The organism is Legionellales bacterium (assembly GCA_026125385.1).
Classification (GTDB): domain Bacteria; phylum Pseudomonadota; class Gammaproteobacteria; order JAHCLG01; family JAHCLG01; genus JAHCLG01.
The window spans coordinates 1-57,671 of sequence record JAHCLG010000004.1 but is presented as its reverse complement, the minus strand read 5'-3'; the positions used below and the strand labels follow the sequence as shown (position 1 = coordinate 57,671).

The window sequence follows — 57,671 nt, the reverse complement described above, 5'->3', positions numbered from 1 at the left end:
GTGAAATTTGTATCGCACGTTTTGAAGCGTTTGGTAGCGCAGGACATGCGGGCAAAATAAAAGTCTTAAGCATGGAGGCCATGTATCAATTGTATTCTGCTGGAAAATTACAACCGGTGATTGCATAAGAAATCAATTCAGAAAAGAGTAGCGCACTGAAAGTGCGAAACTCCTGCACTCATCACCTCTCATTAGATAAAATCAGGTACTAGCGGCCATGCCGGTGGTACCTGATTGTGGGATTCATTTTTTCAATCTCAATTACCGAGGAGAATCTCTCCGAAATCAATAATATTGGAAAAATAACCTTCTTCTTTCAGCGCATCTCGAATGCCATTGACATGGATTAGGACGGGGCGATACGAAAAATTTTTGGGTAGTTTTAATTTCTTAATTTTTTCATCCACTTCATTAATAATTGAAGTATTTAGTTCTGACTTATGAAATTTGATCTCACACACAAAGGCACAATTAAATTTGGTTTGGATCAATAAATCAATTTGACATCCTGCTTGCTGTTTCGTTTTTCGCTGAAAAAAAGGATTAACAAAAACCACATCTTCAAACGGTATAGCTAACTTTTGAATGATTCCGAGATCATTATTTAAAATAAGATTTTGAAATTGTAAACCCATAATACTTTCCCAAGCGGGTAAGGAAGTTACTGATTGCTTTCTAAAAAGTCCCTTATTAATTTTCGCTTTATTGGGTTCTAGGTATTTCAAATAAAACCGAACATAATTGTCTTTAAGCCGATAATGGCTCAATTTTGATTGCTTACCATTTTTTAAATGCCAAGTAAAATCCCGTGCTACAAATCCTGCTAATTCTAAATCATTTAAATATTCACTAAAATCTCCCGTTTTTTCTCTTCCGCAACTTGCTAATATTTCATCTAACGTTGCTTGACCAATCACCAGTCTTTGAATAATTTTTTTATACATTTCACTACGATTTCCAAAAATGTCGGAGAAAATGCGCTCAAATTCATCCACGAGTGGCGCATTGGGTGTAAAACATAGATGTCTGATATTTTCTTCTGCAGTCAGATGAGGATCGATCAATTCTAAATATCTTGGAACACCTCCAGTCACTGCTAATAATTTAAATTTTTCATAGGCAGTTACTTTATGTTTAACTCCTTTCCAAAATTCGTTACATTCTGGCAATGAAAGCTCATTAAGCTTCATATAAAGTGAAGGACGCCCTAGAAATAACGTACTGCTAATAATATTTTTTTCAATCCAAGATGAAACCGAACCACATAATACCAACATCAATTTAGGATTTTTTTTAAATTGCGTATCCCAAGCATTTTTTAATTTAGCGAGAAAAGTAGGATCTAGTGATCCCATCCAGGAAATCTCATCAAATAAAATGACTACTTTGTCATTAGCCACTGACTTATATAACAAAGTAAAAAGGTCTCCCCAATCGTTCATCAAAAAGCGTGGCAAATGAAACTGCTCAGCATATTGCCTGGCGAATTCGTCGAGTTGCATCTGTGGTGTGGTATCGGGACTAGGCGCCATGCCAGTGAAACAATAAAACGTTTGCCCCTTAGCGAATTCAGCAATCAGGCGACTTTTACCAATCCGCCGTCGTCCCTGGATGATGACTAAATTTGCGACCTTACGCCGGTTAAGTTGTTGTAAATCCTTGAGTTCTGCTTGTCTGCCAATGAAAATGCTATCCACGTCTAATCTCCCACACCATTTGCTGCGTTTACTATACCATGGATGTAAACGCACTAAAATGCATTTTCTCGATTTGGTGCGTTATAAATAAGGCTGAATTAAACGCACCCAAATGTGTTTTCTCACTTTGGTGCGTCACTAATGTCTCTAAATGTGGCGCACTAAAATGCATTTTCTCATTTTGGTGCGTTTGATATTAGCCTGCTATTCCGTGCGTAATGCCTCGATTGGATCTAAATCAGCAGCTTTAAATGCGGGATAAAAACCAAAAAATATTCCGGTGGCCACAGAAACGGTAAAGCCAATGGTGGGTGGTAACAAGAAAATTTGAAAATGCCACTGGGCAAAATTAGCAATAATATAAGAAATAATAACCCCTAAAATCACTCCCGCAAACCCGCCGACTAAGGCTAAGGTAATGGCTTCGAATAAAAATAACATGCAAATATCAAAACGATTTGCGCCTACGGCTTTGCGAATGCCAATTTCGCGTTTACGCTCAACCACCGATACCAACATAATATTCATCACCCCAATTCCACCTACTAATAGTGAAATACCCCCAATCAATCCCAGTAAAATAGTATAAATACGTTTTTGTTTGACCATTGAGTCAATAATTTGTTGTGCGCTACGGACAAAAATATTTTTTCCTGGGGAAACACGATTAATATAAGTTGTGATCGCATCATGAACGGCATCGATGTTAGCATTAGGATTTAAACGCATCACAATATTTTGAATATGAGCATATTTACTCATGATTAAAGCCGTCGATATCGGAATAAGAATCGCATCATTAATATCTTCGTTAAAAAACGAGTTTTCCTGCCATTGATCAGCAACACCGATGATGGTAAAAATATTATCTCCGATCCGTAATTGTTTACCTATAACATTTTGAATAGTAAATTGTCGAATCGCGCGATAGACATTGGCACCAATCACACAGAAATTATTATTATTATCCAAATGAGTAATAAATCGCCCTTGTGAGAGCGAAATTTTAATCGCTTCTTGTAAATTTTCTTCACTACCAATTAATCCGCCATTATTTAAGACGTGCCCTTGAAACGTGACCGTTTGAAACAAAATCACATAGGGAGCGACCAAACGAATTTGTGGATCGGCGTTTTTTATATTTAATGCTTCATTAATACCAAATGGTTTTTCTTTGGCAGAATCTTGTTGACTATCTTGACCGCCATAAATAGCCAGTGATAATAAATTAGTACCTAATGCTTTAAATTGTGCGAGCGCGGCTTCAGTGGCTAATTGTCCACTGGAAACCATTGCCACCACGGAACCTGTTCCAACTAATATTCCAATAATGGCTAAAATTGAACGCAATTTTGAAGACAGCAAATTTGCAAATGCTTCACGTATGTAAGGAATAATGAGCATAGAATTTTCCTTAATCCACAATTTTTCCATCTTGAACATGCACCACACGATCACATTGATCGGCAATTTTGGCATCGTGGGTAATGATCACGGTGGTGACTTTATCTTGGCGATTTAACTCAATAAATAAATTCATGACTTCTTGGCCAATTTTAGAATCCAAGGCTCCTGTGGGCTCATCGGCTAATAACACTGACGGATGCAAAATCAACGCACGTGCAATAGCAACGCGTTGTTGTTGACCGCCCGATAATTGATGCGGCTTTTGTTTAGCATATTTTTCCATGCCTACTTTTTCCAACATCGAAAAACAAACTTCGCGTTGGTGAGCAATATAATGTGGAGAATATTGCAAAGGTAATGCCACATTTTGCAAGGCACTTAAACGAGGTAATAAAAAAAATTGTTGAAATACAAAGCCCATCGTTTGATTGCGAATACGAGCCAATTCGCTGTGATTAATTTGGCTGACATCTTGCCCATTTAATTTATATACGCCTGAACTAGGCCGATCAAGCAAACCTATAATATTCATCAGCGTAGATTTTCCCGATCCCGATGCGCCCATGATCGATACTAGCTCACCAGGCTTAACCGCAAAATTAACATTATCGAGTACTTGGTGAACGTGTTCACCTAATTTATACCATTTGCATATTCCTTGCATGTCAATGGTTAACAAGAATTTTATCTCCTACTTTTAAGCCTTGTTTTATCACTACATCGTTTATTTCGGGCTGTCCTGTTTGCACTAAGACTTCTTGCGTTTTTAACGGATTTTCACTGGTAACCAATTGCACATAACTCTGGCCATTTTTTTCTACAATCGCTTTAATCGGGATCATAATTTGTTTGCCATTTTGAATAAATAATTCGACCTTCGCACTCATGCCGATGTGAATGGTTTCTTGTTGCTGTGGTGTTAAGTGAGGCACAACAATAGTTACTGGAAATGTGGGTAATCCTCCGCCATTTTCTGCGGCGGCAGCCTGCACATCAATGCTCATGACTTTACCATCGAGGGTAATATCAGGGAAAGCAACACCCGTTACTTTCACCGCCTGTCCTGGTTTAATGGCATTAATATTAATTTCATTGACATTAATATTAATCGATAAGCCGCTAAAATCGCCCAGTGACACTAACGTTTGTCCTTGTTTTACTTGGCTACCTTCGCGTAATATTTTTGCTGAATCATCGCTACTACTGCCGCCCTCTTTAATTGGCATTAAAATTATTCCATAATTACTGGCTTGAATAGAAAGCTCGTTTAATTTTACATTTAATGCTTTTTGTACTTCTGCTTCATCTTCCAAATTTAATTGCGTAATATCTGCATCTTCGTTTAAAAATCCCTTGGCATTTTTTAAAATGCTTTTTAATTTATTTTCGGCCTGAGTATACGACAAATAATTGTCAGCTAAATTACTTTTATCATTTTGATAATCATTTCTTGGAATCAATCCTGCCTGATATAACTCTTCCGTACCTTCCATTTGCACTTTGCTTGCTAAATATTTATCTTTGGCTTCTAAAAATGAAGTAAGTGCCGTTTGATAGTCTGTCATGAGTTTATCAGATTGCAATAATAATAATTCTTGATTTTTTTTAACACGCTCGCCATATCGAAAATATAGTTTTTTAACATTTCCATCCACAGGTGAAGCAATATTAACAATTTCTAAGGGTGCTATTGTTCCTGTAAAATACAAAGGCGTTACTTGATCGCGAGCACTGACTGTATAAATATTTGTGCTTATACTCTTGGTTTTATTAGGTGAAGAGCACGCCGTTAAGCCAAGACTGAAAAAAATAAGCATCCATACTGTTTTTTTAATCGTAATCATTAATATCGCAACCTCAATCCCCAACGTTGTAAACTAACCCCAATTAATTGACTAAATGTTTCCAAACTATTGGAATAATTATTTTCTGCCGTTACTACATTTAATTGTGCTTGAATTAATTGTTGCCGATTCGAATTAACCTCAAACTGCGAAACGCGACCAAATTTATTTTGTTTTAGTGAATTATCTAATACTTGTTGTTGCAGTTTTTCAGCATTGATTGCCAAATCAATTTGCCGTTTATTAATATCTAAATCGCGATAGGCGTTAATCACTTGCGAAATTACGGAGCGCTTGGTATTAGCAATATTAATCGTATTTTCTTCTAAGGCAATTTTGGCACTAACGATATTCGCGCGTAATTGCAAAGGATCGAGCGGTACCGTTAAATCTAATTCGATAGATCGGGAATTATTTAAGCCATTAAACAGCGAACGAAAGCCAGCATTAGGGCCACTGCCCGAAGCAGATCCTGTAGTTGCCGTGGCTTTTAAATCTAATTTCCACCGTTCAGCATCTTTCGCAATAATTAAAGCGCGTTCTAACGCTTTACGCTGAATAATTAAACTTTGATAACTATTATTATAAGCGAGTGCCATGTGAATGGCTTGTTCTTGACTGGGAATTTTTAGCGCAGGCAGCGTATAATTATTCACAATATTAAACTGTGTATCGGGTTCTAAACCTAATTCTTGTAATAAGGCAATTTTGGCTTGTTGAATACTGTTTTGACTGCTGATTAAACTCAACTGGCCATTGGCCACTTGCGATTGTGCCTGAATATAATCCATGTTGGATTTTGTTCCTGCTTTAATATATTTTTGCGTATCTTCAGCAGATTTTACCGATTCTTTTAGTTGCAATTGTTGAATTTTATAACTGCGCTGGGCTGAGATTAATTGATTATATAAATTTACCGTATCAACGATGGTTTGCGTGATGGTATCGCGAAAACCCATACGATTAATTTTTTCATTTTCCAACGTGGTAAAAAAATCATTTAAAACTACATCTGTGCCAAAACCTTGCAGCAGAGGTTGGGTGATAGTCGCGGTGACCACCGGATTATAATTATTAACATAATTATTATTCATGCTGATATTATAATTTGTTCCTAACGGGCTATTAATTGAAACCGCGGGATTTAAGGTGGAGTTTTTAGAATACGATTTTACACCTGCATTTTTGGTATCTTGATACGATGTTGAACCTTGCAAGGAATACTGCGGTTGAAACTGATAATACGCCAGAGCAACTTTATATTTATCGTTAACACGATTGAGTTCTGAACTCTGCACCTGCGGATTGTTGCGCAAAGCCAACATTACGACATCACGCAAGGTTAATGTACCTAAATTTATGCTGAATACCGCGGTAATCCAACAACATATTATTATTAAACTAAAAAAACGTTTCAATGCAACAATCCCGCCCTCACCTAAACATTTAAATCATATAAGCTCTCAACTTACGCTGCAACTTTATCGTGATGAAACTCTTGAATTAATTTGGACGTACTCCAGTGAAAGCGTAACCACAGTAATATTGCAGAAACAAAAATTCCCACGGCAAGACCGCACCAAATTCCTTCACCTTGTAAATTCCAGATAAATCCACAGAGGTAAGCGAAACTGATCCCAATCGCCCAATAGGAAATAAGACCCAGTAACATCGGGATAAAAGTATCTTTTAACCCGCGCAAACAGCCATTCATGATCACTTGCATGGCATCGAAGAGTTGAAATAATCCGGCAATTAATAAAAAAGTCGTGGTCACCGTTAATACGGCGCGATGCACGTGAGTGTCGGGTGGTAAATAAATGCGAGCTAAATAATAAGGGGTGGCGACGAAAAATAATAATGTTGTGCTCGCACAGATCAATCCTAAACACAAACCGGCATAACCCGCTTGCCGCGCCAATAACGGATTATTCGTTGCCATCGCTCGTCCCACGCGAATCGCTGTCGCTTGCGCAATTCCAAGTGGAAACATAAAGGCTATGGATGAACATTGCAGTGCGATTTGATGAGCGGCTAATTGAATGGTACCAAAACGCCCAATCATCAACGAAGCAAGCGCAAATAATCCCACTTCAAATAATAACATCACACTAATTGGCCAACCAATGCGAATAATTTCTCGCATATAGTGTAACTTTGGCCAAGAAAAACGGCGAAAAATAGGATAGCGACGGAAATGTGAATTGCTAGCGATATAAAATAATGCGCCTAAAAAAGCGAGTATGCTCACAATGGTAGTGGATAAACCAATACCTGCAATGCCCAGCGCCGGTAAACCCAACTTTCCATACATTAGTATATAATTACCTAAGGCATTTAAGGGAATGGAGATAATGGAAATAATCATAATGACTCGCGGACGATTGGCGACACTCACAAATTCACGTAAACACAAAAACCATAAACCGGGTAATAACTCCCATTGTAGTGCGTGAAGAAACACACGAGTTTTTTCTACTAACTGGGGATTATAATCACAGGCAATTAAAATATCTGGAACAAACCATAATAAAATAAAACACGGTAAACTTAATATAAAAGCAATCCATAAGGCTTGATGCAATAAATAAATGGTGACTTTTTTGCGTCCCGCACTATCGCTACGTGCCATTAAGGTTCCGGTGGCATTGCCAAATCCCATACAGCCGACGAATAAAAATCCTAAAATAGCGACACCTAATGCGCCTGCTGCCAAGGCATCGGGACCTAAACGCCCCATCATCACCGTATCGACAAAATCCATTCCCATTTGCGCCAGCAGCGCCATCACCAATGGACTTGCCAAGAGAAAAATTGCTTTTAATTCCCGTTTAAAACACGATAATTGTTCTTGCATAAAAAACTCGTAATATCGGTGTAGACTGTGTAAAGTTAATTGTTATCAATTTTTGTTAGCGAATTAGCATGCGTTTACGCGAAATACCTTACAATTATACTTCCTTTACCGATCGCGAAATTGTCGTGCGGTTTCTCGATAGTCATGCTTGGGAAACCATTAATCAACTACGCAATGAACAAAAAACGGGACGCTCGGCACGGATGTTGTTTGAAGTATTGGGTGATATGTGGGTAATTACGCGCAATCCCTTTATTCAGGATGATTTATTAACACATCCAAAACGTTGGAAATCATTATATCATGCTTTACATCATCGCCTAGATCAAATTATTCAACGCGCTGAAAATAATACACTGACGCTCGAATTAGTCCAGCAATGTCGAGAAGCTGTTGCCCGCTTTGCCACTCATTTTCAACAACAACGACATTTACGTAAGATTATCAAAAAACGTTTAAGTAAAATTTTACGTCACGATACTATTTGTTTTGATGGTTTATCGCGAGTTTCTCATGCCACCGATGCGTCCGATTGGCGCATCGAATATCCCTTTGTGGTGTTAAAACCCGATCGAGAGGATGAAATTCCCTTATTAGTCAAAACCTGCCATGAATTAAATTTAATCATTATTCCTCGAGGGGGTGGCACGGGTTATACTGGCGGAGTCATTCCACTACACCCTTTTACTGCAGTAATTAATTTAGAAAAATTGGAAAAATTATCCGCCATTCACCAACAAATATTGCCAGGGTGTGAAACTGCAATGGCAACGGTGACAGCTGAGGCGGGAGTCGTCACGAGGCGAGTTTCTGAGTTAGCATCCCAGCATCACTGCGTATTCGCCGTTGATCCCACGTCACAAGATGCTAGTACAATTGGCGGTAATATTGCAATGAATGCCGGTGGCAAAAAAGCGGTATTGTGGGGTACGGCACTTGATAATTTAGCAAGCTGGAAAATGGTGACGGCTGATGGTAATTGGCTTATCGTTGAAAGAGTAAATCATAATTTTGGAAAAATTCATTTACAAGAAACCGTGAAATTTCGCTTAACTCGTCGTGATGGACATCATCATAAACTCTTAGCAGAACCTGAAATTATAACGATACCTGGAAAAGAATTGCGTAAAGCTGGTTTGGGCAAAGATGTTACCGATAAATGTTTATTTGGCATTCCTGGTATTCAAAAAGAAGGTTGTGATGGCATTATTACTTCAGCAACGTTTATTTTACATCGACAGCCTGCCTTTATTCGTACCTTTTGTTTAGAATTTTTTGGCCATGATTTAAGTCAGGCTGTCTCTTCAATTATTGAAATCAAAGAATTTTTAGAACATCAAAAAACTGTATTATTGGCAGGATTAGAACATTTAGACCAGCGCTACATTAAGGCCGTGCGTTATTCAACTAAAGCCTCACGCAATGGATCACCCAAAATGATTTTAATTGGTGATTTAGTCAGTGACGATGAAGATGCTCTAGCAAAAATGGCTTCTGACGTAGTGAAAATTGCCAATCGTCGCGATGGTGAAGGTTTTATTGCCATCAGCGCACAAGCCCGTGCGCGCTTTTGGCTTGATCGATCGAAAACTGCGGCGATTGCTGCTCATACTAATGCTTTTAAAATTAATGAAGACGTGGTTATTCCACTGAATCATTTAACCGCATACAGTAATTTTATTGAGCAAATTAATATTGAGCAATCCATTATTAATAAAATGCATATTATTAATGCCGTCACTTATTATTTAAAAAAATTAGTCAATAATCAGGACGAAGAATCTCAACATATTCTCCAGCAAAAAATTGCAGCGGCTCAAGAAGTATTGTCACGAACGCAAGAACTATGGCAACACTATTTAGATCACTTAACTCGTCCTTTAAAAAATATTAAAAAATTATTACCTAAAGACATCGAAACTTCGGGTAGCCAGTCATTATTTGAATTATTACAGCGTCATGCCATTCGTATCTCCTATCGCGAAGCCATCGAAAAGCCGTTAAAATATATTTTTACCGGTGATCTCTATTTAACGATACGTAATCAACTCGATACCATTCACCAACAAATAAGAAAATCCAGAATTATTATTGCGCTTCACATGCATGCAGGCGATGGTAATGTTCATACCAATATTCCTGTTCATTCGAATGATTATGACATGTTAAATAGCGCAGAAAAAATTGTAAAACGCATTATGAGCAAGGTGATTGAATTAGATGGGGTGATCTCTGGTGAGCATGGAATTGGAATTACTAAGTTACCCTTTGTCAGTAATCAAGCAATTTATCATTTTGCAGAATATAAGAATAAAATCGATCCAACCCACTTATTTAATCGCGATAAATTATTAGATGTTTATGCTTTAGATCGTGCCTTTACTCCTTCTTTTAGCTTATTAGAACAAGAAGCCTTAATTTTAAAAGCCAGCGAATTAGGCGAATTAAATCTAGCTATTAAAGATTGCTTGCGTTGTGGAAAATGTAAACCTAAATGTCAAACCCATATTCCGCGCGCTAATTTACTTTATTCACCTCGCGATAAAATTTTAGCGACAGGTGCGATTATCGAAGCATTTTTGTATGAAGAACAAACGCGGCGCGGCATTTCGTTACAACATTTCGACGCCTTAAATGATATTGCAGATCATTGTACGACCTGTCACCATTGTTTAGCACCTTGTCCGGTAAATATTGATTTTGGCGATGTTTCTATTCGCATGCGCCAAATTTTACGCCAACGCCAACAACGCCGCCCAAAGCTTGGCACGCGTTTAGCGATGATGTATTTAAATGCTCAAAATCCTATGAATATTAAATTGCAGCGGCAATTATTTTTAAATTGGGGCAGTCGTGTGCAACGTTTAATTCATCAATTTATTAAACCATTTTTACACGAGCAGCCATTACCAAAAGCTACCACTGGAAAAACGCCTGTGCGTGAACAAGTTATTCACTTTATGCGCAAGCCCTTAGTGAATTCCATGCAATTAAAACCCATTCGCCAATTATTAACCATTGAAAATGAAGAATTTATTCCCTTATTACGCGATCCTAGTCAAATAACTGCAGAAAACGAAGCGGTATTTTATTTTCCTGGATGTGGTTCTGAGCGTTTATTCAGTCAAGTGGCTTTGGCTACTTTGGCTATGCTTTTTGATTTAGGTATCATTACGGTGTTACCACCGGGTTATTTGTGTTGTGGCTATCCGCAAAAAGCTGAAGGTGATGCGCAAAAAGGTACGGAAATTAGCACACGTAATCGAGTATTATTTCATCGCGTTGCTAATACCCTCAATTATTTAGATATTAAAACCGTGATTGTTTCATGCGGAACCTGTCACGATCAATTACAAGATTATCAATTCGATAAAATTTTTCCGGGTTGTCGAATTATGGATATTCATGAATATTTATTTGAAAAAAATGTAAAAATTAAACCTTCTGCATCAACTCAATATTTATATCATGACCCGTGTCATTCACCAATTAAACATTATGAACCCTTAAAAATTGCTGAAACCTTAATGCAACAACCTATTTTACCCTCTAAGCGTTGTTGTGGAGATGCCGGAACCTTAGCCATGTCTCGCCCTGATATTGCTCATCAATTGCGTTTTCGTAAAGAGCAGGAAATTAGCAAAGGCATACGTGAATTATCCGGGGAAAATAAAGTGGTGAATAATAATATTAAACTTTTAACCACCTGCCCTGCTTGCGTAAAAGGCTTAAGCAATTATCAATCCAGCACCGGGATCACCACAGATTACATTATTGTGGAATTAATCGCGCAGTTATTGGGTGAACATTGGCAAGAGAATTTCATTGCCAAGGTGAATCGGGGTGGGATTGAACGCATATTATTATGAACTCTAGACTCAATACGACTGGATTTTCAACCTATACTCTTCACACTTGAATTTTAGGCTTTGTTGCTAAGTTTAAAACTAATTGAGATATCTATCTGCAATAAATTTTCTCATCAAAGGATCTATTAATTTTAGCCCGTCCTTGGTTTCGTAGAGATAATCATGATTTAATAAATATTGCACAGCATTTTGCGTGCTGGAGAGTGGTAATTTCACTTGATCTAAGAAAATTTTGCTATTCGGTTCGCTAACTATACCCAGTAATGCAATCACAGTAAGAACCTTTGTCCTATTAGTATTAAGATGTTCGAGATCGGCAATAATTTTTCCTTTATTTTCAAGCAAGGCCTGATCCCAACATTGGGTTATTTGTGCCAATGACGGAGCCATGTCGAAATCCCATAATTTATCGCATAAAAAATTGACATAATAAGGATGACACTCTGTGATCATTAAAATTTCATCTATGATTTCATCTTTTAACTCAATATGCCATTTTTTTTGTGCCGCATTTTTAATATGTTGATGAAAATGTTCAGAACTAATTCTTTCCAAGATAATTTTATTGCAAAGCATATACAATGGTTGTTTTTTATCATCGAAAATTTTATTCAACATCATTCTCGAACTGCCTGAAAAAACATAAGTCACGTATTTAGAATGTTGTGCTACAGCTCGGATAGTGGCTTGTATTTTGTTTGTATCATCTGCTTTTAATACATCTTGAAATTCATCAAAAAATATCACCACCGCTCTATTTTTTTTTTGTGCCAGATGCTCTATTCCTTCTAATAAATCTTCTAACTGGCTAATAGCATTATTGGTTTTTCCAAATTCTACTTTAATTTCTATTGCTCCCGCTTTAATTCCAATTGAGGCAGATTTAAAACATTGTTCTACTAAACGAACTGCTTGCTCGGAAAAGGTAACCATTTCGCGGATCACTTTCGACAAACTCTTAGCTATTTTCCGACAAATATCTTCTTCATACACCACACAAAATAAATCAACCCTGGTATATAACAGTCCCATTTGCAACAATGTCTGTTCCACGAGACTAGTTTTTCCATAGCGGCGCGGCGCCACCACTACGGTATGCTGATTTTTATGAATATTACTGGCTAGAACTTTAGTTTCGTTCTGGCGATTACAAAAAGTTAACTTAGTAGCGACTTTCGTTGTGAAATAGTTTGTATTCATTGGTTACACCATTGATTTCGTTACCATGATTATACACCACACTTTTAGGTGCGCAAGCACGGTAACCAACATTACGGTGCGACGGATGAGCTTGCTTTATATAATTCATTGATTTTTATATATAATATTAAAAATAAGTGGCTAGTGTGCGTTTAATCATGAATACAATATCGCTATTAGCATTAATATGGGTAATCGTCAGTTGAGGATTTTCGCGCTGATAAATACGGAATATCTGCTTTTACTAATGATGGATGTAACGCAATACCGTGGTACGTGTCACGTTAAACTTTTGCATAGTATTGGTTACTAAATCATGAGGGTGTTTATTAACGGCATGGAGTATATCTTCTCGAATCGCCTTTGCTTGGGTAGTCATGACATCTTTCCTATTATGACTAGTTATAATAAATGCAACCATTTATTTGGCCTTGACTCTTCTTCCCGATCAGGTAATATGATCTCATTAAAGGAGAACATCACGAGAACTTAAGGATGATCCATAAAAATTCTGCCAATTTTTAATATAACCTTAAGGTTTTTATAGTAAAATAAACAGTATGGGCTAAAGGAATTAGCGCTAATTATAACTTGTTGAGAATAAAGTAATACCATTATGTCGATTGAAACTGAAATTAAAACGCAATCTAAAATTAACTTATTTGGCTTTTTTAACCGCAAAGAAAGTCGTCGTCCTGTTCATGAAGAGAAAAAAACCTCCTTAGTCGACTTAAATCCCTTCCTAGAATTTATAAACAATGAACTCTTTTCAATTAACGTGCTGCCAATCCACGCAGCCAAACAATTTCAATCGCTATTACCACAGTTATATATCCAGCAGCCTCATCGTGCCGATGCCATTAATCAATCGTTAAACGACTTTCGCAGAGAAATCATGCAAACCTCAAAAATGGATTTGTCAGTGATTTCCGATATTGATTTTTCAAAAGTTGAAAATCTTCCCATATTGGTCAATATTATTAATAGAATTCGTGGTACTGAGTTGAGATCTCGAGTAATGAATCACTTTACTCAGCTCTTATCCCCCGCTACGCCCTCTATTTCCATCTAAGCTGAAAAACTGTATCAACCTTAACCAAAAAACATGCCACTGTAAGAAAAAGCTGATATGATCAAGCGCAGATTTCCAGTTATCTTTGCTGTAACAGTTCGGTTACAATCTAATTAACAGATGACATAAGAGAATTACCAAAAAGGTAAAGAATAATGAATGGTCAGAATAACAAAAGTATAGAGGTGATATAATGGCGTTTTCAGATCCTGGAACTGAAATTTGTTGTGAATATTCAAAACATAGCAACGAAAATTTTTCACGAATTCAGCTTAGCGGTTATCCCTTTATAGATGACTATTATCTCACTGGTAAATTCTTACTTGCAACAATCCAAACTTACCTAGTGTCAATCGAATATTCATCCGATTTTCGGATTAGCGTTGAAAATAATATGCCTGATAAAGAGATTAATATTCATTATATGTTCAATGGAATTACTTTATCAGAAAGGATTTTTGCTGAAAAAATTTTAGATCAAGATGGCAAGCACACTCATCAACTTAACAATGTTAAACACCAATTTTATTTACGCGGTGAGCTGGAAACTAATATTAGTGATCAATTAATAGAAAGACCTTATCAAAGTTTTCAATTTAAAATAACGCGGAGCGAAACTGCGCCCACAACTACCAATAGGTCAGATCCTTTTGAGCCACATTATCGGTTATGCCAAGAGAAATTAAATGATAATTTATCGAAACGCTTAACTCAGCATGAACAGTTGCAATTGAGTGCTATGGAGAAGGCTCAAGAACATATTAGAATATTAAAGAGTGAAATTGAGGAATACAAAACAAAAATAAGAGATTGCAAAGTGCTATCAGAAAATTTCTACAACCCCTTTTCTTGGCTAAAAAAACACTTCCTTATTCCATTTTATAATTATCAAATAACAATTAAAAATAATAAAATCACATTTTTAGAAAACTTAACAAAATCTAATGAATATGCTACTAAGGCCACGACTTTAACTACTCAAAGCTATTATCCTAACGCATTTTCTAAACCAAGCGCTCCTATTGCTTTCCTCTTCGGTAAAAAAGCACCCAGCAGAACGGAACAATGCACAAAAGAGGTTTTAAAATTGATGCAAGAACGAGAAGAATTACTTTCTCCCCGTGCAGTTTTGAAATCATAAAAATTAGATTTCTTCAGAGCAAACCATCTATCGTACCTTAATTTCCCTAACCCCCTGCATACCCGCTACTAAAATTATATCCGCCCGCCGTTTGACGAAAATGCCATTCTCTACCACACCAGGAATATGATTTAAGGTTGCTTCTAACGTATAGGGATCGGTTAAATTTAAATTATAAATATCTAGAATAATATTGCCATTATCGGTTTTAAACCCTTCGCGATATTCCGGTTCGCCACCGAGTTTCACTATTTCGCGCGCAACAAAAGAACGCGCTAAGGGTAGAACTTCAATCGAGACAGGATGTTTTTTTCCTAATACATCCACTAATTTCGTGTCATCGACAATACAAATAAATTGTTTTGCGCAACTTGCTACAATTTTTTCGCGCGTGAGTGCACCACCGCCACCTTTAAGACACAATCCCGCTTCGTTTACTTCATCCGCACCATCGATATAAACGCTAATTTCATGCGCATGCGCTAATTCAATCACGGAAATTCCACTGGCTTTTAATCGCTGCGCGGTTTGTTCGGAACTGGCCACCGCCGCTTCAATGGTGCCCTTATGTTGAGCTAATAAATCAATTAGATAATTCGTGGTGGTGCCTGTTCCCACACCCAACACACCTTCGCGCGGTAAATAAGCTAATGCCGCTTGCGCTGCTGCGCGTTTTAATTGATTTTGATCCATCATAACATCCTCGAAATTGTCGTATTGAAAATGAAAAATAAATTCTTCACGCTTAAGCGTTAGGCTTAATTGCCGAACTAATATTCTTGTCTTGAATAGCGTTCAGCGATTGAGAGAAATCATAACAAGTGCTAGACTTTCAAGCAATTTTATTCACGGAAAATTCTACCATGTCGACTCGTCCACCCAGTCATTTAGGCATGCGTCATGTGGCTTTATTTGTTGAGGATTTAGATGCCTGTCGCGATTTTTATCATCGATTATTAGGATTAGAGATTGATTGGGAGCCCGATGATGATAATGTCTATTTGAGCTCAGGTTACGATAATGTAGCGCTACATCGCTATTTGGGTAATAAATTATTTGCCCCCGAACAACGTTTAGATCATATTGGGTTTGTATTAAAAAAAGCGGAAGATGTCGAAGCGTGGTATCAATTTTTAAGTCATCATCACGTTAAAATAAAAGCTAAGCCTCGCCAACATCGCGATGGTACCACCAGTTTTTATTGCTACGATCCCGATGGCAACGTCGTGCAATTGATCCATATTCCTAACATAATATAGCGCACTGGTATCGTTCTACCTGCCTGTTTAAATCGGTTCGTAGAGCCTGTTCAAAATTTCCAATCTTGGTCATAAACTGCCGATTTTTGAGCACCGGAGCGCAGTTTACACGTCAGTAAATGAGCTCCGGAGCACAGAAAATCGGCAGTTTATGACCAAGATTGGAAATTTTGAACAGGCTCTTAGATCCAATACGCCGTCGTCGTCATTATTTTCGACATCACTCTCATCACATCTTTAATGATTAAGGGTAATTCTTCTGCACCATACGTTAACGCCACACTGGCGTGGTGGGCTTCGTCTTCTTGCATTTGTTGTAAAATCGCCCGCGATTTTTCATCGGCACTGGCGATTGTTTCGAGATGATGTTCTAAATGCTCGACCACTTGCTTTTCGGTTTCCGCTAAAAAACCCAAACTCCATTTATCGCCAGCGAGACCTGCCACCATACCCAGACCAAACGACCCTAAATACCACAGCGGATTTAAATAGCTAGTGCGCCCATTTAATGCTTGCAAACGATTTTCACACCAATGAAGGTGCTCGTTCTCTTCTTGAGCCGACTGCATTAACGCTTGTTGAATTTCCGGATCGCGTGCGGTGAGTGCTTGACCTTGATACAACGCTTGCGCACTGACTTCGCCCGCATGATTCACCCGCATCAAGGCCTTGCTGAGTTTGCGCTCGCTGTCTGTTAACTCTTTTTCGGCAATCGCCTGATCAGGACAAGAACGTTGACTCGCTGGATAATTAGCCGTTAAAGTGCGCAATGCAGAATCGACACGCAAAATGATTCGATCAATAAAACTTTGGTGAGACACCATTTCCTCACTCCCAGCAATACAGGTAGTATTAAATGCAGAATAGGATAACACAAACCGCGGATGGCAAATATATTTTTCACTCGCCAGAACCCTTACGCTTGGAAAATGGCAAGGTGCTACCCAATTTAACCTTGGCTTTTGAGACCTATGGAAAATTAAATTCGCAAAAAAATAATGTGATATTAATTCATCATGCGTTATCGACACATTCCCACGTTAAATCCCATGCTCTTAATCCACAACCCGGGTGGTGGGAAAATATGGTCGGAGAGAATTTACCCATCGACACTCAACAATTTTTTGTGATCTGTATTAATAATTTAGGCAGTTGCTATGGCAGCAGTGGCCCATTAACGCAAAATCCTGAAACCTCACAAATCTATGGTAATACATTTCCTAATATTACGATTAGCGATATCACTCGATCTCAAATACGTTTATTAGATGAATTAAATATTGCAATGCTGCATGCTGTGGTCAGCCCTTCAATGGGTGCAATGATTTCTCTAGATTTAGCAACTCGTTATCCGCAACGGGTGAATCAATTGATCTCCATTTCTTCCTGTTATCGATCGTATCCCAGTAATATTGCACTTCGCACCATGCAACGTGACATTATTCGTTTAGATCCACGCTGGCAGCAAGGAGAAACTCAAGAATTATTAGGTTTTCAATTAGCGCGTAAATTAGCGCATTTAACGTATCGCAATACCCAGGAATTAAATCATCGCTTTTTACAATTAGAAAAAAATCCAGAAAATCAACGCAATATTCATACGTATTTAGATTATAATGCGCGTAAATTTACTGATTCATTCGATGTCAACAGTTATTTATTATTAACTCAAGCCATGGATGACTTTAATATTGCAGCCAATGCAAATAATCCTACAGAATTATTAAAATTGATCACGGCAAAAACTTTAGTGATTGGCGTAAGTTCCGATACCTTATTTGAACCCTTCCAACAACAAGAATTGTATGAATTATTACAACAAGCCGGGGTAAATTGTCAATTTCATTTATATGAATCCAGCTATGGGCATGATGCATTTTTAGTGGAAACACACGGGATTGGCAAATTAATTCGTAATTTTATTACTCAGCCGTAGCCTAGCGTGTAGCCTGGAACGGAGCGTAGCCCGTAGCCTGGAACGGAGCGCAGCGAAGATCCAGGACGAAACAGTAAAATAAATCGATCTCAAATTTCATTTCAAGGTTAAAATGTAATAAAATTTAAATGGGAGATTTTAATATTAGTTAACCTGGATATCTGTTGCGAAGGGATTTAGGTTTGGTGAAATTTTAAAATTTCGATCCTGGATCTTCGCTGCGCTCCGTTCCAGGCTACAGGCTGCGCTCCGTTCCAGGCTACGGGCTACGCTCCGTTCCAGGCTACAGGCTGCGCTCCGTTCCAGGCTACGGCTTACGATCGTTTTCGTTAAACTCATTAAATTCTTTTGCCATTTTAATGGCAGCATCACTCAAACATGTTTTACACATAAAAGGAAAAATACCATGAATAATTCCTAAACAGGCGGCACCGAGCATGCGAAAACTGTAAGAAAATGCCCGCCATAAATGACTCCAATAATTCATTCCTTGACTATGCGGATGTTGAGTAAAAATATTTTTCATTCAGATTCCTGTTGATGGAGCATTTCTCGTTGTAACGCATCATACCGCTGTGGCGTGCCAACATCAATCCATGTGCCATTATACAATTCACCGTACGCGTACTGTTGATTCATTGCCGTGCGAATAATTTCAACTAAGGGAAAACTGGATTTTTGCCATTCACGAAATAAATCAGGATGATAAATTCCTATATTGGCATAGGTATAACGCGATTGTTCCCCTGATGATAATTTCCCGGCTATTAACTGAAAATCTCCACGAGGATGATGCGGAGGATTTGGCACCACAATTAAATGCAGTGGCGATTGATGAGCGGTGATTAAACGCGCAAATGGAAAATCTGTCCAAATATCCGCACTGATCACTAAAAAGGGATCATCGCCTATTAATGGTAGTGCGTGTAAAATCCCGCCACCAGTTTCTAACGGTTCTTCACCTTCGTAGGAATATTCAATGGTAACACCATATCGCGAACCATCACCGAGCGCTGTTTGAATTTGCGATGCCCATTTAGCGACGTTAATAATAATTTCTTTGATCCCGGCGCGCGCTAAGGCCTCGAGATGATATTCAATTAAACTTTTCTTGCCGATTTTTAATAAACATTTCGCTGTATGCTCAGTCAACGGCAACATACGTTTACCATGACCGGCTGCTAAAATCATTGCCTTCATGCTCTATTTCTCAATTGCGGTTTAATGTGGGTAACACCACGCTCTGCAAATATTCGTTAAATTCCGTTAATTCTGCATAACGAGCGGCGACATCCAACACATAATTTAATGCTCGCGGAATATCGGCTAAATACGCGCTCGCACCATCGCGACGAAATTTTAACGCAAACCGATAAATCGCTTTTAAATGACGTTGCACGCCCATTAAATCGAACCAACGCACAAATGTGGCTTTATCTACGGCGATTAAATGGCGATCGTAGGCGTGTTGATAATAATAATTGACTAAATTATCTACTAGCGATTGCGGCCAAGTGATATAGCAATCTTTTAATAAAGACACTAAATCATAAGTCACAGGCCCCCACATGGCATCCTGAAAATCGATAACCCCAATGCCTTGGGAATTTAATACTAATAAATTGCGTGAATGATAATCGCGATGGACGCACACTTGCGGTTGACTTACCGCATTTTTAATTAGCGCGTCGAATGTAGTATCGATCATCCGTTGTTCTGCTGGAGTAAGCGTTAGAAATAAATGTTTTTCTAAACACCACTCTTGGAAAAAATTAATTTCTTTTCTTAAATACTCGCCATTATACAGTGGAAATAAATAGGGTTGCTGTTGCTCAATCGTTTGTATTTGCAATAATTCATCAATCGCTAAACGATATAAGGATTCTGCCGTTTGCGAATTTAATTGCGATAGTAAAACGCGATCGCCAAAATCATCGAGCAATAAGAAACCTTCTTCAAGATTTTGCGCATAGATACGCGGAACCTTAATTCCATAGTGAGAAAAAACTTGGGCCACAGTAACAAAAGGTCGGCAATCTTCTTTATCGGGCGGTGCATCCATCGCCACGAATGTGCCTTTAGGCGTTTTTACGCGAAAGTAACGTCGAAAACTGCAATCGTCTGCTAAAATAGCAAGATCATTTATGTCAAGCTGTTGACTCAGCCATGCTGTTAAATCTGCTTGACGTTGTTCAAGCACTGCTACGGAATCCACCGACACCATGATACATTTTTCCTAAAAAGCTGCGTTTATGACTTTTTTTATGGTACAGTCCCATTTTTCCAAAAGTAGGGTTTTAGGTGAATGCGACGAAGCGGTTTCCACCGAATTTTTCTCGGGATCAGTGCGATGATCATAGCGCTCATCCCCACCCTATTTGCTGCTCCCAAGGATACCCAAACCGCTAGTAAAAAGATAGCGCAATTGTTGGGTTGGACACCGGCCGTTAAAAGCAATTTGTGTGAGGGATATTATCAAGAACCTAATTTAAGCATAGCACCTCAATCAACAGAACCCTTAGCCGCAGGAAAAATTCAAGTCACAGGACTTGGGCCAGTCTTATTTTCCGAAGAAGGCACTTCTATTTTACAACACGCTATTGTCAGTGAACCTGGGCGACGCATCACCGCCGATGAAGCAGAATTAATTCGCGATCCCACAACGCATAAAATTAATCTCATTCATTTACGCGGCCATGTGATATTACGCACGCCAGGGCGATTGTTACGGGGTGAATCGGCAGAAGTTATTTTAAATACTAAAGAAGCGCATTTTCATCAAGGTATTTACCATCTTGCTTTAGATCAAACTGCTAATCTACAAGCAATAAGCCCTCAACAACAAAAAATTGTGGGGCTTAGTGCCTGGGGCAAGGCCTATTTAATCCATCAGGTCAATCCAGGATTAATTATCTTAAAAAATGCCAGCTTTAGCACCTGTAGCCCCTTAAATACTTCTTGGCATATGCAAGCACAACACTTAACGTTAAATCGCACTACTGGACGAGGTGTTGCCACTCATTCTTGGCTGTATTTAAAAAATATTCCGGTGATGTATTTGCCTTATATTAATTTCCCTATTGATAAACGTCGAAAAACCGGCATTTTGTATCCCAGCTTTCATTATTCTTCGCAATCGGGAATGAATATGGCGTTACCGATTTATTTTAATTTAATGCCCAATCTCGATTTTACCCTCACACCAAATATTTATACTAAGCGCGGAATATTTTGGGATACCCAAACACGTTATTTAACTCAATCTAGCACGGGTTATTTAAATCTCGGATTTATTCACAACGATCGCGCTTTCAGCCAATTTTTAGCTAAATTGCCCAGTGAATATCCATCCTTGCGACCTGACCAATTAAATCATTTAGAAAAACTTAGTCACGATCGTCGTTATATTTCGTGGCATCAAGACTCTACAATAAATCGTCATGTTTCGGCAATATTGGATTTTAATCACGTTAGTGATGATTATTTTTTTCAAGATTTCGATAATACGGCTTTCAATACCGATTATCAAAATCAATTATTGCAACAAGCTTATATTCAATATAAAAGTGATGATTGGTTTTTAGCAGGACTTTTACAACACTATCAAACATTACATCCCGTTAACTATCCGGTATTTCTTAATCAGTACGCGCGTTTACCGCAATTCGATGCTAATTATGTCGCCCCTTTTCCTATTATGGGCGCTAATTTTTCCTTAGATTCCCAAGCCGTGCGTTTTACCCACAGTTTTGGCATAGACCCTAACACCACTCACTATTTAACACCGGATTTATCGCCAGGTTTTGCTTATGCCGATGCCTATCGCTGGCATGTCCAACCGACATTCAGTTATCCCGTAGCGTCTTTAGCAGGACACATTACGCCGCAATTATCACTGGATGCGACTCAATACGATTTATTCAATAGCCCTACATGGCCACAAACCAAAATAGATCGCACATTACCTATTTTTTCCATCGACAGTGGTTTGGTCTTGCAACGAAATTTATCATTATTGACCCAAAACTTTACTCAAACATTAGAACCACGTTTACATTATTTATATGTGCCTTATAAAAATCAAAATACCATTCCAGTATTCGATAGTTTGTTGCAAACCTTAACTTACGATCAATTATTCAGAAACAATCGCTTTTCTGGATTTGATCGCATTGGCGATGCTAATCAAATCGCTTACGGCGTAACCTCGCGATTTTTAAATGGCGATAATGGTATCGAAAAAATGCGCGTGAGTATTGGTCAAATTCGTTATTTCCAGCATCGCTTAGTCACTATTAATAATTGTGCGACGGATCAATGTTTATTCATCAGCAATTATGATTACACCAAAGCCTTCTCACCCATTGTCGGTAAAATTACCTTTAGCTTAATTCAAGATTGGGAATTAAGCAGCGATATTGCCTGGGACCCTTATCAACACCATTTTACCGATAGCTCCGTCACGCTGTCCTCGCATCATCGCCAATACTACGATATTTACCTCAATTACACCTATACGCGTTCAGTGAGACTCACCAGTAATAATCAAACTACCTTAGCAGGTTCGGCCAATTTATTGAATTTAGGTGCAAATTGGTATGTTACGCCCAAAATCAGCATGTTAGGCTTAATCTCAAATGAAAATATCTTGAATTCTGCCAATGCAAAAAGTTTTTATTATGGGTTACAATACGACACCTGCTGTTGGGCAGCGCGAGTTGTGACGGGTCGTCAATTTACGGGCTTTAATCAATTTCACCAAGGCATTTACGATAAGCGGATTTATTTCCAAATCATGTTAAAAGGCATTGGTGGAGTGGGTAATCAGGGAAGCAATTCTTTGTTAGCCTCAGAAATTCCTGGTTACAACGATATTTTTACAAATCATAGGACACGATCATGAAAAGAATCAGTAACGTATTCATCTTTTTTTTAAGCATGATGAGCGCAATAATGGTTTATGCCAAACCACAACCACTCGATAGCATCATTGCTTATGTAAACCACGATGTCATAACCGACGTGCAATTAAATCAACAAGTACAAATTATTCGTAGTCAATTACAAGAATCGCATAGCCCTGTACCTTCCGAAAAAAAATTACGTCAACAAGTGCTTGATCATATGATCGATCAGTTACTGCAAAAACAAAGTGCAGAAAAAGCAGGCATTAAAGTCACCGATAACGATGTAAACCAAGCGATTAAACGCATTGCGGCCTCCAACCATATGTCGATTGATCAACTGCGGGCCTATATCATTAAAAGTGGAATTAGCTATGATTCCTATAAAAAAACACTACGCGATCAAATTTTAGTGAGTAAAGTTCAGCAAGCCGCTGTGGGTTCTTCTGTGGTATTAAATAAAAAAGAAGTTGATCACTTTTTAAAAACATTACCGCATGATCCTGCCAATCAATTATATCAAGTTCAAGACTTATTAATTCCTGTTGCCGATAATGCATCGTCTTTGCAATGGCAAACCGCAAAAACCCAAGCTGAAACCTTATTGCAATCAGCAAAAAATCAAGGCGATTTAAAAAAATTAGCCGCACAGCATTCATTAAATGTCACGGATTTAGGTCTTCGCGCGCTTGCCGATTTGCCAACGGTATTTGCTTCCACCGTGCAAGCGATGAAAAAAAATCAAATTGCCGGCCCTATCAAAACTGCTAATGGATTTCACTTAATTAAACTCATTAAAATAACCGCGAAACCTGGCAGTAATAATGCGATCACTCCGCAACAAGCGGAAAATATGCTATATGCGCGCAAAATGGGTGAAGCGGTCGATAAATGGGTAAAAAAATTACGTGAAACTTCTTACATTCATATTGTTAACAATTAATCCATGTTAATTGCGGTTACAGCGGGTGAACCTGCAGGTATTGGTCCTGAATTATGTTTGAAATTAATTCAGCAACCGGATTTACCTGCAGTGCCCGTTGTCATCGGGGATATCGATTTATTAAAATTTTACCGTCAACAACTCGCCATTCCTTGCACACTCAAATATTACGATCCTGCGCAGGCGCCACTTCATCATCAGGCCGGCGTTGGTTACGTTTTACCCGTTAAATTACATCATCCGCAGATTATTCCTGGGCAAGTAACCACTGCAAATGCCGCTTATGTATTAAATTGTTTAACAGTGGCCGCGCAAAAAACCTTAGCGGGCGAATTTGCAGCCATGGTCACTAATCCTGTTCATAAATATGCTGTTCATCAGCTAGATACCCAATTTAGCGGGGTGACGGAATGGCTGGCAAGATGGTGTAGTTGTAAACAATCGGTGATGATGCTGGCAAATTCACAATTGCGCGTCGCTTTAGTGACCACGCATTTACCCGTGCGTGAAATTGCTGAAAACATCACCTTTAGCAAAATCACCACCACGCTGCATATTCTGGAGCATGATTTACGGCATCGTTTTGGAATTGCTCATCCGCGAATTGGCGTCTGTGGATTAAATCCGCATGCCGGCGAAAATGGCTTATTAGGCCGAGAAGAAATTGAGATTATTCAACCTGCACTTAAGCAATTTCCCGCAAAAAATGTCACACTAGTGGGTCCACTCCCAGCCGATACCATTTTTTTACCAAAGTATTTAACACAATTCGATGCCATTTTAGCCATGTATCACGATCAAGGTTTGCCCATTATTAAATACAGTGATTTCGCCACGGGTGTTAATATTACCTTAGGATTACCCATCATTCGCACCTCGGTCGATCATGGAACCGCACTCGATTTAGCGGGAAAAAATCAGGCTAATCCCCAAAGTTTAATCGCGGCGTTCCACATGGCTCAACAATTAATTCAGCCTAATTTTAATTATACGTTAACTTGGAATATACAATGAAATCGCCACATCAAGCACGCAAACGCTTTGGTCAAAATTTCTTAACCGATCAAACGATTATTAACCACATTATTAACTCTATAAAACCTAACAAGCAGGATAATTTAATTGAAATTGGCCCAGGACTGGGTGCCTTAACTCAACCGTTATTAACAAAAGTAGAACGTTTGCAGGTGATCGAAATCGATCGTGATGTCATCCCGCTATTACAAAAAAATTGTCACTATCCCGCTAATTTAATTATTCATCAAGCCGATGCCTTGAAATTTGATTTTAATTTATTAACGTCACCGCAAACCCCTATGCGATTACTCGGCAATTTGCCCTATAATATTTCCACTCCTTTATTATTTCATTTCTTAAAATTTATTGATCACATTCAAGATTTACATTTTATGTTGCAAAAAGAAGTGGTAGAACGATTGTGTGCTAAACCAAATAGCGAACACTATGGTCGTTTAAGCGTGATGATTCAATATTTTTGTCAGCCAGACTATTTATTTACGGTTCCTGCAACCGCCTTTCATCCTCAACCTAAAGTTGAATCAGCGATTGTGCGTTTAACCCCGCATCATCCCCTGCCCTATCCTGCAAACGATTTCGCCAAGTTCAGTGAATTGGTGCGTCTCGCATTTAATCAACGACGTAAAACCATTCGCAATAGTATGAAACCAATGGTGAATGAAGCCCTGTTCATTCAAGCAGGAATTGATCCGGGTGCTCGTGCTGAAACGCTTGCGCTAGCAGATTTTGTGACATTAAGTAACTTAAGTTGAACAACTGGCACATCTTTCTTTTTTACGTTATCTTAAAGAGAGTGATACGCAGTTTACAGGTATATTAACGATGAATGAACAACCCCATATTGATATCAAAGTCAGCACACAATATTTGCCAGAGCATTCCGATCCGCATAATGCACATTTTACCTTTGCCTATTCGATTATCATTACCAATCAAGGAACGGAAGCGGCAAAATTATTATCTCGCCATTGGGTTATTAACGATGCTAATGGTGAAATCCAAGAAGTACGCGGTGTGGGTGTGGTGGGTGAGCAACCGCATTTACAACCTGGACAACATTTCCAATATACCAGCAGTGCAATTATTAAAACACCGGTTGGTAGCATGCAAGGCAGTTATCACATGGTGGATGATCATAATCAACATTTTGAAGTTGATATTCCCATTTTCCGCTTAGCCGCACCCAATGCGGTTAATTAACGATGGCAACCTATGCCATTGGCGATGTGCAAGGCTGCTTTGAAGAGCTGCAAGCATTACTAGCATTAATTCGTTACGACCCACACGTTGATCACTTATGGTTTTCCGGCGATTTAGTCAATCGTGGACCGCAATCGTTAGCCTGTCTACGGTTTATTAAATCACTACCGCACACCACCATTGTTTTAGGCAATCATGATTTACATTTAATTGCACTGGCGAATAATATTATTGATTTAAAAAAGAAAGATACTCTTGCCGAGATTTTAACAGCGCCTGATCAAGAAGAATTAATTTTTTGGTTACGCCAACAAAAACTCTTGCACTATGATCCTCAGTTGAATTATGTATTAGTCCACGCCGGACTGCCCCCCCAATGGGATTTAAACTTAGCGCTAGCTTGCGCACAGGAAGTCGAGCAAGCGTTGCAAGGAAAACACTATCATCATTTTCTTGAACACATGTATGGTGATACCCCAAAAAAATGGAAAGCAGAATTAACCGGCGTCAAACGCTTACGATTTATTACCAACTGCCTAACTCGCATTCGTTTTTGTACCACCGAAGGTCAAATCGATTTAAAATCCAAAGAAGGCTTAGGCTCACAACGAAAAAATTATTATCCTTGGTTTAGCATTCCTAATCGCGCCCATCAAGATTTAAATATTATTTTTGGCCACTGGGCAGCGCTGCAAGGTATTAGTTATTTTCATACTATTTTCCCCATTGATACCGGCTGCGTGTGGGGTGGTTTTCTCACGGCCATGCGTTTAGAGGATCGAGTGCGATTTCAAGTTCCGTACTTCACTGGTCGATAATCCTTCCCAAATTCATAAAACCTTAAGATTTTACAAATCCTTCAATTAATACCATACTACTATTAATGACAAAGCATGTTTACTTATCACGGGGAAAAAACAATGACAAACACATTATCCAAAAACAATACCACTGCTACTAATATCGATACAACATTAGATGCTATACAAGCTGAATTTGAAAATTTTAATACAGAGCTTAATCGCTTAACGGAGGAATATTATAAAAATCCTAAAATAATTTTAGATCCAGCATGGATAGAGGCAGGGAATAAATTGCAAGAATGGAATATACGCTTAGAAGACCTTGATCAAACTATTCCTGCTTTATCAACAGATCCAAGTCAGCGTGAAAACTTGCAACAATCAGTTGAGCTGATGAAATCTCGGCTAATGCCATTTCAATTCATTCACTCCTCAAGTAACGCAGCATGGGAATCAAGGCATAAATTGGATCGCATGATTCTAAGTCCCATAATTAACACACAATTTAAAAATAAAGAGATTGTTTACCAACATTATCTTGCACAGCAAGATGCGTTAAAACAATTTTTATTTAATACTATTTCTCATTTAATTGTTACCAATCATCAAGAAAATAGACTAACATCAGATAACCTGGCCCAAGTGGTCAAAGAAAACTCCGCCATTATGAACGGCATTTATTATACAGCACAATCTGATATTTTATATCGAGAAACGCGCGAAGAAGCCGCTATCGCCTATTGCCGTTGGTTGCATTTATGTCGAGATTTTGAAGTGGCGGGAAACTACGAAGCCGCTTTTTTCATTTATAATGCTTTATACTCTCCGCAAGTTGAACGATGGGGCTTACTATCTGCCTTACCTAATCATGAACAACAATTATTTGAAAATTTTAAACAGTTATTTAATTCTAGTCACAACTATAAGCAATTAAGAAATATTGTTGAAGAAAGACAACAATATGATCAAAATGTTATTTTTCCATTTAATCTCAATGCCGGCCGTCATACCTCAAAAGACGAGCAACGCAAGCAGTTTAAAGGAGATTTAAATACTGCTAAAACTGAATTAGCAGAATTGAATAAAAAACCTCTAAAAAATGAAAATGATCTGAGTGCTATTAAAAAATTAGAAGAAAGAATTGAAAAGTTAACTAGTAATATTGAGAAAGCCGAGAAAGGAGTAAGGGAATTTTTAGATTCCATTAATCAACAAAATGCTGCTTTAAGTAAAGTTGAAATGCCGAACTCAGCAGGATTGCAATTGCAACAAAATATTCGTAGCTTAGCCGATAAGAAAGAAGGATTAGATAAAATCTATCATGAGCGCTCGTGTGTGCTTGTACCGTTTAAATCAACGCCTTTACCACTCAATTTAAATCTTGATAAACATCCTAAGTTATTTGCTAATAATAACATGAAAAAGTTCGAGCAAAATGCCCTTATTTATAAAGCCTGGGCTATGTTAAAACAATATAGAATTCAAGTGGGAGCAGTTGTAACAGGTTTTGTTTTAGCTAAAGTGGCTTTACCTGTTTTAATTGCTCTGGGTGCAAAAGCTTTAGCCGCTAAATTAATAGCCTGGGTAACAGGAACAAGCATTGCGGGAGCAGGTTTATTCACCTCCCATGAAAAAAGTCAATCCCATCATGCTCGCTCTCCTGCCAGCATTATGCAAGGTTTAGGCGTTAATGATCCAAGTTCTATCAGAACTAATTTTCCAGAATTAGAAGATAAACAACCCGATGAGCTCGGTAATTCTACTGATCATCCATTGATAAGGGAACAAAAAATTGTGGCCACCTCACCTCAATCTGGCAACGAAATAGAATTAAATAACACACCATCCCGGCGAAAAACTATTTGAGTGAACCTCGTGAAAATGAACCATTTTATCGGTGCGGTTTATGCAGAATAAATAAGCAAAGGGACTCAAAACGATTGGATTATAAGTGAGGCGCTAAGTATAAAGATATGAAGGCGTGTATACTGAATACATTACTAAGTAGCTTTAGCTCGGCAACATAGTCTAACCTTCGGGCGTAAAAAGAGTATAGACATTAAAACCAAGCCTTTTTAGCTTAGGCTGGCTATATCTCGTAAAAATTTTTACCCATAAAATTAGCACTCTCGCCAAGAGAGTGCTAAAATAGCGGTAATAAAACTTATGAGAGCAAGAGGATATGAATAATCAATTAGTTGCATTTGATGGTCATTTACCGTTAGGCAATCTAGAAGCTTATAAATATCGCGTGAATAGTATTCCTATGTTAACCGCGGAAGAAGAATACGAATTCGCAGAACAGTTTCGCCAACACAACAATATCGAGGCAGCTCGCCGCTTGGTGATGTCGCATTTGCGCTTTGTCGTCAGTGTCGCACAAGGTTATCATGGCTATGGTTTGGCCGAAGCCGATTTAATCCAAGAAGGCAATATTGGCTTAATGAAAGCCGTAAAACGCTTTGACGCGCGGATGGGTGTGCGCTTAGTCTCCTTTGCCGTACACTGGATTAAAGCCGAAATTCACGAATTTGTATTGCGCAATTGGCGTATTGTTAAAGTGGCCACCACCAAAGCGCAACGCAAACTATTTTTTAATTTACGCAAAGCGAAAAAACGTTTAGGTTGGTTTTCACAAGATGAAATTAATCAGGTAGCCAATTCGTTAGGTGTGAAACCTCAAGAAGTCATGGAAATGGAAGCACGGTTAAATGCGGTTGATGCAACCTTCGATTTAAGCGATCACGACGAAGATGAGGGTAATTATTATGTCGCACCCGCTAATTATTTAGCTGCGCCCTCAAGCGATCCCGCACAGACTATTGAAAGCGGTGATTGGTCTGATACGTATACCGAAAAATTAAACGCTGCCTTAACTCAACTAGACGATCGCGCCCGCGATATCATCGAACAACGCTGGTTAGCCGATAATAAATCCACCCTGCACGATTTAGCCGCAAAATATCAAGTTAGTGCTGAACGTGTTCGTCAATTAGAACAAACTGCTATTCATAAATTAAAACAGTTGCTAGTGTAGAATGTGTTCACACTTCAGTAAAATTCAGCTCGTTACTTTTTGTGCCTCGCTGCACGAAAATTAACGAGCTAATTGCATCTACGACTTTTTACTTACCGCTTCATTACTCACTCTCAGCTTAACCCAAGATGATAATAATTCTCATTTAAAAAATTGCTCTCCGAGAAAAAACCTTGTACTAACGTGAAAATGCACTATTTTCATTAGCCAATAGTATATTTTCTTAAAATAAATCAGCGTATAATCTTGGCAATTTCATTTCAATAGAATTTACGACTGAGGAGAAATCGCGTGAGTGCTAAATTTAATGTTCGTCAACAATTAAACGTCAATGGAAAATCTTACGATTATTTTAGTTTACCAAAAGCTCTTGCGAATGGATTAAACGGCATTGATCGTTTGCCTTTTTCATTAAAAGTATTATTAGAAAATCTATTACGCCATTTAGATGGTAAAGTCGTTGACGATAAGGATATCGAAGCCATTGGTGCCTGGCTTAACACCAAACAATCCGATCGCGAAATTGCTTTTCATCCTGCACGCGTATTAATGCAAGATTTTACTGGCGTTCCTGCCGTCGTCGATTTAGCCGCCATGCGCACTGCTATGGCAAAATTAGGCGGCGATCCGAAAAAAATTAATCCCTTATCTCCTGTCGATTTAGTCATAGATCACTCAGTACAAGTCGATCAATTTGCCAATCAATCTGCATTTAGCTTTAACGTCGAAACAGAAATGCAACGTAATTTAGAACGCTATGAATTTTTGCGTTGGGGACAAAAAGCTTTTGCGAATTTTCGTGTAGTTCCCCCAGGCACCGGTATTTGTCATCAAGTCAATCTAGAATATTTAGCCAAAGCGGTGTGGACGCGCGAAATTAATGGTACAACAATTGCGTATCCAGATACTTTAGTTGGCACCGATTCTCACACCACGATGGTGAATGGTTTAGGCGTATTAGGTTGGGGTGTGGGTGGAATCGAAGCAGAAGCCGCTATTTTAGGTCAACCGATTTCAATGTTAATTCCTGAAGTCATTGGTTTTAAACTCACTGGAAAACTGCCAGAAGGCATCACAGCAACTGATTTGGTGTTGACCGTGACGCAAATGTTGCGCGCTAAAGGTGTAGTCGGAAAATTTGTTGAATTTTTTGGTTCAGGATTAAATGAATTACCCCTTGCCGATCGCGCAACCATCAGTAACATGGCACCTGAATATGGTGCTACCTGTGGATTTTTCCCAATTGATGATGTGACCATTCATTATTTACGTTTATCCGGTCGCGACGAGCAAACCATCGCTTTAGTAGAACAATACTGTAAAATCCAAGGCATGTGGCGCGATCACAATACGCCTGATCCTATTTTTACGGATACCTTAGAATTGGATTTAAGTTCTGTAAAACCCAGCATCGCAGGTCCAAAACGTCCCCAAGACAAAGTATTATTAACTGATTTACCAAAAGTATTTCAACAAACCTTAAGTGAACGCAAAAAAGAGCACGAAGCACAAACATTATTTGCCATCGACGGTATCAAAGAAGGCATGCCTCACGGTGCTGTCGTAATTGCAGCCATTACGAGTTGCACGAATACGTCCAATCCTAGCGTCATGCTCGCTGCAGGATTAGTGGCTAAAAAAGCGTTAGCCAAAGGATTAAAATGTAAACCGTGGGTAAAAACGTCTTTAGCACCTGGATCAAAAGTAGTCACAGAATATTTAGAAAAATCGGGATTACAAACTTATTTAAACGATCTTGGATTTAATTTAGTCGGTTACGGTTGCACGACCTGTATCGGAAATTCCGGTCCCTTGCCTGATAATATCAGCAAAACCATTAACGATAATGATTTAGTCGCGAGTGCTGTGTTATCGGGTAATCGTAATTTTGAAGGACGTATTCATCCGTTGATTAAAGCCAATTGGTTAGCCTCTCCTCCATTGGTGGTCGCATTTGCGTTAGCGGGCACCACAACTCTCGATATAAGTCACGATGCTATCGGTAAGGATCACCAGGGCAATGATGTTTTCTTAAAAGATATTTGGCCAACCAATGCCGAAGTTGCAACAGAAGTCGCGAAAGTGAATAAAGACATGTTCACCCGTCAATATGCCGATGTATTCAAAGGCGATCACGAATGGCAAGCCATTAAAATTCCGGAAGGCGATACTTACGAATGGAATGAACATTCCACTTATGTGCAACATCCACCGTATTTTGTGGGATTAACCAAACAACCGCAACCCGTCAAAAACATTGAAAAAGCCAATATTTTGGCGTTGTTGGGCGATAGCGTTACTACCGATCATATTTCACCCGCCGGTTCGTTCAAGGCCGATACTCCTGCCGGAAAATATTTAATCAGTAAAGGCGTTGAGCCTAAAGATTTTAATTCTTACGGGGCACGTCGTGGCAATCATGAAGTGATGATGCGGGGAACCTTTGCCAATATTCGCATTCGTAACGAAATGATCCCAGGCACCGAAGGCGGTTTTACGAAATATATTCCAAGTGGCGAAATTATGTCGATTTATGACGCAGCAATGGAATATCAAAAAACTCAAACACCACTAGTGATTTTCGCGGGTAAAGAATACGGCACGGGTTCATCACGCGATTGGGCAGGTAAAGGCACATTATTATTAGGCGTAAAAGCCGTGATTGCTGAAAGTTTTGAACGCATTCATCGTTCGAATTTAATTGGTATGGGTGTGTTACCCCTGCAATTTAAAAATAATATGGATCGCAAAACATTAAAATTAACGGGTGCAGAAACGGTAGATATTGATAGCATTGCCAAAGGTATTTCACCGCGCATGGATATTCAAGCTACCATTCACTATGCCGATGGCAAAAGTGAAAACGTCACTTTCTTGTGTCGGATTGATACGCAAAATGAAGTCGAATATTATAATAACGGCGGAATATTGCAGTACGTATTGCGTAATTTATTAAAATAATCCTATGCTGTAGCCCGGAACGTAGCGCAGCGAAGATCCGGGATCGGAGTTTTTTTAATAGTCAGATCCCGGATCTTCGCTACGCTACGTTCCGGGCTACGGCTACGTTCCGGGCTACAGCAAACTTAATATTTAAAAGGGAAATCGCATGAAAAAAACCACTCAACTTCGACAATATATTAACAGTAACGAAATTTTAATTTGTCCGGGTGTGTTCGATGGTTTATCCGCACGCTTAGTCGAACAAGCGGGTTTTCGTTGTATTTATGCCAGCGGTGGAGCCATTGCACGAAGTGCAGGATTTCCCGATTTAGGTTTATTAAGTTTTAGTGAAATCACTACACGTTTAGAACATATGGCAGAAGTCACCACTCTTCCCATCATCGCCGATGCGGATACGGGTTATGGCAATAGTTTAAATGTCGATCGCACGGTTAAAATGTATGAAAAAATTGGTTTAGCAGGCTTACACATCGAAGATCAAGAATTTCCCAAACGTTGTGGTCATTTAGACGATAAAAAATTAATCCCGCAAGAAGAAATGGTTAAAAAAATTAAAGCTGCCCGCAACGCCTTAAGCGATCCTGATTTTGTCATCATTGCCCGCACCGATGCCATTGCTGCAGAAAATTTTGACAATGCTATAACACGATCTCAAGCCTATTTGGCAGCAGGCGCTGATATGATTTTTGTCGAAGCGCCTCAAAGTGTAGAACAAATTGAATTAATCGCCAAACACATCCCGCAACCCAAACTCATTAATATGTTCCATGGTGGAAAAACACCACTTGTTCCTGCCGCACAATTACAAGCCTTAGGTTACCGTGTGGTGATTATTCCCTCCGATTTACAACGCGCAGCCATTCACGCCATGCAAACGACCTTGCAAACCATTTTACGCGATGGCGATTCGCATGCTATCGCCGATCAATTAACTAGTTTTAATGAACGCGAAATTATTATCGATACCAAAAAATTTTTGGATTTAGATAAAGCTTAATTAGGGCTTGCAAAATTATTTTAAATTTTACCGTTAAACAAGAAATATTTTTCTCGCCTGGCTAATATCTCACAAAAAAATAAAGCAATCGGTCGTTAAATTTAATTGGCTTAATAATAATCAACATGATACTATTTTTTGACTCACCAGTTTCTCTAAAAAAAGGAATAAAATTATGTTCACCGGGATGTTGGAATTAAGTGCATTTTCCTCAACAACAACACCAACAAAAAAAACACTTAATACGGAACATGAGTTGCGTGAATTTCTCGAAAAATTATCTCATGAGTTAACGATAACTCCTTTGGCAATATTAAAAGACAGGGCAAACTCTCCCTCACATCAACAAGTGAATCAATCCTCTCAACTACGCCCGGTTTATACCTTACCCGCACTTAATCCACTGTTAGAAAGCATCCAGGCAGAAGATGATAATCAAAAAGTATTACGTTATGCTATCAGCAAAACACTCTGCTTGAAGCTCGGCAGAGAAGGTAATCCAACTAAATTTAATACCATTCCTAGACACTGTGATGTCGATCCCAATCCACTGATTGCTGGCAATTTATTTTTTGAGCACTCGTTGGGAGGCGCTCCCAACGTAATGAAAATTACCAATAAAAGTGGCGATTTTGAACCTCATCCATCACGTTTATTAATTAGCTTGGCTTTGCTTACGGTGCTTAAACAACACAATCAAATATCCTTAGCGGAAAATTTGCAAATGACCTATAACATGGATAAAACCATTATCAATATTCCAACAACGCTATTGGATATCAATATATTTCCCACGCAAATACAACAATTATTTAATTCGCTTGAAGAAATTATTTCTATCAATCAACCTCATTATTTAGCAAATTCAACAGCTGATCAATCACCCATACAGACAGCAACTAACGCAGGGTTAAATTCTCAAGCATTTTTTTCTGGTAATCATTTAGATTCTACGACACCCAGTACAGCAGGTCGCGCTGAAGAACCGCTAGAAACCGCACTAAATCTGGATTCTATAGAAGATAGTTTATCTAAAAATGGCTCTGTAGCTAGGATTTCAGGCTTAGCGGGAATTACTGCACCCAATACTCCTAGTAAGACGAGAAAATCGACGTCATCATCTACTTTATCCTTACCCCAATCCCATAAGAAACGTGCTCTGACCATGTCCTTGCTTTTCAATTCCGAGCAGGAAAATCAAAAGAATTCTATTAATACAACTCCCTCTTCTTCAGCAGACGATGGTGATCCCATTTCCGATTCGCCAAAGAAAAGAATAAAACGCAACTAAATTACAACAGGATGAGACATAGCGCCCACTTAAACCCCATGCTACAATCCCCCTCCATTTCTAAGAGGTTATTAGCATGTGGTTTAAGAATTTACAAATATATCGTTTAGTCGAACCGTTTCCTTATAATGCCGAACAATTACAACAACGGTTAGAAGAGCGCAAAGCCAAACCGTGTCATAAAATGTCGCTGTTTAGCTATGGCTGGGTATCGCCATTTGGCGATGATAGCGATATCTTAGTGCATGGCTGTGCGGGTTATTTGCTACTGGCCGCGCAACGTGAAGAACGCATTCTTCCGCCTTCAGTCATTCGCGATGCCTTAATCGAAAAAATTAAAAAAATTGAAACGGAAGAAGATCGCAGTGTGTTTGCCAAAGAAAAAAAATCTTTGCGCGATGAAGTGATTTTCGATTTAATGCCCAAAGCTTTTACCCAGAAAAAAATCACCTATGCTTATATCGATCCCAAACTCAATTGCATAATAATCGATGCAAGTTCACACCAACAAGCCGAGGCGATTACTAAATTATTACGCGATTCAATTTTTAAATTCGACATTCGTCCGCTTGAAACCAAAACTCCTGCGAATGAAATCATGACAGAATGGTTACTTAACGATAAATTAGCGCAAGATTTTCAATTAGATGATTCGTGTGAATTAGTAGACCCTAAAAGTAGTGGAATTGTGCGTTGTCATCGTCACGATTTAAACAGTCGCGATATTTTACAACATGTGCAACACGGAAAAATGGTCAGTAAATTAGGACTTGCCTGGGATGAAAAAATTTCTTGTGTGTTGTGTGAGGATTTTTCGATTAAACGTGTGCGTTATCTCGATTTACTAAAAAATCAAAGTTTAGAAATTGGCGCTGAAACCAAATATCAACAACTCGATGCCGATTTTTCTTTAATGGCTGGAGAAATTACCCATTTACTAACGGCATTATTTGCAGCTTGTGGTGGATTAAATCCCATCAAATCCACACTGAATCCTACGGCTATTGCCCAACCCGAAACCGTAGAAGCGTAACCTGGATCGCAGTACACGTAGCCTGGAACGGAGCGCAGCTGTAGCCTGGAACGGAGCGCAGCTGTAGCCTGGAACGGAGCGCAGCGGAGATCCAGGATCGGAATTATAAAAAAATTAAACCTTTAAGTAGACGTAGTCTGGATCATAGCGTAGCGAAGATCCAGAATTAGCACCCTAAAAAAATAGTTGAATTTTCCAGTAGGGTATGAGTCATGGGCAAGCAATTTTATTTTAGTTCCGATCCTGGATCTCCGCTGCGCTCCGTTCCAGGCTACGTTTGCTGGATTTTCCTTGCACCGCTCTAATGATTTAGCTACCCTTTAATAAACATCATCAGGAGTTTATTTCATGCGCACGTTCAAGGAAATACGCGATACACAAGGCAATGTCACTCATATCGAAACCACGCTGACCGGCAGTAATTTACTCAACACCGCCAAATTAAATAAAGGCAATGCTTTTTCGATTGAAGAACGGATTGAATTTAATTTAGAAGGTAAACTCCCTCTTCATGTTGAAACCCTTGAGCAACAATCTCGCCGGTTTTACGCCCAATATTTAGAACAAGCTAAAAATATTCAAAAAAATATTTTTTTAAATGCGCTGCGCGACAGTAACGAAACGCTATTTTATCATCTCGTCGGTAAACACATTAAAGAAATGCTTCCCATTTTATATACGCCAACGGTAGGTGAAGCGGTTGAACGCTTTAGTTTAGAAATGCGTAAACCTCGTGGTTTATATATTTCTTATCCTTCAATTAATATGGTCGATTCTATTTTAGATAATCGCTTAAATCCTGAAGTCGATTTAATCGTGGTTACTGATGGCGAAGGCATTTTAGGTATTGGCGATCAAGGCGTGGGTGGCATGAATATTTGCACCGCCAAACTTGCTGTGTATACTTTATGCGGTGGCGTTCATCCACATCGCGTATTACCCATCCAACTAGATGTTGGTACCAATAATCAAAAATTATTAGACGACCCCATGTATTTAGGCTGGCGTCATCACCGCGTCAGTGGTGAACAATACGATCATTTTATTGATCAATTTGTCACTTGCGTGCAAAAAAAATTCCCTAATGTATTTTTACATTGGGAAGATTTCGGACGCGAAAACGCCAGACGCAATTTAGAACGCTATCGCGATAAAATGTGTACCTTCAACGATGATATGCAAGGTACCGGTGCTGTGGCCTTAGCATGTATTTTAGGTGCGCTTAAAGCAAGTAATCAAGAATTAAAAAATCAAAAAATTGCCATTTTTGGCGGCGGTACTGCAGGCTGTGGCATTGCCGATCAAATTTGTTCGGCGTTAATTCGCGCGGGTCTCACGGAAAAAGAAGCTCGTCAACGGTTTTGGATTATCGATCGCGATGGGTTAATTATGCAAGACCATGCCAATGTTTTTTCATTTCAAGCGCCTTATGCTCATGAGCGCAATGAAGTGGCCGATTGGAAATTAGAAAATAGTGATAACATTAAATTACTCGATGTCATTAAATACGCGAAACCCACCATTTTAATTGGCTGTTCTGCGGTAGCACAAGCGTTTACCAAAGAAGTGATAACAACCATGGGAAGTTATTGTGAACGCCCAATTATTTTCCCACTGTCTAATCCCACTAACCGTGTTGAAGCCATTCCACAAGACATTACTCTGTGGACAGAGGGACGTGCATTAATTGCCACGGGCAGCCCATTTGCACCAGTCATTTATAATAATCGTGAAATACCGATTGCGCAAAGTAACAATGCATTTATTTTTCCAGGCTTAGGCTTAGGTGTCATTTGCACGCGCGCGCAACGTTTAACAGATAATATGTTGTGGGCAGCGTGTAATGCATTAAGCGAAAATGCACCTATTTTAACGGATAAACAAGGATCTTTATTGCCCGATTTAGAAGACGCGCGCAAAATTAGCCGTAAAATTGCCATTGCCGTGGGTGAACAAGCGCGGAAAGATGGCGTGGCGGGCATTGATGATACGGTTAATATTGAAAATCAATTAAATTATCATCTCTGGAAACCTATTTATCATCGCTATGAAAAAGTCGATAGGATTATTGATTAAGCATGACCACGGCGTTTATTACACATCCTACGTGTTTGCAACATGAAATGGGCATGCAACATCCTGAATGTCCCCAACGTTTATCGACAATTTATCACACATTACAAGCGAGTGGTGTGTGGGATAAATTGCGTCATTATACGGCGAAAAAAGTCACCCACGAGCAAATTTTACGCGCACATGATACTGAGTATTTAAATAAATTATTATTGCTTAATCCCAAAGACGATTTAATTTTTTTAGATCCCGATACTGCCATGAATCCATCCACTTTAGAAGCCGCTTTTTACGCCGCTGGCAGTTTAATTACCGCCGGTGAAATCGTCATGAAGGGTAAAGTAAAGCAGGCGTTTTGCTGCGTACGTCCACCTGGACATCATGCGGAAAAAAATCAAGCTATGGGATTTTGTTTTTTTAATAATATTGCGATTGGTGCATTACATACGATTAAACGCTTTGGTGTTAAAAAAATTGTGATTATCGATTTTGATGTTCACCATGGTAATGGTACCGAAGATATTTTTAAAGATGATGAGCGAATTTTATTTTTTTCTTCATTTGAACATCCTCTTTATCCTTTTAATGCTAAAACCAGCCGTCACGATAATATTATTTATTTTCCACAACAAGCAGGACAAGATGCTTCTTTATTACTAACCGCCATGCAACAACAGTGGTTGCCAAGAATACGCGAATTCCAACCGGAAATTATTTTTGTTTCCGCAGGTTTTGATGCCCATCACGCTGATCCTCTGGCTCATTTGCAATTTACTACCGAACATTATCAGCAGATAATGCAACTTATTTCTGATCTTGCAAATGACTGTTGCGCGGGCAAGCTCGTGATTAGCCTTGAAGGTGGCTATCATCTTAGCGCACTCGGCGAGAGTGTGAATGCTATACTCAAAACAATTGGATTTTAGGCGAGGCGTCGAGTTAAAGATACGAAGGAGTGTATACTGAATACATGACTGAGTAGCTTTAGCTCGACAACAAAGCCTAAAATTCAAGTGTGAAGAGTATATATTACAAGCATTATTATCATCTAACTGAAAACCTAATTCCCGGTAAAATAAAATTTGTTGTAATAACAACACTTGTTCTTCTTCATAATAACGATAATTGTTATCACCATAATAAGCCGGTTTTAGCAATCCAATTTCATCGTAGAAATGTAACGTACGAACACTGACACCGGACAATTTTGCTAATTTCATCACCGTATAAGACATTAGATTTCCTCGTTACTTGACATGGTTACACCATAAAGTATTACGTAACGTTAGAGTCAAGAGTTTTACTAAAAATTTAAATTTCGCTGAGTAATTCAGTCATTTTCACCTAAGAAATATTTTGGTCTTTTGCTACGCTTGAGGTAAAATTCATATACTATACTAAAAATAATACACTGGGTGCACTCATGATAAATTCTGATATCAACTCAAAAAACACCACACCAACGACAAATATTACTTCATCCACTGTGGTTAATACCATCGAAAAAACTCTCGAAGCCATCCATCAAAATGAACATGAAAAAATTAACTTGCTACCCACGCCCAAATCCAGACCCAAAATGAAACGTAAGCATTGGATAAAATTAGGATTACAAGCATTAATGTTAGCCGCAACCGTGGTAAGTTTGGCGATTCCGATTGTTAACTTGGTGATAGCGCTGGGAGCCGTGGTCACCGCAATTTCTGTGGGCTTATTAGGCTGGAAAAATCGCCATATCAATTGGCGGTGGTTTACTAATCCTTTTTCACAACCTTTTTATCAACCCAATCTTGCCCCAAAATCATCATCACGCCGCGCGCTAAAAAATGGCTTAATCGTGTTAGGTTTAGCCTTGGCGGTAGTCACATTAGCCGTAGTACCGCCCGTTCTGCCATTAGCTGCCGCAGCCACATTTGCCGCGGTCGGCATTTTCATTATTCTTGGCACCCTCATCGATTACGCGCATAAATTTTTATTTCATGGAGAGCGTGCCAGTGATAGTGCGAGTCAACAGTTAAAACACGAAGAGAACCAACACGGATTAAAACCAGAAATAAGTCCTCATCCTGAAGAATCCGAGGCTAAAATTTTAGAAAGTTTGGCGGAACAGAGTCCTGAAAAAGTTTCTTTGCACGATATTAAACATCAGTCCATTAATACCGATATTTTGGCGGTTGAAGAAGATATTCCACCCTTAACCCCCTCGAAATTAATGATTCAATCAACTCCGAGCAATAATAAAAAAGAAGAAGAGGATGATGAAAGGGGTTCATCAAATGCTGATCAAGAATTTGATGAACCTAAAACGTTATGACAATGCCGTTGCCGTGGCATTAATCACCGCCGCAATTCGCAACGTCGTTTGAATCGCCTCTTTACTCACACCTGCTTGTGTCAAGGTATTGGCATGCGCGTTTAAACACAAACCACATCCATTCAATGCCGAAACAGCGAATGAATATAATTCAAAATCAATACGAGAAATGCCGTGATTTTTGATGATATTCATGCGTAATTGCGCGGGCATAGTATTATAAGCAGGATCTTCTAATAAATGGATTGCGCGATAATACACATTGGTCATTGCCATCATAGCACTGGCGGCTTGTGCCGCCTGCTGGTGTGTTTCGTCTAAATGAAGACTGGCATAAGCCTGAATATCGGTCAATAACTGAGAATGACGCGTTGCATGTGCCGTGGCCAATGCGATACCGGCCACTTGCACTGGGGTTAAGTTATTATTAGGGCTACCTAATAAAGAATGCAAATTTAATTTAATGTCTTTAGCAAATTCTGGTAACCGATTTTGCAATTGCTCTAAACTCATGAAAATTCTCCTTTACGCGTGAATGGTTTCTTCGCCTTTTTTCCAGTTACAAGGACATAATTCATCCGTTTGTAACGCATCTAACACGCGCAAAACTTCATCGGGATTACGACCCACATTTAAATCGGTCACCATGACAAAGCGAATAATATTTTCAGGATCAATAATAAAAGTGGCACGTTGAGCCACACCTTCTTTAGGATCTAAAATTCCTAACCCGAGTGATAATTCACGTTTGACATCGGCTAACATGGGAAATGGTAAATCATTTAAATCTTGGTGATGTTGACGCCACGCCAAATGAACGAATTCACTATCCGTACTGGCCCCTAATAATTGAGCATCGCGATCTAAAAATGCTTGATTTAATTTTCCAAATCCCACAATTTCTGTGGGACACACAAACGTAAAATCTTTGGGCCAGAAAAATAACACCTTCCATTTACCCTCATAGGATTGTTCCGTAATGGTGGTAAAGGCTTCGTTTAGCTGAGTGCTCACGGTGGCTTTAACTTGAAAATCAGGTAATTTTTGACCAACTTGTAACATAGGATTTCCCCTCAAATAATTAATATTCACAATAGTTATAATCCAACTTTAATCATAAATAAAATTGATTATTTTTATTGTATTGATTGGTTTTTGCTATTATTGAAAAATTTTTTATGGAACAAAAGGTTAAATAAGTCGAGACCGGATACTGGGCATATCCGGCTCGTTTTTGAGGTAACGATTACTAACTAAGGAGAGTCAAATGAAACGTTGTTTGTAACAACAGCTTTATAATAACAAAGTTATATTAAGAGAATCTTAAGCGCATAGCGTTTCGTGAATAATAATAAATTCGTTGCGGATTATCCGTATCGGCTTCGCATCTATATCCAACGCACTTCAAGATACGGCTGAAGTCAAAATCTAGGGTTAGAAATTTTCACTGATTGTCAAAGTGAGTTATCCTAATAAGCACCTATTTTTCTTCTTTTTTTGCGAAAGCTTAGCGAACGTACTTATTAACTAACGCCTGCGACTTAATCTCCGACTCCCCGCATCTTCATTGGCGAGCGGTATAGACACTGCTTTTCTTATTCAATACCAGGAATTATATCTTCTTTTTTGCCCCCATTCTGATTACACTAGCGACCTTTAAAAAGCTACATGACTGTTGCTGTGAATCTTATTGGAGATACTAAAATGAAAAAATATCGTTGTTTGATTTGTGGATTTATTTACGATGAAGCCGAAGGCTGGCCTGAAGACGGTATCCCGGCGGGTACTCGTTGGGAAGATGTGCCGGAAGATTGGACCTGCCCTGATTGCGGCGCGATGAAAGAAGATTTTGAAATGGTTGAGTATTAATTGCGACGATGACGCTTCCTTGGCAAGCTGATTTTTATACCACGTCTCCTTTATTCATGCCCATTGCAAAGGCGGCGCAACGATTTCATGCGTGTCGTGATTGGCCAACGTTAATTAACATGAATGAAGAATTTAATGTGATTAATTATGGCCACCAAGCCGTGCAATTTGTTGCGCAAGCCGACAAACCTAGATCATTTCAAGAAGGTTATGAGCAACGCATTTATTTAACCGGGCAAGTACAAACTCGCTTAAACAATTGGCATGATTTTATGAACATGTTAATTTGGCGCACATTTCCTGAATGTAAAAAAATCATGAATGCGCTGCATTATCACGAGAGTTTGCAACCAGGGCAACCGACTCGCACCTTACGACAACATCGTTTAACACAATTGGATGAATGTGGCGTTATTATGTTAAGTTCTGATCCGCACCTCCTCGATTTATTACGTCAACATGCCTGGCATGAATTGTTTTGGAATAATCGTGACGTCATCGAAAATTCCTTACGCTGCTTAATCCTAGGTCATGCTCTTTATGAAAAAGCCTTACAACCTTATGTAGGCTTAACGGGTGTGGCATTATTATTTGCAGTGACTCCTGAAGTTATTAACTTGTCAGCACCCCAATTAATTGACTACGCCGATAACCTGGCTGCGAATTATATTCATCACCTTGATCCCACCCCCAAACTCACCCCGTTACCGCTATTAGGCATGCCACAATGGTTTAAAGGAAATGAGCATGAATCATTTTATTTTAATCGCGAGTATTTTCGTTAAATAGGGTGTGGGGTGAAATACGGCAAAAAGGTTAATTATAAGCTCGCCTTGTGTACAAATAGACTAGAATTGGCTACAATAGCCACTTGCTTTAATCTAAAAAAATAATGCAAAATCCATGATGTTTACCATTTCCCCGCTTAATTACCCAGAATTCTTTATTCAGCTACCAGAGCGCAACCAGCACTATAGCGACATTCCCGAGGGAGATATCGATATTGACCGAGCTATGGCGGGTTTACCTGCTTTTATAAGTGTGGCTGATACTTCAGCTTTTAAGAAGAAAAAGCTCTTGATTGGAGATATTCGTTCCACCTATATGGTGGCTGGGTTACCTGTTGAATTACCTGCGATGTTAGTATTGCACAAACTGCTGGAAAAGGGTTTTGAAATTTATCAATATCGAGATGAACGCTTTGAACGCTTAAGCCATTATTCAATCTCAAAAATATTCCATTTTAAGCAACCTACATTAGAAGAATATCATGAACTAATGCAAAATTTCAATGAAGAGCCTAATGATGTTCATATGCTCGAGAAAAATACCATAACTAAATTAGTTGCGGATATGCAACATGAAAAACATGAGTTATGGCTATCTGATCTTATCGCTCTCAACTACGATCATAAGAATAAATTTCAGATATCTGAAGAAATGCATTTTACTCATTACGTGATAAATCTGTTTTTAAGTATTTATCATTATGAAATTGATGATTTACCATTCGCAGCATCAGCCCAGCAAGTGGAGATTATATATCGTCCACAATCAGCAATGTATAGTGTTCTTCATCAATATGGCATTAACTCGTTAGACTTGTCACAACTAGAACACCTTATAATAGATCAAGATCTTGCAGATGAAGAATACGATTATTTATTTTCTGCTGTCAGTAAAATTAAAGAGTTAATATTTTGTCAACGTCTAATTAATATCAAGTTATTTCAAATTCGTTTTGAAGAGTTAGAGCATATTAGATTAAAAAGCCGTTCCTTTACTGCCGTACAACTGTTAACTCTATGCAGAAATTCCCCAAAAATGAAGGTGATGGAGCACTGGACAAAAGTAATCGAACTGGGTGGGGAAATATTATCTTTGCGTGAGTGGGGTTTGCTGTTTAATTCCTCATACAATATTCAAAAAATTACTTGTACAAGCAATGAGAGCTTTATAACAGCATTAACGGCTGCAACAGATATTGTAGAAGATAAGGTAACATCCATTAGTTTATTGAACAATACTCCCAGCACTCATCCCGCTCTTATCGTGAGGCTACTCAAAAATTTAGAGGAATTTCACTATAACTGTGATGATTTAGTCATCGATGGGGATATGGGGATATGGAGATTGAAACGCTTAAAAAGTTGCTAAGGGCAGGCGGAGGTCATGTAAAAAAAGTATACTTCAATAACTTTACCTTGCAATTAAAAAATACGGATGATCCATTTTCTCGCAATACTAGCACCATAAAAATTAACACTCTAGAAACTTCATTCAACTCAATTGAAGAAATACATTTTCAAAATTGCTCAGATAGTATTGGAATATATAAAACGCTTTTCATCGACTTGCCTAATTTAAAAGCAATTTATCATAACAGTGAAAAATTAATAATTGATACTAGTTTTAGTGATCAGCAAATTGCTATGCTATTAGCAAATGCTAATAATTTAACTCATCTAGAAATCCATAATGCGAAATCACTGTGTAATTTTTTAAATTTATATCCAACCAGTCTTCAGGATTTAAATTCACTCAAAATACGAGGTGACTTTTCGTCATTAGAAATTGTAACCATAATTGAAAAAATGCCAAGTCTACATGAGCTAGGTGCCGACAATTCTAAACTTATGATGAAAATCATAGAAGAAAACCCAGATATTTTTAACAATAGAGAACATATTCATTTATCAAGCGGGCTGTTATCTGCTGATAAAATTTATTCTCTTTTGGAGTCAAGTGTTGGTTCAACGGTGCTTAATATTAAGCTACCAGAAGACATTGATCTCATCAAGTTTACTTCATTAATAGCCAATATTAAATCACTTAGGCAGTTACAACTCTCCGGGAAACAGCTTTCCATTGACTATATTTTAACTATCATTAGAAGTTTACCTAATTTAAATAAGCTAACACACGATTCTAAAGCCATAGATTTAATAAACCTTGAGATTAGTCAAGATGAATTAAGAATAGTGGTAGAGGGTGCTTACTGTTTAGAAGAAATATTTTTTAATAATCCTCACCAACTATACGATGATGATGCTGAAAATATATTATTCGATTTAGGTAAAACTGAAGTTAGATCAATTAACTTTGGCAATTATGAACTAACTGCCAAACAGTTCTCTAAGTTGCTTTTCTCGGCAAAAAATTTGCAGGAAGTTTATTTCAAATATCAATCTATAAATCTTAGTGAATTATGCGATTACTCGGATAAGCATCGCGAACTTATTAAAAATATCTTACCTAACTTTAATGAAATAATAATCACTAATGAAGACTCGATTGATCTATTTAATGAATTAATTGACCATTCAAAATTTTTAGGTAACCTTAAACGATTAACAGTAAGAAATGGAACATTAGAATCTATACTAGCCATGTTAACACTGGCTGAAAATCTTGAATATCTTAATCATGATTTATCAGAGATAACCATTGATGATCAATATACAAAACCCGATAAAAGACAATTAGCATTGTTATTATCTGGAAACTCGAACAATATTAAATCTATATTATTTAAAATAGATCTTGAATCTATTTCTGATTTAGACATTAATCCACTTAGAAATCTTGAGTCTATCACAGTATCACGTAAAATCAATTTCAAAATGCTAAATTCTCTCCTTCAAGCTTCACCTCATCTTGACTCTCTGATTCTTTTAGAAACTCAAAATATTGATGGACGTCATCTCATTGATCCAAGTATGCATATAATTAAAAACTTATATATTAATCAATCTTTGCTACTGAATAGTGAATATTGTAATTTTTTATTCAGTAAAATCAAAGTTGCTTTTGCTTTAAGATTATTTAATCTATATGATGATTTTGATAACAAAATATGTCCTTTTATTAGGAAAAGCTTTAGTAGTTTACCCTATTTATCACTAAATGGTTATAAAGAAAATAAAATTTATTTAACTACCTTAGACTCAATCTTAAATGAATTCATTAGTTTGAAAGCTCTAGGTTTATTTGATTTAACTTTAGCTGATGATAATAATATTTCAAATAGTTCCTTTGATACACTGGAATATCTGATTTTAGTAGATATTAGAACTACTGCATCTCTATTACTAAAGTTATTACAGAAGTTCAAAAAGCTTAAATATATCAGAATCCATACTGCTATTATAACAGATAGTCAATCTCAAGAATTAAAAAACTATTTTAACAAACTTTCTGCAAATGAAGCGGTTGATTTTGTCTATTCTCCTGATCCCAAGTCTTTTATGAGCGCGAGATCTATAACTTTAAATGTAGCATCTGATAACCAGTATGAAACATCATCTGATCTCACACATAAAATAAGCGTCGATGCTAATACAGCACCAAGGAATCAAGAACTTCATGCTCAACAAATTTTTTATCCACTCTCAAAGCAAGAGCAATATGATCCTAGCAACTATCGCTTGCAATCATACCAGCATTTTGAATGTAATCCTGAGGTAACTTCACCTGAAAAGGCATTTTCTATCTTCAATGATCCTGATTATCGATTTCGGAGTGCGAATGAGATCGATTTTTATGACGCCGATCTTTATTCAATTGGCGAACCTGATAATCAGTATTGTTATGCTAATGTTACTCTAAAATTATCCTCAGAATGGCAAGCATTACCGTCGTTATCGCGCAATGAAACCATAAAACATATTCATGTAAAGGATCCGGTGGCAGTTGAAATACAATATTCAATGCGTGATCAGCTTTATTATATTAAAATGAAAGAACCCTCTCCTACAATTTCTGTAGATATAGAATATATTCTTCTGATTAATCAAAATAATCAAACAAAAAATTTTCCAACTGAACTTAATCCTATTATTGATTATGTCAAGTCTTTTACTAATGAGTCTCTTCAGCTTGAGTCTAATAAACTTTATACTGGAACTGATTATTTAAATGCTATCATTAAGCAGAAAAAAGGCGTATGTCGTCATTTCGCATTAGCCTTTAAAGCACTCGTTGAAAATGAAAGTTTAAGAGCAAGCATCCCCGAGTTAAGCAATTTAAATCTCGATGGATTTACAGTTCATATCATCCACAATGATATTCATGCGTTTGTAGAAATAAGATATCAAGAGCAATGGTATACTTGTGATTTAGGTGGTGCTCCTGGTAACGTTCATATTATAGATAATTTGAATACGCCTCATCATTCTACCAATTCAACAAGAGCACAGACATTACTCGAAAATGACAATCCTTCAGCCTCAGATCCACAAAATAATGTGGCTCATTGTCAAAAAATGTCCATAGGACTCGATGAAAATCTAGATACCGCATTAGATCAAATGCGTATTAAACATTTAGCCGAGTTGGATTTGGGTGATAGAGATCTTACTCCTGAGGAAATCCAAGGAATTTTAAAGAAAGTTGAATCATTACAATCATTAACATTCGGAAAATGTGTTTTAATAAAGAACACCGCTCAAGCAGGAAATACCATACAACCAAATAATAGTATTGCTCACCAACAGCAGCCTATTAATAAAAATTATTTTGCAACACCCGTAAAAAATGATGCTAATGCTCTTGAGCTTCTATTTAAAAAACTCCATGAGAAAAATAAACAGCTTATTCTGTGTAATAAAGAACACCTTGCTATTCTGGCTTATCAACTGCAAGCATATTTCAATGACAGCAATCAAGCTTATTATTACATCCATTCTGCGAATGAACTGATATTGCGGCGTTCTTACATTGAAAAAAATCCAGGAGATAACAACGGAAAAATTAAATGTGGGCTTCAGGGCGAACTGTATCAATTTCTCATGGCATCTCATACTGCACGAACAATTATCATTAATTACAAAAATTTTACCGCCAGTGAACTCGTTAAATTTAATTCTATTATCGATGACATTCCTAATATCGATGGTGTGCCTTTACTCGCAGGTACTCAGGTTATTGCCATAATGGGAAATGATCAATCGGCTGATCCCAGTTTTTATTCTCGCTTTAAAGGCAATATAGAAGACTATTCAGTGGATACGACACACTATCAAGTTCCTTCCCCATTTGTTAACTCAAATTCATCCACTATTTTTGCAGAAGATGAAGTTTTGTCGGTAGCATTTTATGGCGCTGCGAATTGGCAATCAAAACTTTTAGGCAGTTGGGGACTTAACACTAATGGATGGCAATTTAAACCTGGCGTTCTTTTACAGAGATTAAAAGAACCTACACCACTGAAAAGAATTATTTTCAATCATGCCCCCATTCATGATGAAGAATTTATTGAATTTTTCAGGCAAGCACAATTGAAAAAAGTAATTGCATATAACAATGAAGTATTTCCTTGGGTAGATATTGAAATCAATTGTACGCATGAGCTTAATATTAATTCCACTCCCATTATTCATATTACCCATCATGCGACACAACAGTATATTAACGAGCCCAAGGCAATTCTCGTTAATGCTCACACCTTATCCCGCTTATTTAAACAATATACTTATGTTGAAGATATCTCGCAGCTTATTGAACAACCTGGATTATTAGCTGAGCACGAAGCTTGCACGATTCTTAGTTTATTTATTACTGATGAATTAACACTTAATCAATGGGCTCAGATCTTGGCGGAATGTGCAAAACTTCAGGTCAAACTCCATCTTTATTTAGCACCTAATATTTCTTTACCTTTTTCAGTACCAGAACATTGCTTGAAAAAGGATGATGCGAATTCTTTAACAGCGGTATCCGGCATCACGTCCACTATACCGCAGAATGAAAGTGCTCTCCATCTCTGGAATGACAATACTATCCAGCAAATAAACAACTTAAAGCAGGATTGTTATATCACGAGCAACGATATCGATCTCACCTTAACTCAATGCTGGGTTCCCAATTGCATTATTATTGATGTGAGTGAACTCAATAGCGCGAATTTATTGCTAAAAATAAAATGCGACCTCAAGGAAATTAATCTTACCTTTCGTCAAGAACAAGGCGCATTAATTACAGCCCTCCTAGAGAACAAAACTGTAATATTACATGGTATTTTTTCCCAAGAACTGTGTCATCGCTTACAAGATTTTTTATATCAACGTGCTGATAATCCATCTCGAACAGGACGGGTTATTTTAGTGCTTGATCCTGAAATGACTCATGCTTTTAACCTGCTTAAACTTGCAAAATATAATCATACTGTTACAGATGAAGATCGTGCACGCCAGTTGAAAAAGTATTCTGCAAGCCTTGTTCATAATAATACGAATATCACTCTTCATCCAATAACGCGTAATCTACCTTATGTAAAACAACAAGCCGAATTACGCTATCAATATTATGGAAAAAATCACCACACACCGTGGTCAGGATTAGCCGATGACCTTCCTAATCCCGCAATATTAGATACCATAGAGCTGGATGCCAAAAAAGCAACGGAAATAGCCTATATCTTTAACCAATCGCGCTTACAACAAGTGAATAATGCTTTATTAAATTCACCGTTTGTGTTTCTGGCAGGAAAAACCGGTGTAGGAAAAACTACTTTCGTAACCCAACAATGGCACAATGAAATTGAAGGACGGAAAGTTTACATTGGCATTGATCGCATCCGCGAGTGGGCAGACGATAAAAGCCCAGGGATTAAAAAAGCATTATTTATAGACGAAGCCAATTTAACTCGCACGCATTGGAGTCAATTTGAAGGCATGATCCACAATAACCCGCCAGGGATCATGATTGATAATCAATTTGTGGAATTAACGAAAGATCACTGTTGTATTTTTGCGGGAAATCCTGCGAGCTATTCGTATGATCGACAAGTGCCTCGATTATTTGCACGTCACGGTAATAGTATTGTCTTCGATCCATTTCCGCCAGCATATATTTATCAACAAATGTTATTGCCCTTATTTGATGATCTCGATTTAGCACAAGAGATGTGTGAACCCATTTTGAAGGTCTATCAATATCTCAATACATTAAGCACGGCAGCGGTGCTATTGACGGCGCGTGAATTAATCATGATGGCACAATTGAGTTTACAGCGTTATCAACACTGCTCTCAACAATTAACAGCCAAACATATTGCACAGTACTATGCATTTACACTCGCTGATCAATTTGTCCCCGAAGCTTCTCGGGCAAAATTCAAAACCCATTTCGGTTGTGAACGTCCGCAAGGGATAAATGATATTCCCACAGACTCTTCATCGTTAACCATTAATTCTAGTAATTCATCTTCTTGGTTGTTAATCAATGATTTTTTAACCCTAAGGCAAAATTATCGAGATCATTCAGCTCAAATAAGCAACATGGGCTTGGGTGGGATTTTATTAGAAAGTGAACCAGGTTTGGGGAAAAGTGAGTTAGTAAGAGCGTGCTTAGAAATTCATAACTTTAAAAAACTCAATCTTGACAGCGAAATTCCTGATGATATGGGGAATTATTATTATCATTTTCCCGCAGGCATGAATACGCAAAGAAAGGAAGCAATATTCATTAAAGCATTTCACAAAGGTGTTGTCGTGGTGTGTGATGAAATGAATACCATGGTTTCCTGTGAGCATTTATTAAATCATTTATTAATGGGGCAAGGAGAAAATAATCAAGCACCGCAATATCCTGGCTTTATGTTGCTGGCCACGCAAAACCCGCCTTCACATAAAGGGCGTGTTAAAACTAGCGCGGCGTTAATGCATCGATTGCATTATCGAAAAATTCCTCATTATACACGCGATGAAATGTTGGCTATTTTATTAACAATGGGCGTTCCAGAACGCAGACGCATCGCCATTGTCGATCAATATTTGCAAAACCGCCATAAAAATTCGCAATTGTGTTTTCGAGATGTGATTGCCTGTGCTGAAAATGAGTTACAAGAATTGTTAAATTCCCCAGAACCTAAAGAATTATCCCAAGAACACTTATTAAAATTAGTGGGCGATGAACAATCGACAGCAGAAACATTAGAAGCAATTTTTTTACATCGACATTGCACTGTAACTGTAGAAATTTCATTATTAAACAATCCACATACCCCTTCTCACGTTATTGCTCAATTGGCTGAGAAAACCATTGAAAATGATATTGTTAGGTTAAGAATTATTGCTGAACACCCGCAATGCAGTGCAGCCACGTTGAAAAAATTATCAAGTAATAAAAATTATCCCGATATTCTTGCTCCAATTATCGCAACCCATCGAAATAGTGATGCTGCTGTATTATCAATACTACTTTCTCACAAACCATCGGAACACGTTTTATTAACAATAGCTAATCACCCCAAGGCAAACAACACTAATTTTGGTGAAATACTAGAGCTCAATTATGATATCAATATTTTATTAAAAATTTCTGCGCATTCTGCGGCGAATAAAATAACTCTAGAAAATATCTTACAGAAAAATCAGGGTTTAGAAATAATCAATAATATCTTAAAACACCGATCCTGCGATGAGGGAATATTAGAAGATATTATTAAATTAAATACCATTAGTAATAGGATTATCATTGCGGTTATTTTTCATCCTGCGGCGACACCCAAAATTTACAATCACATTATTAAACATACACAAGACTATATGATCTTAAGATATCTTTTGGTAAACAACAAGTATAGTGCTGATAATTTATTACAATTATTTGATAAAATGGATGATGATTTACGACTGAGAGTGATTGAATCGTCTAAACCAGAAACGCTGGTTAAATTAGGTCGCTGCTTAGATCTTTTAAAAAATAGTCAACTATTTTCTACATGGATAGTTCGATTAAGCGTCGCAAAAATCAAATTAAAACCAAGCGATTGCCATTCTGATAATCTCGCATGGATAAATGCCATCAAAAATTGTGTTATTAGTACTCAGGTTTTATTAGAAGTTTTTGATAAAATTTCAATAATAAAGGATATTATTTTATTAAATGATGATATTTTAACTCAAGATCAAATGTCGAATTTATTAAATTCAGCCAGTGCTAGCGATAATGCATGGCTAAAAAACAACAAATTCCTACGATCGCTTGTTAGCGATGATTTAAAAATAGAAGCCATTAATAAAAAAATAAATTTATTTGATGCCTGCTCTATAAGAAAGACCGTTATTTGTCAAATATTAAAATATTCACCCTCTATAATTACCTTTAAAGGTCTTGTTGATTTTTTTGATGGTGTAGATAAACATTGTAAATCTATTATCTTAAATGAAGATTTAAATCACGCTACTTTTTCACAAACGCTTGAGAGCTTGTGTTGTAAATTGTTTTTTTTAGAAAAAATTAATCAATTAGCTAAATTAGTTAACCCAGAATTTACTAAAAAATGGCTTGCTAATTTAGTATTTGATTTATACTGTATAAAACATGTGGGCGGTAAGCTTTTAAAAACATCTCTTGACAATCTAGATTCGTGTTTTGAAAAATTAATCAGCGATAATTTTTTCATCCAGGAGGAGGAGGAACAACTCTTATCGGAACTTTTTGAATATTTAATAAAAAGCAATCCCGATAGAGCACGCTTATGTTTTGAGGTAATTAAAAATGGCAGGATATTAAGTTATTATTTAAATAAATATGGCGACACATATGGATCGAAAATATCAATCAATAATAACCTTTCAGAGCAACAGCTATTTGAGTTATCAGAAACAGCCAATCCTAATATAGTTAACTTTTTAAGTTGTCATATAAATTTTACTAAAAATTTTATATATAGTAAATTAGATTCTTCTACCGCTATAAATTCCACTCAATTAGCTGCAATTATGAAGATTCTTCATTTAAATGCTAGAAAAAACCAAGAACACCAAACGATATATTCAAAAGAGTTAATAATACAAGTACTGTATGCTGTTCAAGGTAATTATAATGGAAATCATCAGGATAAATTAAAATCATTAATTGAATATATTAAAAAACATGATGATGATAATATAGAGCCCATATTAAAAAGAATCAGCGAAATGACCAGCATCGGCGGTGGATTAGGTTTTTTTGGTGGTCTCAACCGTGTTTTAAAACTTGTATGTAAACATATTGAACAAAACTCTCCCGTGCCTCTGCTGGAAGTCAACTCCATCTTGACCCCCAAGCGGAAACAAACCTAAATTATTGATAACGACAATCTTCTTAATTAGCTTGAAAGAATCTTTATTCTAAAAAAAACCTCATCATGTGATGAATTTAGTTCTAAGAGCCTGTTTTTTCGGCTTCTACTATCCATGCTTTTCTGGTGCGCGCTTTCCATTGGATTGCGCCAAATATAATAGAGGTGAAGACCAAGAAAAATCCGATAATATCATATTTATTTAAGTGTTCGCCTAATAATGTAGTAGCAATAATGACGACGGTGATGGGCATTATCGCCACGAATAACGCCGAAGTAGAACCAGAAATATGGCGTAGCCCATACGGCCAAAAAATAAAAAAGCAGGCACTAAAACTAGCCCCCACGAATAAAAGTCCCCATCCCAAGAGCGTAACGCTGGAAAAATTAGCCTGCGGCAATTGCCATAAAAAACACGGTAGAAAACTAATGCAACTAAAAAATAAGATCCACAATGCTTGTTGCAGCTGAGGGATTTTGGTTTGGAATCCTTTGGCAAAAATGGTATACAACGCTTCTGGAAATAAAGAAATAAATACCAGCAACATTCCTACTAAACTCGATCCTGCATTACTTTGTTGTTTCGCGCCTAAACTGATACTCAGTAAGCCAATAATGCCTAAACCAATACAAATAATTTGGCGCGCCTTTAATTGCTCACGCAATAAAATCCACGCCATTAAAGCGATAATCCCTGGAATAAAGCTGGTGATAATGCCGGCTGCTAATGCTGAGGTTAAACTCACACCATTCACCACAAAGGCATTAAATAAAAAATTGGCGGTTAAGCCTTGTGCAAACATCATTAGCCAATCTTGTTTTCGCCATTGGGTTAAAGGTAATTTTTTACTAAAACGCGAGAGTATTAATAAAATACTAAACGAACATATAAAACGAATTTGCAAAAAAACAAAGGGCGGTAGTTGGGTGACTAAATATTTTGAAATCGTGATATTTGCCCCCACAAAGGCTTGCGCTAAGGCTAAATAACAAAATCCTATCCCACGTGAATTCATACTATTTTTTCCGTTAGTGATTGTAATAATTGGTTGACTAAACGTGACGGTAGGCAGCGTGCAAAATAAATTACTTGTTCCATGAATAATTCATCGGCAAATAATTCGCCGCTCGTCGATAACGCCGCACGTTTGCGCTCAGTGATATCATATAAACTTATGGCACTGGCGACTGAAAGATTTAAACTTTCCGTCATTCCATGCATGGGAATACGAAATTGATAATCGCATTGTTCAAGTAAGAGATTGGATAGCCCACGTCGCTCATTGCCAAAGACTAAGCAAATAGGTGCGGTTACTGGTAAATCATGGATGGTGTGCGTAGCATTCATCACCGCGCCCGCTAGTTTAATCTGTTGTGCTTTGACGTGATCACAAAATTCGTTCACGGTGTGATAATGATCAACATCGACCCAATGAAATGCGCCTTTTGTGGTATTTTTTGCGGCTAAAGAATAGTGTGTTTCGCAAATCACATGCACGCGTTGCAAGCCGAATGCTTCAGCACTGCGAATAATTGCGGCTGCATTATGCGGATCGGCGGGTGATTCCACGGCAATGCTAATGCTAGTTAAACGCTGTGCTAATACTTCAGTTATTTTTTTCACCCGTGAGTCAGCAATAAAAGGCGCAAAGAGATCCAAAATAGTTTGGTGACCATGAGTTTTAATAAACGGTGTGAGTAATTTACGGTAATTCATGCGTTACTTAAAAAACCAGCAGCACCTAGAGTTGTGCTGCTGGTTGATGTGCAATTTAAAACGATGGGATATAATCGTCGTCTGAAATTTCTTCCTCGACTAATTCCTGCGTAACAGCTGAAGATGAGGAACGTTGATCGTGATTACTTTCTTCATCGCCCAACGTGTACCAACGATCATCGGCTTTTTCGGCATAGCCTTGTTCAATCCAATTTTCACGATTTTTACCAGCCGATTGCTTAGTCACATTTTTGGATTTTGCCGTTTTCTTTTCTGCTTTGTTTGCAGCTTTGGGTGCTTTTGCCACTGTAGTGGTATTTTCTAAGCGTTTAATTTCTTGCACAATTGCTGTGTATTTATCGCGCTGTGCGGTAATGTTTACAAGGTTTTGATTAAGTGTATTCAACTCTGTTTGAATTTTATCGACTTGCGCTTGTGTTGATTGATAGGTTTTTTCTGCCGCTTTTAATTTTGATTTTAAAGAAGCTGGCACTTTATTACCCGCACTATTGGCTTTATTTTGCAAAGCCTTCCATTTTTCCTGTGCGACTTGTACTTGTTTATTCAGTTTAGATAAACCTGCATTGGCACGAGTTTGTTGAGTGCTGGCGGCTTTCCATTCTTTGTTTAACTCAGCAATTAATTGAGTTTGTACTTTGGCAAATTCTTTTACTAAAGCAGCACTTTTGCCGGCGATTACTTTCGTGCTTGCTTTTTTAGCCGCAGATTTTTTTGCACTGGCTTTTACTGGGCTTTTCATGGTTTTTTTATTTTTAGCGGTTGTTTTCGCCGTAGTCTTTGCAACTTTTTTAACGGGTTTCTTAGCAGTCGTTTTTCCTTTTGGCATGATGTGGGCTCCTGTATCGTGTTAGACGGTCTGGCCTTAACAAAACATGGATTTTAGTCAGGCCAAGTAATGAGATCATGATATTACTCTCATTTTTTTTAAATGTCAGCAAGTACGCGATAACCCCAACTTAATTTCTTAATTTCCTCCTTGCTGATTGAATAAGCGTGACGAAGTCTTGCCTTTTAGCGCTAAAATTTGCAGAATAGCATGCTTATATTTAAAAACATTGCATGAAGAAACCCCCATGAAAATTTCTAAAATTCGCACCACCTGGATTATGTTACGCAGTGGCGTGTTCACCGCACGCATGTGTTTTCTGGTGTGGTTTCACGCTACCTTTAATCGCAAGCATTTTCGTCCCAAACTCGACAGTATGTTGCGTTATTGGGCGCGCACCGTGTTGAAATTTGTCAACGCCGATTGGCAAGTAACACTACACAATACCTTCGAATTTGAGCCGGGAAAACAGTATATTCTCATGAGCAATCACATGAGTTTATACGATATCCCTTTAATTTATGTGGCCTTACCCGGCAGTATTCGCATGCTATCGAAACGAGAATTAATGCGCGTACCCTTCTTAGGAAAAGCCATGAAAATCGGGTCATTTCCTGTTATCGATCGTCATAATCGTCAACAAGCACTGCAAGATTTAGATTATGCCAAACAATTAATGCAAGATGGAATTATTGTCTGGATGGCGCCAGAGGGTACCCGTTCACGCACGGGAGAATTACTCCCCTTTAAGAAAGGTGGATTTATGCTCGCCTTGCAAACCGGCGCGAGTATTGTGCCCATCGGCATAAAAAACGCCAATAAAATTTTGCCTAAGCAAACTTGGCAATTCAGCACTCACGAAAATGTCGAAGTCCATGTCGGAAAACCGATTGATGCCAGTCAATATTCACTCGAGACACGCGATGAATTAATGGAAGCCGTGCGCACGGAAATGCTGAAATTATTATCTTAGCGTCAGCCATTAAAATTTACTGGTGGGGCTTAACTTAGCCAGGAGTAGCGCACTGATGTGCGAAACTCCTGTTAGGGTCTGATTTCGGATTAACAACTCATCCTAATCTAAAATTAAAATACCTTCGATTTCAATCTTAACATTTTTAGGTAATTGTTTGACGGCAACAGTAGAACGCGCCGGATAAGGTGGCTGAAAGAATTCCATCATCACTTCATTAAAGTGTGGGAAATCATTCATATCGGTCAAAAATACTGTGAGTTTCACTAATTGTTGCAAATCACCTCCCGCTTCGCGACAGACAGCTTGCAAATTTCG

Annotated in this window: 44 protein-coding genes and 1 pseudogene (1 of these 45 running past the window's edge); 26 read left to right on the top strand and 19 right to left on the bottom strand. The window is 38.0% G+C overall.

What is annotated here, in order from left to right; translation table 11 throughout:
* On the top strand, positions 1-128 hold the final stretch of the coding sequence (fba, locus tag KIT27_02610; GenBank protein MCW5588535.1) for a fructose-bisphosphate aldolase class II. The gene continues 937 nt to the left of window position 1, outside the view; the window shows 128 of its 1,065 coding nt (coding positions 938-1,065); its start codon lies beyond the left edge, outside the window; the stop codon is at positions 126-128.
* A gap of 129 nt (positions 129-257) precedes the next feature.
* On the opposite strand, the gene KIT27_02605 is transcribed toward fba, so the two are convergent.
* From KIT27_02605 to KIT27_02580, 6 genes are all read right to left on the bottom strand, one after another.
* Entirely contained in the window at positions 258-1,697 is a 1,440-nt protein-coding gene (locus KIT27_02605) for an AAA family ATPase (GenBank protein ID MCW5588534.1), read from the bottom strand.
* Positions 1,698-1,901: 204 nt separating this feature from the next.
* Positions 1,902-3,101, bottom strand: coding sequence for an ABC transporter permease (locus tag KIT27_02600; GenBank protein MCW5588533.1), 1,200 nt, complete (start codon positions 3,099-3,101; stop codon positions 1,902-1,904).
* Positions 3,102-3,111: 10 nt separating this feature from the next.
* A complete protein-coding gene (locus KIT27_02595; protein ID MCW5588532.1) occupies positions 3,112-3,768 on the bottom strand; it encodes an ABC transporter ATP-binding protein in 657 nt (218 codons plus the stop codon).
* 1 nt (position 3,769) lies between these two features.
* Positions 3,770-4,948, bottom strand: coding sequence for an efflux RND transporter periplasmic adaptor subunit (locus KIT27_02590; protein MCW5588531.1), 1,179 nt, complete (start codon positions 4,946-4,948; stop codon positions 3,770-3,772).
* Positions 4,948-6,366 carry a TolC family protein gene (locus tag KIT27_02585; GenBank protein ID MCW5588530.1) on the bottom strand — a complete coding sequence of 473 codons (1,419 nt, stop codon included), beginning with the start codon at positions 6,364-6,366 and terminating at the stop codon, positions 4,948-4,950. The genes KIT27_02590 and KIT27_02585 overlap by 1 nt, the downstream gene beginning before the upstream one ends.
* Before the next feature lie 50 nt (positions 6,367-6,416).
* Positions 6,417-7,805, bottom strand: coding sequence for an MATE family efflux transporter (locus KIT27_02580; GenBank protein ID MCW5588529.1), 1,389 nt, complete (start codon positions 7,803-7,805; stop codon positions 6,417-6,419).
* 68 nt (positions 7,806-7,873) lie between these two features.
* Here KIT27_02580 and KIT27_02575 point away from each other — a divergent pair, with 68 nt between their 5' ends.
* Positions 7,874-11,674, top strand: coding sequence for an FAD/FMN-binding oxidoreductase (locus KIT27_02575; GenBank protein MCW5588528.1), 3,801 nt, complete (start codon positions 7,874-7,876; stop codon positions 11,672-11,674).
* Positions 11,675-11,752: 78 nt separating this feature from the next.
* Here the strand turns inward: KIT27_02575 and KIT27_02570 are convergent, their stop codons facing one another.
* Entirely contained in the window at positions 11,753-12,874 is a 1,122-nt protein-coding gene (locus KIT27_02570; protein ID MCW5588527.1) for a hypothetical protein, read from the bottom strand.
* A 616-nt stretch (positions 12,875-13,490) separates the two neighbouring features.
* Between KIT27_02570 and KIT27_02565 the strand changes: the two genes are divergently transcribed.
* Positions 13,491-13,946 (top strand): hypothetical protein, encoded by a 456-nt coding sequence (locus tag KIT27_02565; GenBank protein ID MCW5588526.1) that lies wholly within the window; start codon positions 13,491-13,493, stop codon positions 13,944-13,946.
* A 193-nt stretch (positions 13,947-14,139) separates the two neighbouring features.
* Positions 14,140-15,087, top strand: a complete 948-nt coding sequence (locus KIT27_02560) for a hypothetical protein (GenBank protein MCW5588525.1) — start codon at positions 14,140-14,142, stop codon at positions 15,085-15,087.
* A 27-nt stretch (positions 15,088-15,114) separates the two neighbouring features.
* On the opposite strand, the gene rpiA is transcribed toward KIT27_02560, so the two are convergent.
* Positions 15,115-15,780 (bottom strand): ribose-5-phosphate isomerase RpiA, encoded by a 666-nt coding sequence (rpiA, locus tag KIT27_02555; protein ID MCW5588524.1) that lies wholly within the window; start codon positions 15,778-15,780, stop codon positions 15,115-15,117.
* A gap of 170 nt (positions 15,781-15,950) precedes the next feature.
* On the opposite strand from rpiA, the gene KIT27_02550 reads away from it, so the two are divergent.
* Positions 15,951-16,346, top strand: coding sequence for a VOC family protein (locus tag KIT27_02550; protein ID MCW5588523.1), 396 nt, complete (start codon positions 15,951-15,953; stop codon positions 16,344-16,346).
* Between the two features lie 182 nt (positions 16,347-16,528).
* On the opposite strand, the gene coq7 is transcribed toward KIT27_02550, so the two are convergent.
* Positions 16,529-17,167: a 2-polyprenyl-3-methyl-6-methoxy-1,4-benzoquinone monooxygenase gene (gene coq7 / locus KIT27_02545; protein ID MCW5588522.1), complete on the bottom strand. Its 639-nt coding sequence runs from the start codon at positions 17,165-17,167 to the stop codon at positions 16,529-16,531.
* A gap of 35 nt (positions 17,168-17,202) precedes the next feature.
* On the opposite strand from coq7, the gene KIT27_02540 reads away from it, so the two are divergent.
* On the top strand, positions 17,203-18,282 hold the full coding sequence (locus KIT27_02540; protein ID MCW5588521.1) for a homoserine O-acetyltransferase: 1,080 nt from the start codon (positions 17,203-17,205) through the stop codon (positions 18,280-18,282).
* Between the two features lie 307 nt (positions 18,283-18,589).
* On the opposite strand, the gene KIT27_02535 is transcribed toward KIT27_02540, so the two are convergent.
* From KIT27_02535 to KIT27_02525, 3 genes are read right to left on the bottom strand one after another with little or no spacing between them, the layout of a single operon-like run.
* Positions 18,590-18,808: a hypothetical protein gene (locus KIT27_02535; protein ID MCW5588520.1), complete on the bottom strand. Its 219-nt coding sequence runs from the start codon at positions 18,806-18,808 to the stop codon at positions 18,590-18,592.
* Entirely contained in the window at positions 18,805-19,482 is a 678-nt protein-coding gene (locus KIT27_02530; protein ID MCW5588519.1) for a nucleotidyltransferase family protein, read from the bottom strand. Before KIT27_02530 ends, KIT27_02535 begins: the two co-directional genes overlap by 4 nt.
* 10 nt (positions 19,483-19,492) lie before the next feature.
* Positions 19,493-20,506, bottom strand: a complete 1,014-nt coding sequence (locus tag KIT27_02525; GenBank protein MCW5588518.1) for a phosphotransferase — start codon at positions 20,504-20,506, stop codon at positions 19,493-19,495.
* Between the two features lie 126 nt (positions 20,507-20,632).
* On the opposite strand from KIT27_02525, the gene KIT27_02520 reads away from it, so the two are divergent.
* The 14 genes from KIT27_02520 to KIT27_02455 all read left to right on the top strand — a co-directional run bounded on the left by KIT27_02520 (position 20,633) and on the right by KIT27_02455 (position 39,491).
* Entirely contained in the window at positions 20,633-23,185 is a 2,553-nt protein-coding gene (locus tag KIT27_02520; GenBank protein ID MCW5588517.1) for an LPS-assembly protein LptD, read from the top strand.
* Complete coding sequence (locus KIT27_02515; GenBank protein ID MCW5588516.1) at positions 23,182-24,129, top strand: SurA N-terminal domain-containing protein; 948 nt, start codon at positions 23,182-23,184, stop codon at positions 24,127-24,129. The genes KIT27_02520 and KIT27_02515 overlap by 4 nt, the downstream gene beginning before the upstream one ends.
* Positions 24,130-24,132: 3 nt before the next feature.
* Complete coding sequence (pdxA, locus tag KIT27_02510) at positions 24,133-25,143, top strand: 4-hydroxythreonine-4-phosphate dehydrogenase PdxA (GenBank protein ID MCW5588515.1); 1,011 nt, start codon at positions 24,133-24,135, stop codon at positions 25,141-25,143.
* Positions 25,140-25,919, top strand: coding sequence for a 16S rRNA (adenine(1518)-N(6)/adenine(1519)-N(6))-dimethyltransferase RsmA (rsmA, locus tag KIT27_02505; GenBank protein ID MCW5588514.1), 780 nt, complete (start codon positions 25,140-25,142; stop codon positions 25,917-25,919). Before pdxA ends, rsmA begins: the two co-directional genes overlap by 4 nt.
* A gap of 70 nt (positions 25,920-25,989) precedes the next feature.
* Positions 25,990-26,367, top strand: a complete 378-nt coding sequence (apaG, locus tag KIT27_02500; GenBank protein MCW5588513.1) for a Co2+/Mg2+ efflux protein ApaG — start codon at positions 25,990-25,992, stop codon at positions 26,365-26,367.
* Positions 26,368-26,369: 2 nt separating this feature from the next.
* Positions 26,370-27,185 carry a symmetrical bis(5'-nucleosyl)-tetraphosphatase gene (locus KIT27_02495; GenBank protein MCW5588512.1) on the top strand — a complete coding sequence of 272 codons (816 nt, stop codon included), beginning with the start codon at positions 26,370-26,372 and terminating at the stop codon, positions 27,183-27,185.
* 102 nt (positions 27,186-27,287) lie between these two features.
* A complete protein-coding gene (locus KIT27_02490) occupies positions 27,288-29,036 on the top strand; it encodes a hypothetical protein (GenBank protein MCW5588511.1) in 1,749 nt (582 codons plus the stop codon).
* 316 nt (positions 29,037-29,352) lie between these two features.
* Positions 29,353-30,207, top strand: a complete 855-nt coding sequence (gene rpoH / locus KIT27_02485; GenBank protein ID MCW5588510.1) for an RNA polymerase sigma factor RpoH — start codon at positions 29,353-29,355, stop codon at positions 30,205-30,207.
* A gap of 291 nt (positions 30,208-30,498) precedes the next feature.
* Positions 30,499-33,168, top strand: coding sequence for an aconitate hydratase AcnA (acnA, locus tag KIT27_02480; protein MCW5588509.1), 2,670 nt, complete (start codon positions 30,499-30,501; stop codon positions 33,166-33,168).
* Between the two features lie 148 nt (positions 33,169-33,316).
* Positions 33,317-34,168, top strand: coding sequence for an oxaloacetate decarboxylase (locus tag KIT27_02475; GenBank protein ID MCW5588508.1), 852 nt, complete (start codon positions 33,317-33,319; stop codon positions 34,166-34,168).
* A 175-nt stretch (positions 34,169-34,343) separates the two neighbouring features.
* Positions 34,344-35,459, top strand: a complete 1,116-nt coding sequence (locus tag KIT27_02470) for a hypothetical protein (GenBank protein MCW5588507.1) — start codon at positions 34,344-34,346, stop codon at positions 35,457-35,459.
* 76 nt (positions 35,460-35,535) lie between these two features.
* On the top strand, positions 35,536-36,492 hold the full coding sequence (locus KIT27_02465) for a recombination-associated protein RdgC (protein ID MCW5588506.1): 957 nt from the start codon (positions 35,536-35,538) through the stop codon (positions 36,490-36,492).
* Between the two features lie 348 nt (positions 36,493-36,840).
* A complete protein-coding gene (locus tag KIT27_02460) occupies positions 36,841-38,568 on the top strand; it encodes an NAD-dependent malic enzyme (protein ID MCW5588505.1) in 1,728 nt (575 codons plus the stop codon).
* A gap of 2 nt (positions 38,569-38,570) precedes the next feature.
* Positions 38,571-39,491 (top strand): histone deacetylase family protein, encoded by a 921-nt coding sequence (locus KIT27_02455; GenBank protein ID MCW5588504.1) that lies wholly within the window; start codon positions 38,571-38,573, stop codon positions 39,489-39,491.
* Between the two features lie 117 nt (positions 39,492-39,608).
* On the opposite strand, the pseudogene KIT27_02450 reads toward KIT27_02455, so the two are convergent.
* Positions 39,609-39,800, bottom strand: a pseudogene (locus tag KIT27_02450) (MerR family transcriptional regulator).
* Between the two features lie 188 nt (positions 39,801-39,988).
* Between KIT27_02450 and KIT27_02445 the strand changes: the two are divergent.
* Complete coding sequence (locus KIT27_02445) at positions 39,989-40,879, top strand: hypothetical protein (GenBank protein ID MCW5588503.1); 891 nt, start codon at positions 39,989-39,991, stop codon at positions 40,877-40,879.
* Here KIT27_02445 and KIT27_02440 read toward each other — a convergent pair.
* Together KIT27_02440 and KIT27_02435 are read right to left on the bottom strand one after the other, a co-directional pair.
* Entirely contained in the window at positions 40,874-41,392 is a 519-nt protein-coding gene (locus tag KIT27_02440) for a carboxymuconolactone decarboxylase family protein (GenBank protein ID MCW5588502.1), read from the bottom strand. The two genes, KIT27_02445 and KIT27_02440, sit on opposite strands and share 6 nt — an antisense overlap.
* Before the next feature lie 12 nt (positions 41,393-41,404).
* Positions 41,405-41,941: a peroxiredoxin gene (locus KIT27_02435; protein ID MCW5588501.1), complete on the bottom strand. Its 537-nt coding sequence runs from the start codon at positions 41,939-41,941 to the stop codon at positions 41,405-41,407.
* A gap of 642 nt (positions 41,942-42,583) precedes the next feature.
* Here KIT27_02435 and KIT27_02430 point away from each other — a divergent pair.
* The 4 genes from KIT27_02430 to KIT27_02415 all read left to right on the top strand — a co-directional run bounded on the left by KIT27_02430 (position 42,584) and on the right by KIT27_02415 (position 53,817).
* Positions 42,584-42,748 carry a rubredoxin gene (locus KIT27_02430; GenBank protein MCW5588500.1) on the top strand — a complete coding sequence of 55 codons (165 nt, stop codon included), beginning with the start codon at positions 42,584-42,586 and terminating at the stop codon, positions 42,746-42,748.
* Between the two features lie 8 nt (positions 42,749-42,756).
* On the top strand, positions 42,757-43,533 hold the full coding sequence (locus KIT27_02425; GenBank protein MCW5588499.1) for a DUF3025 domain-containing protein: 777 nt from the start codon (positions 42,757-42,759) through the stop codon (positions 43,531-43,533).
* 118 nt (positions 43,534-43,651) lie between these two features.
* Positions 43,652-44,905 carry a hypothetical protein gene (locus KIT27_02420; protein MCW5588498.1) on the top strand — a complete coding sequence of 418 codons (1,254 nt, stop codon included), beginning with the start codon at positions 43,652-43,654 and terminating at the stop codon, positions 44,903-44,905.
* Positions 44,875-53,817, top strand: a complete 8,943-nt coding sequence (locus KIT27_02415) for a hypothetical protein (GenBank protein ID MCW5588497.1) — start codon at positions 44,875-44,877, stop codon at positions 53,815-53,817. The genes KIT27_02420 and KIT27_02415 overlap by 31 nt, the downstream gene beginning before the upstream one ends.
* Before the next feature lie 82 nt (positions 53,818-53,899).
* Here the strand turns inward: KIT27_02415 and KIT27_02410 are convergent, their stop codons facing one another.
* The 3 genes from KIT27_02410 to KIT27_02400 are packed head-to-tail and all read right to left on the bottom strand — an operon-like array spanning position 53,900 to position 56,380.
* Entirely contained in the window at positions 53,900-54,832 is a 933-nt protein-coding gene (locus tag KIT27_02410; protein ID MCW5588496.1) for a DMT family transporter, read from the bottom strand.
* The gene (locus tag KIT27_02405) at positions 54,829-55,533 is read right to left on the bottom strand and encodes an RNA methyltransferase (GenBank protein ID MCW5588495.1); all 705 of its coding nucleotides are present in this window, start codon (positions 55,531-55,533) and stop codon (positions 54,829-54,831) included. The genes KIT27_02410 and KIT27_02405 overlap by 4 nt, the downstream gene beginning before the upstream one ends.
* Before the next feature lie 55 nt (positions 55,534-55,588).
* On the bottom strand, positions 55,589-56,380 hold the full coding sequence (locus KIT27_02400; protein MCW5588494.1) for a hypothetical protein: 792 nt from the start codon (positions 56,378-56,380) through the stop codon (positions 55,589-55,591).
* 247 nt (positions 56,381-56,627) lie between these two features.
* On the opposite strand from KIT27_02400, the gene KIT27_02395 reads away from it, so the two are divergent.
* Positions 56,628-57,353 carry a 1-acyl-sn-glycerol-3-phosphate acyltransferase gene (locus KIT27_02395; GenBank protein MCW5588493.1) on the top strand — a complete coding sequence of 242 codons (726 nt, stop codon included), beginning with the start codon at positions 56,628-56,630 and terminating at the stop codon, positions 57,351-57,353.
* Between the two features lie 102 nt (positions 57,354-57,455).
* Here the strand turns inward: KIT27_02395 and KIT27_02390 are convergent.
* Positions 57,456-57,671: RidA family protein (locus KIT27_02390; GenBank protein ID MCW5588492.1), on the bottom strand; the 216-nt coding region annotated here is incomplete at its 5' end.

Bases quoted from the DNA above. Each gene is read 5' to 3' on its own strand.
- KIT27_02600 (MCW5588533.1), bottom strand. From the start codon at position 3,101: ATGCTCATTATTCCTTACATACGTGAAGCATTTGCAAATTTGCTGTCT.
- KIT27_02595 (MCW5588532.1), bottom strand. From the start codon at position 3,768: ATGCAAGGAATATGCAAATGGTATAAATTAGGTGAACACGTTCACCAA.
- KIT27_02590 (MCW5588531.1), bottom strand. From the start codon at position 4,948: ATGATTACGATTAAAAAAACAGTATGGATGCTTATTTTTTTCAGTCTT.
- KIT27_02580 (MCW5588529.1), bottom strand. From the start codon at position 7,805: ATGCAAGAACAATTATCGTGTTTTAAACGGGAATTAAAAGCAATTTTT.
- KIT27_02575 (MCW5588528.1), top strand. From the start codon at position 7,874: ATGCGTTTACGCGAAATACCTTACAATTATACTTCCTTTACCGATCGC.
- KIT27_02570 (MCW5588527.1), bottom strand. From the start codon at position 12,874: ATGAATACAAACTATTTCACAACGAAAGTCGCTACTAAGTTAACTTTT.
- KIT27_02565 (MCW5588526.1), top strand. From the start codon at position 13,491: ATGTCGATTGAAACTGAAATTAAAACGCAATCTAAAATTAACTTATTT.
- KIT27_02560 (MCW5588525.1), top strand. From the start codon at position 14,140: ATGGCGTTTTCAGATCCTGGAACTGAAATTTGTTGTGAATATTCAAAA.
- rpiA (MCW5588524.1), bottom strand. From the start codon at position 15,780: ATGGATCAAAATCAATTAAAACGCGCAGCAGCGCAAGCGGCATTAGCT.
- KIT27_02550 (MCW5588523.1), top strand. From the start codon at position 15,951: ATGTCGACTCGTCCACCCAGTCATTTAGGCATGCGTCATGTGGCTTTA.
- KIT27_02540 (MCW5588521.1), top strand. From the start codon at position 17,203: ATGCAGAATAGGATAACACAAACCGCGGATGGCAAATATATTTTTCAC.
- KIT27_02535 (MCW5588520.1), bottom strand. From the start codon at position 18,808: ATGAAAAATATTTTTACTCAACATCCGCATAGTCAAGGAATGAATTAT.
- KIT27_02530 (MCW5588519.1), bottom strand. From the start codon at position 19,482: ATGAAGGCAATGATTTTAGCAGCCGGTCATGGTAAACGTATGTTGCCG.
- KIT27_02525 (MCW5588518.1), bottom strand. From the start codon at position 20,506: ATGGTGTCGGTGGATTCCGTAGCAGTGCTTGAACAACGTCAAGCAGAT.
- KIT27_02520 (MCW5588517.1), top strand. From the start codon at position 20,633: ATGATCATAGCGCTCATCCCCACCCTATTTGCTGCTCCCAAGGATACC.
- KIT27_02515 (MCW5588516.1), top strand. From the start codon at position 23,182: ATGAAAAGAATCAGTAACGTATTCATCTTTTTTTTAAGCATGATGAGC.
- pdxA (MCW5588515.1), top strand. From the start codon at position 24,133: ATGTTAATTGCGGTTACAGCGGGTGAACCTGCAGGTATTGGTCCTGAA.
- rsmA (MCW5588514.1), top strand. From the start codon at position 25,140: ATGAAATCGCCACATCAAGCACGCAAACGCTTTGGTCAAAATTTCTTA.
- apaG (MCW5588513.1), top strand. From the start codon at position 25,990: ATGAATGAACAACCCCATATTGATATCAAAGTCAGCACACAATATTTG.
- KIT27_02495 (MCW5588512.1), top strand. From the start codon at position 26,370: ATGGCAACCTATGCCATTGGCGATGTGCAAGGCTGCTTTGAAGAGCTG.
- KIT27_02490 (MCW5588511.1), top strand. From the start codon at position 27,288: ATGACAAACACATTATCCAAAAACAATACCACTGCTACTAATATCGAT.
- rpoH (MCW5588510.1), top strand. From the start codon at position 29,353: ATGAATAATCAATTAGTTGCATTTGATGGTCATTTACCGTTAGGCAAT.
- KIT27_02475 (MCW5588508.1), top strand. From the start codon at position 33,317: ATGAAAAAAACCACTCAACTTCGACAATATATTAACAGTAACGAAATT.
- KIT27_02470 (MCW5588507.1), top strand. From the start codon at position 34,344: ATGTTCACCGGGATGTTGGAATTAAGTGCATTTTCCTCAACAACAACA.
- KIT27_02465 (MCW5588506.1), top strand. From the start codon at position 35,536: ATGTGGTTTAAGAATTTACAAATATATCGTTTAGTCGAACCGTTTCCT.
- KIT27_02460 (MCW5588505.1), top strand. From the start codon at position 36,841: ATGCGCACGTTCAAGGAAATACGCGATACACAAGGCAATGTCACTCAT.
- KIT27_02455 (MCW5588504.1), top strand. From the start codon at position 38,571: ATGACCACGGCGTTTATTACACATCCTACGTGTTTGCAACATGAAATG.
- KIT27_02445 (MCW5588503.1), top strand. From the start codon at position 39,989: ATGATAAATTCTGATATCAACTCAAAAAACACCACACCAACGACAAAT.
- KIT27_02440 (MCW5588502.1), bottom strand. From the start codon at position 41,392: ATGAGTTTAGAGCAATTGCAAAATCGGTTACCAGAATTTGCTAAAGAC.
- KIT27_02435 (MCW5588501.1), bottom strand. From the start codon at position 41,941: ATGTTACAAGTTGGTCAAAAATTACCTGATTTTCAAGTTAAAGCCACC.
- KIT27_02430 (MCW5588500.1), top strand. From the start codon at position 42,584: ATGAAAAAATATCGTTGTTTGATTTGTGGATTTATTTACGATGAAGCC.
- KIT27_02425 (MCW5588499.1), top strand. From the start codon at position 42,757: ATGACGCTTCCTTGGCAAGCTGATTTTTATACCACGTCTCCTTTATTC.
- KIT27_02420 (MCW5588498.1), top strand. From the start codon at position 43,652: ATGATGTTTACCATTTCCCCGCTTAATTACCCAGAATTCTTTATTCAG.
- KIT27_02415 (MCW5588497.1), top strand. From the start codon at position 44,875: ATGGAGATTGAAACGCTTAAAAAGTTGCTAAGGGCAGGCGGAGGTCAT.
- KIT27_02410 (MCW5588496.1), bottom strand. From the start codon at position 54,832: ATGAATTCACGTGGGATAGGATTTTGTTATTTAGCCTTAGCGCAAGCC.
- KIT27_02405 (MCW5588495.1), bottom strand. From the start codon at position 55,533: ATGAATTACCGTAAATTACTCACACCGTTTATTAAAACTCATGGTCAC.
- KIT27_02400 (MCW5588494.1), bottom strand. From the start codon at position 56,380: ATGCCAAAAGGAAAAACGACTGCTAAGAAACCCGTTAAAAAAGTTGCA.
- KIT27_02395 (MCW5588493.1), top strand. From the start codon at position 56,628: ATGAAAATTTCTAAAATTCGCACCACCTGGATTATGTTACGCAGTGGC.